The organism is Thalassospira profundimaris (assembly GCF_003326755.1).
Classification (GTDB): Bacteria; Pseudomonadota; Alphaproteobacteria; order Rhodospirillales; family Thalassospiraceae; genus Thalassospira; species Thalassospira profundimaris_B.
In genome coordinates this window covers 1-46,976 of record NZ_JPWH01000033.1, presented here as the reverse complement: position 1 = coordinate 46,976, position 46,976 = coordinate 1, and the positions used below count along the sequence as shown (strand labels likewise).

General features: G+C 55.0%; 34 protein-coding genes and 1 pseudogene. 18 read left to right on the top strand and 17 right to left on the bottom strand.

All coding sequences use genetic code 11. The annotated features are described in order from the left end of the window. Positions 1 to 290 precede the first annotated feature (290 nt). The 3 genes from TH25_RS22730 to TH25_RS22720 are packed head-to-tail and all read right to left on the bottom strand — an operon-like array spanning position 291 to position 3,156. The gene (locus TH25_RS22730) at positions 291 to 590 is read right to left on the bottom strand and encodes an antibiotic biosynthesis monooxygenase (protein ID WP_073957147.1); all 300 of its coding nucleotides are present in this window, start codon (positions 588 to 590) and stop codon (positions 291 to 293) included. A gap of 54 nt (positions 591 to 644) precedes the next feature. Then, complete coding sequence (gene lsrK, locus TH25_RS22725) at positions 645 to 2,210, bottom strand: autoinducer-2 kinase (RefSeq protein ID WP_114090546.1); 1,566 nt, start codon at positions 2,208 to 2,210, stop codon at positions 645 to 647. Position 2,211: 1 nt separating this feature from the next. Further along, positions 2,212 to 3,156 (bottom strand): sugar-binding transcriptional regulator, encoded by a 945-nt coding sequence (locus TH25_RS22720; RefSeq protein WP_114090549.1) that lies wholly within the window; start codon positions 3,154 to 3,156, stop codon positions 2,212 to 2,214. A gap of 231 nt (positions 3,157 to 3,387) precedes the next feature. Between TH25_RS22720 and lsrA the strand changes: the two genes are divergently transcribed. The 5 genes from lsrA (at position 3,388) to TH25_RS22695 (ending at position 9,341) form a co-directional block, all read left to right on the top strand. After that, positions 3,388 to 4,902 carry an autoinducer 2 ABC transporter ATP-binding protein LsrA gene (gene lsrA / locus TH25_RS22715; RefSeq protein WP_114090545.1) on the top strand — a complete coding sequence of 505 codons (1,515 nt, stop codon included), beginning with the start codon at positions 3,388 to 3,390 and terminating at the stop codon, positions 4,900 to 4,902. Next, a complete protein-coding gene (lsrC, locus tag TH25_RS22710) occupies positions 4,895 to 5,956 on the top strand; it encodes an autoinducer 2 ABC transporter permease LsrC (protein ID WP_114090544.1) in 1,062 nt (353 codons plus the stop codon). Before lsrA ends, lsrC begins: the two co-directional genes overlap by 8 nt. Beyond that, positions 5,953 to 6,954: an ABC transporter permease subunit gene (locus TH25_RS22705; RefSeq protein WP_114090543.1), complete on the top strand. Its 1,002-nt coding sequence runs from the start codon at positions 5,953 to 5,955 to the stop codon at positions 6,952 to 6,954. The genes lsrC and TH25_RS22705 overlap by 4 nt, the downstream gene beginning before the upstream one ends. Positions 6,955 to 6,965: 11 nt before the next feature. Beyond that, positions 6,966 to 7,994 (top strand): autoinducer 2 ABC transporter substrate-binding protein LsrB, encoded by a 1,029-nt coding sequence (gene lsrB / locus TH25_RS22700; RefSeq protein WP_114090542.1) that lies wholly within the window; start codon positions 6,966 to 6,968, stop codon positions 7,992 to 7,994. Positions 7,995 to 8,093: 99 nt separating this feature from the next. Beyond that, on the top strand, positions 8,094 to 9,341 hold the full coding sequence (locus TH25_RS22695) for a class II aldolase (RefSeq protein WP_114090541.1): 1,248 nt from the start codon (positions 8,094 to 8,096) through the stop codon (positions 9,339 to 9,341). Positions 9,342 to 9,500: 159 nt separating this feature from the next. Here the strand turns inward: TH25_RS22695 and TH25_RS22690 are convergent, their stop codons facing one another. The 3 genes from TH25_RS22690 to TH25_RS22680 all read right to left on the bottom strand — a co-directional run bounded on the left by TH25_RS22690 (position 9,501) and on the right by TH25_RS22680 (position 12,393). Beyond that, positions 9,501 to 10,277 carry an ATP-binding cassette domain-containing protein gene (locus tag TH25_RS22690; RefSeq protein WP_258549282.1) on the bottom strand — a complete coding sequence of 259 codons (777 nt, stop codon included), beginning with the start codon at positions 10,275 to 10,277 and terminating at the stop codon, positions 9,501 to 9,503. A gap of 72 nt (positions 10,278 to 10,349) precedes the next feature. After that, the gene (locus TH25_RS22685; RefSeq protein WP_114090540.1) at positions 10,350 to 11,291 is read right to left on the bottom strand and encodes an ABC transporter substrate-binding protein; all 942 of its coding nucleotides are present in this window, start codon (positions 11,289 to 11,291) and stop codon (positions 10,350 to 10,352) included. Between the two features lie 43 nt (positions 11,292 to 11,334). Further along, positions 11,335 to 12,393, bottom strand: a complete 1,059-nt coding sequence (locus TH25_RS22680; RefSeq protein WP_258549281.1) for an ABC transporter permease — start codon at positions 12,391 to 12,393, stop codon at positions 11,335 to 11,337. 77 nt (positions 12,394 to 12,470) lie between these two features. Here TH25_RS22680 and TH25_RS25560 point away from each other — a divergent pair, with 77 nt between their 5' ends. Further along, the gene (locus tag TH25_RS25560; RefSeq protein WP_258549280.1) at positions 12,471 to 12,602 is read left to right on the top strand and encodes a hypothetical protein; all 132 of its coding nucleotides are present in this window, start codon (positions 12,471 to 12,473) and stop codon (positions 12,600 to 12,602) included. A gap of 122 nt (positions 12,603 to 12,724) precedes the next feature. On the opposite strand, the gene TH25_RS22675 is transcribed toward TH25_RS25560, so the two are convergent. After that, on the bottom strand, positions 12,725 to 13,618 hold the full coding sequence (locus TH25_RS22675) for a GntR family transcriptional regulator (protein ID WP_114090538.1): 894 nt from the start codon (positions 13,616 to 13,618) through the stop codon (positions 12,725 to 12,727). 199 nt (positions 13,619 to 13,817) lie between these two features. Between TH25_RS22675 and TH25_RS22670 the strand changes: the two genes are divergently transcribed. The 3 genes from TH25_RS22670 to TH25_RS22660 are packed head-to-tail and all read left to right on the top strand — an operon-like array spanning position 13,818 to position 17,438. Beyond that, on the top strand, positions 13,818 to 14,825 hold the full coding sequence (locus TH25_RS22670; RefSeq protein WP_114090537.1) for a zinc-binding alcohol dehydrogenase family protein: 1,008 nt from the start codon (positions 13,818 to 13,820) through the stop codon (positions 14,823 to 14,825). Next, positions 14,815 to 15,939 carry a mannitol dehydrogenase family protein gene (locus tag TH25_RS22665; protein WP_114090536.1) on the top strand — a complete coding sequence of 375 codons (1,125 nt, stop codon included), beginning with the start codon at positions 14,815 to 14,817 and terminating at the stop codon, positions 15,937 to 15,939. The genes TH25_RS22670 and TH25_RS22665 overlap by 11 nt, the downstream gene beginning before the upstream one ends. After that, the gene (locus tag TH25_RS22660) at positions 15,936 to 17,438 is read left to right on the top strand and encodes a UxaA family hydrolase (RefSeq protein ID WP_114090535.1); all 1,503 of its coding nucleotides are present in this window, start codon (positions 15,936 to 15,938) and stop codon (positions 17,436 to 17,438) included. The genes TH25_RS22665 and TH25_RS22660 overlap by 4 nt, the downstream gene beginning before the upstream one ends. A gap of 109 nt (positions 17,439 to 17,547) precedes the next feature. On the opposite strand, the gene TH25_RS22655 is transcribed toward TH25_RS22660, so the two are convergent. Then, complete coding sequence (locus TH25_RS22655; protein ID WP_114090534.1) at positions 17,548 to 18,441, bottom strand: HpcH/HpaI aldolase/citrate lyase family protein; 894 nt, start codon at positions 18,439 to 18,441, stop codon at positions 17,548 to 17,550. After that, positions 18,438 to 18,740, bottom strand: a pseudogene (locus TH25_RS22650) (CoA transferase); the annotation flags it as partial. The pseudogene TH25_RS22650 and the gene TH25_RS22655, both read right to left, overlap by 4 nt. Before the next feature lie 660 nt (positions 18,741 to 19,400). On the opposite strand from TH25_RS22650, the gene TH25_RS22645 reads away from it, so the two are divergent. The 7 genes from TH25_RS22645 to TH25_RS22615 all read left to right on the top strand — a co-directional run bounded on the left by TH25_RS22645 (position 19,401) and on the right by TH25_RS22615 (position 26,970). Continuing rightward, positions 19,401 to 20,480, top strand: a complete 1,080-nt coding sequence (locus tag TH25_RS22645; RefSeq protein ID WP_114090532.1) for a LacI family DNA-binding transcriptional regulator — start codon at positions 19,401 to 19,403, stop codon at positions 20,478 to 20,480. Beyond that, entirely contained in the window at positions 20,477 to 21,496 is a 1,020-nt protein-coding gene (locus tag TH25_RS22640; protein WP_114090531.1) for an ABC transporter substrate-binding protein, read from the top strand. Before TH25_RS22645 ends, TH25_RS22640 begins: the two co-directional genes overlap by 4 nt. A 130-nt stretch (positions 21,497 to 21,626) precedes the next feature. Next, positions 21,627 to 22,454: an ABC transporter permease gene (locus TH25_RS22635; RefSeq protein ID WP_073957168.1), complete on the top strand. Its 828-nt coding sequence runs from the start codon at positions 21,627 to 21,629 to the stop codon at positions 22,452 to 22,454. After that, entirely contained in the window at positions 22,451 to 23,230 is a 780-nt protein-coding gene (locus tag TH25_RS22630; RefSeq protein WP_114090530.1) for an ABC transporter permease, read from the top strand. The genes TH25_RS22635 and TH25_RS22630 overlap by 4 nt, the downstream gene beginning before the upstream one ends. Next, the gene (locus tag TH25_RS22625) at positions 23,223 to 24,257 is read left to right on the top strand and encodes an ABC transporter ATP-binding protein (RefSeq protein ID WP_114090529.1); all 1,035 of its coding nucleotides are present in this window, start codon (positions 23,223 to 23,225) and stop codon (positions 24,255 to 24,257) included. The genes TH25_RS22630 and TH25_RS22625 overlap by 8 nt, the downstream gene beginning before the upstream one ends. Next, entirely contained in the window at positions 24,257 to 25,186 is a 930-nt protein-coding gene (locus TH25_RS22620; protein WP_114090528.1) for a nucleoside hydrolase, read from the top strand. The genes TH25_RS22625 and TH25_RS22620 overlap by 1 nt, the downstream gene beginning before the upstream one ends. Beyond that, a complete protein-coding gene (locus TH25_RS22615; protein WP_114090527.1) occupies positions 25,183 to 26,970 on the top strand; it encodes an adenine deaminase in 1,788 nt (595 codons plus the stop codon). Before TH25_RS22620 ends, TH25_RS22615 begins: the two co-directional genes overlap by 4 nt. 59 nt (positions 26,971 to 27,029) lie before the next feature. Here the strand turns inward: TH25_RS22615 and TH25_RS22610 are convergent, their stop codons facing one another. Continuing rightward, positions 27,030 to 27,500, bottom strand: coding sequence for a GNAT family N-acetyltransferase (locus TH25_RS22610; RefSeq protein ID WP_181847793.1), 471 nt, complete (start codon positions 27,498 to 27,500; stop codon positions 27,030 to 27,032). Continuing rightward, positions 27,493 to 28,437: an alpha/beta hydrolase family protein gene (locus TH25_RS22605; protein WP_220151484.1), complete on the bottom strand. Its 945-nt coding sequence runs from the start codon at positions 28,435 to 28,437 to the stop codon at positions 27,493 to 27,495. Before TH25_RS22605 ends, TH25_RS22610 begins: the two co-directional genes overlap by 8 nt. Positions 28,438 to 28,598: 161 nt before the next feature. Here TH25_RS22605 and TH25_RS22600 point away from each other — a divergent pair, with 161 nt between their 5' ends. After that, positions 28,599 to 29,114, top strand: a complete 516-nt coding sequence (locus TH25_RS22600; protein WP_114090525.1) for a cupin domain-containing protein — start codon at positions 28,599 to 28,601, stop codon at positions 29,112 to 29,114. Here the strand turns inward: TH25_RS22600 and TH25_RS22595 are convergent. Then, complete coding sequence (locus TH25_RS22595; protein WP_114090524.1) at positions 29,093 to 30,034, bottom strand: LysR substrate-binding domain-containing protein; 942 nt, start codon at positions 30,032 to 30,034, stop codon at positions 29,093 to 29,095. The genes TH25_RS22600 and TH25_RS22595 overlap by 22 nt on opposite strands. A 37-nt stretch (positions 30,035 to 30,071) precedes the next feature. Next, a complete protein-coding gene (locus tag TH25_RS22590; RefSeq protein ID WP_114090523.1) occupies positions 30,072 to 30,686 on the bottom strand; it encodes an RBBP9/YdeN family alpha/beta hydrolase in 615 nt (204 codons plus the stop codon). A gap of 132 nt (positions 30,687 to 30,818) precedes the next feature. Here TH25_RS22590 and TH25_RS22585 point away from each other — a divergent pair, with 132 nt between their 5' ends. Then, a complete protein-coding gene (locus TH25_RS22585; protein WP_114090522.1) occupies positions 30,819 to 31,289 on the top strand; it encodes an Lrp/AsnC family transcriptional regulator in 471 nt (156 codons plus the stop codon). A gap of 52 nt (positions 31,290 to 31,341) precedes the next feature. Here TH25_RS22585 and TH25_RS22580 read toward each other — a convergent pair whose 3' ends face one another. From TH25_RS22580 to TH25_RS22565, 4 genes are all read right to left on the bottom strand, one after another. Further along, on the bottom strand, positions 31,342 to 32,655 hold the full coding sequence (locus TH25_RS22580) for an HlyD family type I secretion periplasmic adaptor subunit (RefSeq protein WP_114090521.1): 1,314 nt from the start codon (positions 32,653 to 32,655) through the stop codon (positions 31,342 to 31,344). Next, positions 32,642 to 35,098, bottom strand: coding sequence for a type I secretion system permease/ATPase (locus tag TH25_RS22575; RefSeq protein ID WP_114090520.1), 2,457 nt, complete (start codon positions 35,096 to 35,098; stop codon positions 32,642 to 32,644). The genes TH25_RS22580 and TH25_RS22575 overlap by 14 nt, the downstream gene beginning before the upstream one ends. 1 nt (position 35,099) lies before the next feature. Next, complete coding sequence (locus TH25_RS22570; protein WP_114090519.1) at positions 35,100 to 36,632, bottom strand: TolC family outer membrane protein; 1,533 nt, start codon at positions 36,630 to 36,632, stop codon at positions 35,100 to 35,102. A 256-nt stretch (positions 36,633 to 36,888) separates the two neighbouring features. Further along, positions 36,889 to 46,617, bottom strand: a complete 9,729-nt coding sequence (locus TH25_RS22565) for a bluetail domain-containing putative surface protein (protein ID WP_114090518.1) — start codon at positions 46,615 to 46,617, stop codon at positions 36,889 to 36,891. Between the last annotated feature and the right edge of the window lie 359 nt (positions 46,618 to 46,976).

Sequence of the window (46,976 nt, the reverse complement as noted above, 5' to 3'; positions counted from 1 at the left end):
CGCGCCCCGTCGGTGGAGGCGGGTTATAGGGGCCTATCGCTAACCTGTAAACACCTTTTTTGAAGAAAATGTGATTTTTTACAAAAACGGCAGAATTCCGCCATTTTTATCCTGCGCGGTACATCATTTTGAAATGACGCACCACGAAATCAGGCTCAAAAAAGGAGGTACGAGAGATCAGATAGCGCGAAACAGCACATTTGCAAGCGCCCGGAACAAAACAAATGAAAAAGGCCCTGTCGCGAAACACAACAAGGGCCTTTAAGCATATAATAGATGTCGACGACCGATCAGAGATAATCGGCCATTTCGGCATTATAATAGGTTTTGGTGCGCGGGCCGGTGATGATCGGGTCAATCCGGCGAACACATTCCTTGTAATGCGGGGTATTGCGATGCACATCAAGCGCCGCATCATCCCGGAAGACTTCATAGATGGTAAATTTGTGCGGATTTTCGGGATCGCGCAGCACATCAAAGCGCAGATTACCCTCTTCCTTGCGCGAGCCTTCGTAATTGATCCGGAAGGCTTCGATGAATTCATCGACATGGCCTTCTTTCACATCAATATGAACCATTTGTACAAGCATGGTATTTCCTGTGGTTATGAAGATTGATTTCAAGAGAATCAGAAGAAAAAGACCCTAGAGGCCCGGTGCCTTCCACATCGAAGTGGTGACATTCTGGTCAACCAGGGCCAGTTGGGCCGCGTAGGCCGCCGCCCAGCGATCACCAAGGGCGTCGTAATCCGGTTTCAGGGAAAGATCAGGTTCAAAAGTGCGATCCCAATTCACCCATTCGCGACCAAGACCCGCCAGATCTGTATAAAACCCGGCCCCCACGGCAGCCGCACTGGCACAGCCCAAGGCGGTTGCTTCTTTAACCCTGGGGGTTTTCACCACCAGCCCGGTCACATCGGCCAGCATCTGGGCCCAATGCGGGCTTTTGGCCGCCCCGGCAGCAAAAACAATATGCTGGGGCACCGTCCCGGCAAGATCGAAGATCGATTTGAGATTGCGTGCCGCCACCACACAGGCATTTTCCTGCAAGGCCCGAAACAAAACGGCCTTGCCGGATTTTTCCGGATCGAGACTGAGATTAAGGAAAGATGGTGCCGCGTGATACCAGGCCCCATAGCGCATGACATCGGAAAAAATCGGGATCACACCATAAGATCCCAGCGGCACATTGGCCGATTTCTGTTCGAGCAGAGTGTAAGCCTGACCGGGATCATCGACAGCAGCGAGTTCTTCCTGGCCGAATGTATCGCGGAACCAGCGCATGACCGCACCGACAAAGAAGCTGATCGCCTCTGCCTGGTTAAGTCCGGTAATAACGTGCGGATTGATGCGCACATTCATTTCCGGGTCAATCAGGGTCGGTTCGACATTGACGATTTGCTGCCAAAAGGTACCGCCCATAACGGCGCAATCGCCAATCGCGGTAACACCGAGCCCGACTGTCCCCATTTGGCAGTCCCCGCCGCCAACCACAACCGTCACATTGGTTGAAAGGCCGGTTTCGGCACTGGCCTTTGCCGTAACAGTGCCAACCGCCGTACCGGTTTCGCAAGCTGGCGGAAAAATATCGTCACGCAGGCCCAGACGGGACATGGCCGATGGCAGCCAGTCGCGGTCGCGCAAGCCAAAAATACCCGTGGTACCCGCATTGGAGGGATCAGAGGCAATCACCCCGGAAAGGCGCGCTACAACCCAGTCGGACAGCATACAGATTTTATCAATACGTTCGTAAATATCGGGCATTTGCTGACGCAGCCATAAAAGGCGCGGCAAGGCCCCCAGCGCAAAAGTTTGTCCGGTTTGAGTGTAAAGGTCGCGCTCCACCCCGGGGAAGTCGGTTTTAAGCTGACGGACCTGATCAACCGCGCGGCCATCAACATTGGCACAGGCCCAGATTTCGCGTCCCTCGCGGTCAAAGGCAACAAAGGCCTCGCGCATGCTGGTCGCACTGACAGCGGCAATATCTGAACCCGAAATACCGGCAGCTTCCAATGCGCCCTGAATGCAGGCACAAATCAGCGCCCAGTTGCCTTCAACATCAAAATCCATCGATCCGGGATAGCGCGGGTCGGTTTTATGCCACCATTCGCGCTGCATGGCACCCAGCTGATTGCCATCACGATCAAACACCACGGCGCGGCCACTGCCAGTCCCGGCATCAATCGCCAGCAGATAATCCCCTTTTGTCATGTCAGTTTTCCTCCAGCAGCTTTTCGGCGGTTTTTTCATCGGTAATCAGGATGTCGACATATTTGCCCTTCAGCGCGGACTGAATAGCCCGCACCTTGCTGAGCCCGCCCGCCGCAGCAATGACATTTTCGGAATTTGACAGTGCGGCAAGACGCGCGCCCACCACCCGCTGATGCAACGGCAGGTCAAGAGACTGGCCGCTATCATCAAAGAACTGACAAAGAATATCGCCAACGGCCCCTTTGCGACGCAAAGGCTCCACCTCTACCGGGGTGATATAGCCGCTGCGTACCACGGTGGAATCGACATTTAGTTCGCCAATCCCGACAAGCTGATAGGCCGCATTCAGCGCCATCTCCAAAACAGCGGATATGGCAGGTTCCGCCATCAGGGCAGAAGCCACATTCTGATCGGAAACCACCAGGGGTGCTGGAACAAGATGCACGCTGCTGCCCCAGTTTGCGGTGCGCATGCCATCAACATAAGTGGCAACACCGCCGGTTAAGCTGACCAGCGAGACATTGCGTTCATTGGCCATGTGACCAAGACGCTGGATGGTGTGACTGACCGTTGCCCCCCAGCCCACCGCCAGCAGATCATCGGGACGCAGGCGTTGCATAAGAAACTGGGCTGCCGCCTGACCAAGACGTTCGCTCAGATCGCCGCCTTCGAGATGGGGAATAACGCGGACTTCACGCAGCCCCCAGTGATCCTGAAGGTGCTGTTCATATTCAAGGCAGCCCTGATGGCGGGAATTGATGCGCACCTGAATGATGCCGGTGCGGCGGCCACTTTCAAGCAGGCGCGAAACCTTGATTCGCGACAGCCCCAGCTTGTCGCCGATTTCGCCCTGGGTCAGACCGTCATTATAATAGTACCACGCAATACGGGTGAGGGTTTCTTCCTCCGCGTCCGCGTAGCTCCAATCCGTATTATCTGACACCATGAACGCCATCCCAAATTCGTGTTATTTGTTCAGATGATTATTCAATAAACAATTGATCACGTCAACTGTTCCAAATTGCAATTTTCCAAAAACGCGAAAATCCTTAAAAATAGCTCTTATTCTGGAAATATTGCCGCATTGCACAATGGAAATGAGCAATAATACATATTGACGACCTCGCCCCATTGTGATCACATGTTTTTTAGAAAAACAAATGAACAGGCCCCAGGGATGGAACGGAACAACCACGATAAAGCCGCCGTTCGTGTCAGCGACATATGGAAATCATATGGTGGCACCGCGGTTCTCAAGGGTGTGGACATCACCCTTCTGCCCGGGCAGGTCCATGCCCTGCTTGGCGGTAATGGTGCTGGCAAATCCACCTTGATGAAATCCATCGCCGGGCTGGTCAGCCCGGAATCGGGCAGCATCGAGATCAATGGTCAGGCGTTGAACAATCCGTCACCGGCGGCAGCCCAGGCCCTGGGCCTGTATCTGGTGCCCCAGGAAGCACAAATCCTGCCCAACCAGTCGGTGCTGGAGAATATCTGCCTTGGCCTGCGATCGTCGGCAAAGGCCCTTCGCGGCGATATTGAAAAGCTGGTCAATGACCTTTCGGTCCGTTTGGACCTTGATGCGCAGGCCGCCACCCTTGAGATTGCCGACCGCCAGATTGTGGAAATTCTGCGCGGCCTCATTCGCAAGGCAAGGGTTCTGATTCTGGATGAACCGACCTCGGCGTTAACACCCCATGAAGCCAATGCCCTGTTTGACCGTGTCCGCCAGCTTCAGGAACAAGGCGTTGGCATTTTCTTTATTTCGCACAAATTACGCGAAATTCGCGAGATTTGCGATGTCATCAGCGTGTTGCGCGATGGGGCGATTGTTCTTTATGGCACACTGGATGACTATAACGATCACCAGATCGTCGAGGCCATGACCAAATCGGCAGGCGGCGAGACCGCAAATGTCACCGCGCCCAAACGCCAGCGCACTACGGATTTCAACCTTGCCAGCAATGTATTGGAAATCACGGGTTTCAGTGGCGAAGGTTTTCGCGACATATCCTTTGATGTGCGCGCAGGCGAGATTGTCGGCCTGGCGGGCGTCGTCGGCGCCGGGCGGTCCGAGCTTGCCGAAACCCTGTTTGGTTTGCGCCCGTCTGGCAGTGGCACGGTAAAACTCCAGGGCAAGGACCTTATTAACCGCTCGCCGCGCACATGTGTGGATGCCGGGCTGGTGTACCTGCCAGAGGATCGCCAGCAAAACGGCCTGTTTCTTGAGGCGTCACTGGCCTGGAACATGTCGGGCTATACCATGCACCGCATGGGATTTTTCCCCAAAGGCAAACGCGAAACCGGCGAATTTTCCGAATTTCGCGAGGCCCTTGGCATCAAATGCGAAGGACCGGGGCAGGCGGCGGGCCGTCTTTCGGGCGGGAACCAGCAAAAGGTGCTGCTGGCGAAATGCCTTGCGGCCAACCCGCGGGTGTTGATCCTTGATGAACCGACCCGCGGGGTGGATGTCGCCGCACGCAACGATATTTATCGCCTGATCCATCAACTGGCCGAAAAAGGCCTGGGTGTGCTGCTGATTTCGTCGGATTTCGATGAAATTGAACAATTGGCGGACCGCGTGATTGTGATGGCACATGGCCATCAATGCGGTGAACTTTCGCGCCAGGCCATCAATGTTGATGCCATCGCCCATTTGGCCTTTGAATCCGGAGCGGCCAGCCATGCTTGATTTTTTTGCCCGCAACCGCGTTGCCACCCTGTTTGGCGTGACCGTTCTGGCCTTTCTCCTGATCGGGATGGTCGCCCCTGGCTATCTGTCACTGTCCACCGCATCGGTCATCATGTCCAACAGCCTGGTGCTGATGACAGTCGCCCTGGGAACCATGCTGGTGATTTTGACCCGTAATATTGATGTATCAAGCGGGTCGGTTCTGGGGTTGAGTGCGGTTATTTTGGGCCTGTTGCTTAATAACGGCATGGGACTGGCCCCCGCCATTATCATCTGCCTGTTATGTGGGGCGCTGGCTGGCCTGTTTAACGGTATCCTTGTCACATTCTTTAGCGTGCCGTCGATTATTGCGACCTTGGGCACACTGGGCCTGTTTCGCGGGATCATGCTGATCCTGACGGGCGGCAAATGGATCGAGGAATTGCCGCAATCCCTTAAATTTCTGGCAGAAAACGGCAGTATCGGGATTTCGGTCCTGACGGTGGCTGTGGTGATTGCCCTTGCTGGGGTTTGGGCAATCACCCGCCATACGCGCTTTGGCCGCTATTTTTATGCCGTTGGCGATAACCGCGAGGCTGCCCGCCATCTTGGTATCCGCATTCATCTGGTGCAAATCAGTGCCTTTGTTGCCGCAGGCACACTGGCCGCGCTGGCCGGGATCATTTTTGCCGCCCAGATCGGCTTTATTCCCAACCAGGCCGGAAATGGCGTGGAGCTGAAAGCGATTGCCGCCAATGTTTTGGGCGGGGTCAGCCTTCTGGGTGGCAGCGGATCCGTGCCCGGTGTTTTTGTTGGCGTGATTTTTATGACGTCAATTGACAGTGCGCTGGTCTTTTTGAAGATCCCGGCCTTCTGGAACGACTTTATCGCCGGTGCCGTATTGCTGCTGGTATTGCTGCTGGATGGGCGGGTCCGCATTGCCGTGGAAAAGGCCATTCGTGCCAAACGCTATGCGGTGCATAGCCCCAATACCGGGTCTGGCACAACCGGCCCTGTTCATAATACCCCCTCGCCCACCTCCTCCACCCCCGGCCCGCAGGAGCACGCACAATGAAACGTTTCTTTCTGCGCTGGGAAATGGCGCTGTTTGGAATGCTGGTGGCGGAATTTGCCATTTTCGGTGCCCTCAATCCCAATTTTTTAAATCTGTCAAACCTGCTTTACAGCACCAGTGACTTTGCCCAGATCGGCATTATCGCCCTGCCGCTGACCATCGTGATTATCGCAGGCGGGATTGATGTCTCCTTTGCCTCGACCATTGGTTTATGCGCCATCATTTTTGGCATCGCCAATTTCTTTGGTCTGCCGCTTGCGCTGTGTATCGCTGCCGCCCTTGGTGCGGGTGCGATTGCCGGGCTGTTCAATGCCACGATCATTCATCTGTCGCGCATCCAGCCCCTGGTGGTGACACTGGGCAGCCTTTATCTGTTTAGCGGGGCTGCCACCGTGCTTTCGGGTGTGGTTGGTGCAGGCGGCTATGAAGGTATCGGCAATTTCCCCGACAGCTTTACCAGCTTTGCCTATATCGATGTCGCAGGATTGCCCGCGCCGTTTCTGGTGTTGCTGGCCGAGGCGATCATTCTGTTTGTCATTTTACATTTTTCGCGCTTTGGCCGGTCGGTTTTCCTGTGCGGTCTTAGCGAACATGCCGCCCGTTACAGCGGGCTTCCCATTCGCACCATTCAAACCATCACCTATATGATGACCGGCATTTTTGCCGCCGTCGCCGGGCTGGTTTTGTCGGCCTATTTCGGGTCCGCCCGTGTCGATCTGGGCACGGCCACCCTGCTGCCTGCCATTACCGCTGCCGTTCTGGGCGGGGCCTCCATTTATGGCGGGCAGGGATCGATTATCGGAACATTTCTGGCAACGCTTGTTATTGGCTACCTGCAACAGGGCCTGCAAATGAGCGGTGTCCCCAGTCAGATTTCCAGCGCGCTCTCTGGTGCGTTGCTGGTGGTTGCGGTCGCATTGCGCCACGGAAGCGCCTTGCTGACCAACTTTGTCGCTGCGCGAATAATGGCGACGAACCGAAAACGCGCAGCATCATGAGGAGGAACGACATGTTTGGACGTCACGTTAAATGGACTATCGCGGCAGCACTTACGGGGTCTTTGCTTGCCGCCGCATCGCCTGCCCTGGCCGAAAGCCAGATTGCCTTTATTCCGAAACTGGTTGGCGTGGGCTTTTTCACCAGTGGCGGCAATGGCGCACTGGAAGCGGGCAAGGAACTGAACGATAAAGTGACTTATGACGGCCCGACGGAACCGAGTGTTTCCGGTCAGGTGCAGTTTGTGAACAACTTTGTCAATCAGGGTTATAATGCCATTATCCTGTCGTCGGTTTCGCCCGACGGTTTGTGCCCGGCGCTGAAACGTGCGATGCAGCGCAATGTGCTGGTCATGACCTGGGATAGCGACGTAAAGCCGGAATGCCGCAGCTATTATGTCAATCAGGGAACACCCGATCAACTGGGTGGCCTGCTGGTGGATATGGCAAATGACGGCATTAAAAAGGAAAAGGCCAAGGTCGCCTTTTTCTATTCCAGCCCGACCGTGACCGACCAGAACGCCTGGGCCAATGCCGCCAAGGCCAAAATTGCCAAGGAACATCCGGGCTGGGAAATTGTCACCACCCAGTATGGCTATAACGATGCGCAGAAATCCCTGCAAACCGCCGAAAGCATCCTGAAAGCCTATCCGGACCTGGATGCCATTATTGCCCCGGATGCCAATGCCCTGCCTGCATCGGCACAGGCGGCCGAAAACCTGGATCGCGCCGGCAAAGTCACCATTGTTGGCTTTAGCACGCCCAACGTCATGCGCCCCTATGTCAAGCGCGGCACGGTGGAACGGTTTGGTCTTTGGGATGTGACCCAACAGGGCAAGATCGCGGTTTATGTTGCCGATCATGTCCTGAAAGACGGCCCGATGAATGTGGGCGACAAGCTTGATATTCCGGGGATCGGCACGGTTGAAGTCTCGCCCAACAGTGTTCAGGGCTATGACTATGAGGCCAAAGGCAACGGCATTATCCTGCTGCCCAAACGGACCGTGTTTACCAAAGACAATATCGACGATTTCGACTTCTGATTTCGGAAATCAGGCACGGCACCGTTCTCCCTCGGTGTCGTGCCTTTTCATTTGTTATTGAATTTCATCTTTCAAATTTCAGCCTAACGGACATGCCCGATGCAGAATTTATGGAACGATCAGGACGCCCAAAGCTATATTGACCAGGCCATTGCCCAGGGTCAGCCTGCCGATCTGGGGTTGCGGGTTTATACATCGCGCATTATCGGCCAGGTCCCCGACCTTGTTTTACATGGCGGGGGCAATACATCGGTCAAAATCACCCAGGATGACGGAACCCGCATCATCCATGTCAAAGGCAGCGGCTGGGACCTTGAAACCATCGAGGCACCGGGCCTGCCTGCCGTTTATTTGCAACCTTTGCTTGATGCCCGCCATCAGGGCCGCCTGAGCGACCCGGAAATGGTGGCGCTTCTGCGCAAAAACCTGCTGGAAGCCGATGCGCCGAACCCCTCGGTCGAGGCACTGTTGCACGCCTACCTGCCCGATACATTTGTCGATCACACCCATTCAACCGCCGTTCTGGTGCTGGCGGACCAGGATAATTCCGAAGAGATCATGCGCGAGATTTACGGCGACCGGCTGGCATTTTTGCCCTATGTCATGCCCGGCTATGACCTGTCGATCGCCGGGGCGGACCTGTTTGACCAGTTCCCGGATTGCCAGGGGCTTTGGCTTAAAAATCATGGTCTTTTCACCTTTGGCGCAACGGCCAAAGAATCCTATGACCGCATGATCGATTTTGTCACCGAGGCGGAAAATTACATTGAAGCCAAAGGCATTGCCCTGCCCGGGCCGGAAAAATCGGACGGCAGCCTGAGCCAAACCCTGCGTGACAAGCTGCAATCCGCCCTGCAAAAAGGCGGATCACCGTTTGCCAATGCCATTGCGATGGATTTTCGCACCACACCCTCCATTCGCACCTATTTGGCCAACCCGGCCCTGGAAGACATTGCCACGCGCGGCACGGCAACACCGGACCATGTTATCCGGATCAAACCCTTTCCGATGATCATTGATGAAAATGCGAATGAAAGCACCATTTCTGCCGCAATTGAAGATTACCAGCAAAAATACAGTGCCTATTTCAATCGCAATGCGCCCAATGCCAGCGAACCTAAGGTGCAACTGGACCCTTGGCCGCGCATTGTCCTGATCAGAAATGTGGGTCTTGTCGGCTTGGGCAAGGATGCCAAAGCAGCAGCCATTGCCGGTGATTTGGGCGAACAAACTGCCCGTATCATCAATGCGGCCGAAAAAATTGGCCGTTTCCAGCCGATCAACGAGGCTGATCTGTTCGATATGGAATATTGGTCACTTGAACAGGCCAAACTGCAAAAGAAATAACCTTTCGGATGCAGTAACGCTCTGTCCGCCACCCGGCATCAACCGCCAGCCGGGTGGCATTTTTTTTGATTTGCGTTCCCCAGCCCGAAAAAGAAAATGCCACGGAAATCATCCGTGGCACCAATATGAAAGCATCATTGCGCGCGGAAAACCGGGGCTTTATGCGGACATACGGCTGCGCGGGGCCCAGTTGTCGGGCAATTCGCCCTTGATGATCAGGCTTAAGATGTCGTCCTTATTCACATCTTCCACCTTGTGTTCACCCACCTTGCGGCCGTTTTTCATTACCACAATGCGATCACACAATTCGCACACATCGTCCATGTCATGGCTGATCAGGAAAATGCCAATGCCTTTTTCGCGCAGTTTTTCAATCAGTTCTGCCACCATCGCGGTTTCCGACGGGCCAAGGGCGGCTGTTGGTTCATCCATAATAACGATGCGGGCATTGAAATAAATCGCCCGGGCAATCGCAATGACCTGGCGCTGCCCGCCCGACATATTCATGACCGCCTCGGTAATGTTGCGGAAATTGGGGTTAAGACTGCGCAATGCCTTGCGGGTTTCTTCTTCCATTTTGCGGTCATCAAGCATCCCGAACCGGGTTTTAAGCTCGCGCCCCAAAAACAGGTTGGCAGGTGCGTTCAAATGATCGGCCAGCGCCAGGGTCTGGTATATGGTTTCAATCCCGCAATGGCGCGCATCAATCGGGCTGGACATTTCCACCGCATTGCCCTGAATTTTTATTTCCCCGGAATCATAGGCCATTGCCCCGGATAAAATCTTCATCAGGCAGGATTTACCGGCACCATTATGCCCCAAAACCCCAACAACTTCACCCGGATACAGGTTTAACGACACATCCTCAACCGCGTGGATACCGCCAAACCGCTTGACGATGTTGTTCATTTCAACAACGGGGGAAAGGGCATTCATCCGAATTTCTCCTGGATATTTCAAGCGCGGCGATGTTGCACCAGCCCGGCACAACATCGCCTGACAGCTTAATTAGTACAGAACGTTCTGGGCTTCGGGGGTATCAAGATTGTCCTTGGTGACAAGAACAACACCGGTATTGATGAAGCTGTCGACTTTGTCGCCCTTCAGCAGTTTGGCAATGGTTTCAATGCCTTTTTCACCCATCTGGTAAGACCCCTGAACGGCAATGGCATCCAGCGTGCCGTCACGCACGAAACCCTGCAAATCTTCGTTGCCATCAAAACCAATGGCAACAAGCTGGCCCTTTTTACCGGCCTGAACAATGGCACGGCCCATGCCAATTGCGGTCGGTTCATTGGCCCCAAAAATACCCTTAAGGTCCGGGTTGGCGGCCAGTACGTCGGTCGTCTGGTTCAGGGCCTTGGCCATTTGTGATTCCGAATAGAACGGACCGACAATTTCAAGCTTGGAATTGGCCTTGATATAGTCGGTAAAACCGCCAACACGACCAATTTCCGAGCCCACACCGGCGACATAGGACATGATGGCGATTTTGCCGGTTGTCCCCACCTTTTCAATCATCTGCTTGGCGCATAGCTCGCCCGCCTTGCGGTTATCGGTGGACAGAAACGCCTGATAATAGTCCTTGCCCGCATCAGACAGGGCTGAATCGATAATCACAACGGGAATGCCGTTTTCATAGGCCTTTTTAACCGAGGGCACCAGCGCATCCGGATCAGAGGGTGCCAGCACGATACCGGCAACTTTACGGTTAATCGCGTTCTGCACCATGTTGACTTCATCGGCAACAGCCGATTCCGTTGCCGGACCCTGGAACGACATTTTATAGCCGTCCAGTTTACCAATGGCGCTTTCTGCCCCTTTGTGAACGTTCTGCCAGTAATTGGAACTTGTGGTTTTCACAATCACGGCAATTTCGTTGCTTTGGGCAGCAGCGATGCCTGTCATCCCGACCAGGGCAAAGACAGCCCCCAAAAGTAACTTTTTCATCTTTTTCCTCCACTGAACTGATTATTATTAGGCTTGAATATAATCACCGGCGATTGCGCAGATGATCGACATAAACGGTTCCGATAATCACGCAACCGATGATGATTTGCTGGATGAATGATGAAACGCCGTTCATATTCAATCCATTCCGCAAAATTCCGATAACAAACGCGCCAATCATGGTGCCCGAAATCGTGCCCACACCGCCCATCAGCGAGGTGCCGCCGATCACGGCTGCGGCAATGGCATCAAGTTCATACATCACACCTTCATTCGGCTGGGCCGTCACCAGGCGGGACATCAGGATGATCCCGGTAACACCCGCCAGGAAACCGGATGTGGCATAGGCAAACATTTTGGTGCCGTTCACATTGACACCAGCAAGCCGCGAGGCTTCCTCGTTCGATCCAACAGCATAAACGTGACGGCCAATGGACAAACGGCGCAAAATAAATGCCACCACAATCGCCATTAACACCATCAACACCACCGGATAGGGAATACCGGGGAAAATCATATGCGGCAGGCCGTTGGCCCCTTTTTCCAGCATCCGGAAAAATGCGCCGTTGCCAAGTTCGCCAAAGGCCTCGCCCAATTGGGATACCGGTGCGGCCCCGGTAAGCTGCAAGGCAACACCACGGGCAATCATCATCATGCCCAGGGTAGCAATAAAGGGGGCCAACTTCAGCCGTGTCACCACCAGGCCATTGATAATGCCACATAATGTGCCAACCAGCACACCAACCCCCATCCCGGCATAAACCGGCCAGCCCGCCTTGACCAGCAAGCCTGCCACGGTACCGGAAAGGGCCAGCACCGAACCGACACTCAAATCAATGCCGCCGGTCAGAATTACCACTGTCACCCCGATCCCCAGAAAGGCAATCGATGTTGTCTGCAAGGACACCGTCATGGCATTGCCCAGCGAGAAAAAGGCATCACTGGTCAGGGAAAAGGCAACAATCAGAACCACCAGGCTGAACAGGGCGGCAAATTTCTGAACCAGATCTTTGCGCTCGTCTCCCGTCATGTTCATCCAGAAGAAGAATGATGACGGGTTGCTCGGAGGCGGCGTTTGCTCCGTGGTTCGTTCTGGCGTCACGACGTATGTCTCCCGGTTGTAAATATCGATCTTGCGCCCCGCCTGCCGTTGAACGCATTGGCAAAAACGGAGCCGTAATGAACCAATCAAAACAGAAAGACGCGGCAGATTTGCATTCTGGCAATGACCGAAAAACAGACCGCCAGCAAAACCTTAAACTCGCCGATAACGAGGACGCCTACCCTGTTTTGATTGTTTTTTATCGTTAAAAGACATTTTTAGCGCAGCCCGAACGCTTGTCAAATGTTTTGTATGGATTAAAAACATTTTTCTGTAAGGGATGCGAAAACAGGCAGCCAGCCGCGCCTGCCGCTGCCTCTGGAAAGCCCGGTTAATCCCAGGAAACGGATGCCAGCAACGTCCGCCGGGCGGTTTGCAAATGCTCGCGAAAACGAATTCGGCCCACATCAAAATCCCCGGAAACCAGGGCATCAATCACGCGCAGATGCTCTTCCACCGCATCGGCATTGCGGCCCTTTTCCCCGGTTTTGTTCCAGCGGTAATGATAATGAAAAATCAGCGCCACCAGATCGTAAAAATCATCGGCAAACCGATTGTGAAAGGCGGAAATGATCAGCCGGTGGAATCGGTCATCCAGGCGGGGGAACTGCATATAGCGCCCGTCCATGTCTTCCTGCAAATACCGGTGTTCGTTACCCAGGGCCTTCAGTTTTTGCCAGTTTGCATGATCGGCGGGCAGTTTGACAAAGGTGTCAAAGGCGCGCAGCTCGAACATTTCGCGCACATCAAACAGCTCCATCGCAAAATCGCGGGTAAAACCGTTCAACACCCAGTAACGATTGGGTTTTTTCTCGATCAGGCCAAAGCGGGAAAAGCGGATCAGATATTCCCGTACCGATGATGCACTGACACCAAAATTTTTGGCAAGCTCGCTTTCGCGCAAAACCGTTCCCGGTGCCAAATCGCCGCCAACAATATATTGCATAAAGGCCGGTTCGATCAGATCGGCGGTCGGTCGCGTCTCGCTGGCCTGAAAATAATCGTCCTTGACGGGAAGGCGCAAAACCGTTTTGTCCCGGCCCTTCCAGTGAATGATTTTTTCTTCGGAAAGATGATCCAGAACCGCGCGCACCGTACTGCGACTGATCGACCACTTGCCCGCCATTTCCTTTTCCGGCGGCAGGCATGCCCCTTCACCAAGCGCGACAATATAATCCAGGCAGGCGTTATAGGTTTCCTTGTATGTCCGATTGGTTTTCGCCACGTTCTTTCCCGTCTCCCCGCACATTGCCCTGAAAATGCCCACTGTTGCCCCAAAACGCAATTGCTTTGTCATCGAAGAAACCATAGGCACTGGTATTTTATTCATAAAAAACGATTGACGGCAAACCGAACTTGTTTTTTATGTATAAAATACAATTTGGTCGATGCAGAGCCAAAACACAAATAGCAGAGAAGCAGCCATGACCCTGATGAAAACCATCCTATGTGAGAAACCGGGCACACTCAGCAACGGATCAGCCCCGTTTCCGGCGAAAAAGGCGGGGCATATCCGCGTTGCGATTCGCGCGATTGGCATTTGTGGCACCGATTATCACATCATGGAAGGCCTGCATCCGTTTTTGCAATATCCCCGGGTCATGGGCCACGAACTATCGGGCATTGCACTTGACCCGTCGTCAAATGGTGAAATTGCCGAGGGCGACCTTGTGGTTGTAAACCCCTATGTCACCTGCGGCACCTGCCATGCCTGCCGTATTGGCAAACCCAATTGCTGCATGTCGATTTCGGTGCTGGGCGTACATAGTGATGGTGGCATGTGCGATCAAATCAGCGTGCCTGAAGGCAACCTTTACCCGGCAACGGGCCTTTCTGCCCGCGATGCGGCGATGGTGGAATTTCTCGCCATTGGGGCCCATGCGGTCAGCCGGTCGCGCATTCAAAAGGGCACCAAGGCCCTTGTCATCGGGGCGGGCCCCATCGGTATTGGCACGGCCCTGTTTGCCAGCTTTGCCGGTGCGGAAATTACCCTGCGTGATACCAGCCAGCAACGCCTTGACCGCGCCTGCGCCATCGTCAAAGGCTCCAAGGGCGTTTTGGTCAATGATGCCAATGCCGACCTGCCCAAAGATGGCTTTGAAACCGTGTTTGATGCCACCGGCAACATCAATGCCATGAATGCTGCCATTCATGATCTTGCACATGGCGGCACGCTGGTTTTTGTCGGCGTGGTCAAGGGCGAGTTACGCATTGATGACCCGGAATTTCACAAGCGCGAAACCACCCTGATGGGCAGCCGCAATGCGCTGCGCGCCGATTTTGACAAGGTCATGTCGCATATGCGGGCCGGGGATGTGCCGGTTGATCTGTTAAACACCCACGAAGGATCGTTCGATAACGGTCTAGAACAACTGACAAGCTGGCTGCATGACCGCGAAGAAATCGTGAAGGCGGTTCTGCATGTCCGCTAAAAGCCCCACCCCGATCCTGCAATTTGGCACCAGTCGCTTTCTCCAGGCCCATTTTGATCTGTTCGTGGACGAGGCCTTAAAGAACGATCAGGCTATCGGCCCGATCACGGTTGTGCAATCCAGCGGGGCCAGCGCGCGCAGCGGCCGCCTTGCCGCCCTGGCGGCGGAGGATGGTTATCCTGTCAAAATTCGCGGCCTTGAAAACGGCAGTATTGTTGATCGTGAACAACAGATCGTGTCAATTACGCGCGCCCTGTCCACCGCAACAGACTGGCCCAAAATCGTCGCCATTTTTGTCAATGAAGTCGAATATCTGGTGTCAAACACTGCCGATGCCGGTTATGCCCCTCAACCTGCAGATAAAGGCGACGCTTTCGATCAGGCCATGTCCTTTCCGGCAAAATTACGCCTGTTGCTTAAGGAACGCTTCCTCGCACATGGTCGCCCGTTAACAATCATGCCAATGGAGTTGATCCCCGAAAACGGCGCGGTATTGCGGGCCTGTGTTCTGGCGCTGGCCGAACAGGATGACAGCGATTTTCAGGACTGGCTGCAAAACCGGATCATCTGGGTCAACTCGCTGGTGGACCGGATCGTTTCCGAACCGATCGACCCTGCCGGGGCCATTTGTGAACCCTATGCCCTGTGGGCGATTGAAAATCAGCCGGGGCTTGCACTGCCGTGCCAGCATTCCGCGATTGAACTGGTCGATACGCTTGACGACATCGAAGCCCTGAAACTGTTTATCCTGAATTTGGGTCACACCTGGCTTGCCGACCGCTGGCAGCAACAGGGCAGTGATCGTGCGATGTCGGTCAAGACGTTTCTGGAAGACAGTGAAACACTCAATGCCCTGCAAGGCATGTACGAGGCCGAAGTCATCCCCGGTTTCGCCGCTGCCGGAATGGAACAGCGCGCACGCACCTATCTGGCAACCACGATAGATCGTTTCCGCAATCCTTTCCTGGATCACAAACTGGCCGATATTGCACAAAATCATCGCCAAAAAATAGAGCGCCGCATCCGTGGTTTTGTCGATTGGGCGCAAAGCCACGGCGATACCACACCAAAACCGGCACTTGCCGCCCTGATCAACAAGGTTCCCGCACCATGAAGATTAACGCCCTTCGCCTCAATGACACCGACAATGTGCTTATTGCACTTATGCCTTTAAAAGCCGGGGATCAGTCGTCGCCCGGAATTGATGTTGCCGAGGATATTGGCGCTGGTCACAAATTTGCCGCGCGCGACATCGCCAAAGGCGAACAGATTGTAAAATATGGTCAGGTGATCGGCGTTGCCACCGCCGACATTGCCATTGGCACCTTGGTGCACAGCCACAACCTGGCAATGGGCGAAGCCCGCCTGGGTGCAAACAAGGCCGAAGCCCCTGTTCTGCCGCGCCCGGAACGCGACAGCTTTATGGGCTATCGCCGTAAAAATGGCCGGGTTGGCACGCGCAACTATATCGGTATTATCTCCACCGTGAACTGTTCGGCCACGGTATGCCGCGCCATTGCCGATGCCGCCACCCGCACCTTGTTGCACAAATATCCCGGTATTGATGGCTTTGCCCCGATTGTCCATGACCAGGGCTGTGGCATGGTCAATCGCGGTGAAGGCTATGACATTCTGGTGCGCACCCTTGCGGGCTACCGTGATCATCCCAATTTCGGCGGCGTCTTGCTGGTCGGGCTGGGATGCGAGGTCAACCAGCTTAGTGCTTATGGCGAAAAGGAAGACCCCGACACCGCCGCGCGCTATGCCAGCTTTAATATCCAGTCTGCTGCCGGGTCGGCCTCGGCGGTGCGCAAGGCGGTCGAGATGCTTGATGGCATTGCTGCTGTTGTCTCCAAAGACCAGCGCGAAACCTGCCCGGCCTCCGAACTGGTTTTGGGCATGCAATGTGGCGGGTCGGACGGTTTTTCGGGGCTGTCGGCCAATCCGGCGCTAGGCGTTGCCAGCGATCTTCTGGTCGCGGCGGGCGGCACCAGCCTGCTTTCCGAAACACCGGAAATTTTTGGCGCCGAACATTTGCTGATCGCCCGGTCGGATGCCGAAACCGGGGCCCGTATTGCCGGGATGATCGACTGGTGGAAAGATTACGCCGAAAAGAACGACGCCGAACTTGATAACAATCCCTCGCCGGGCAACAAGCGCGGCGGGCTGACCACCATTCTGGAAAAATCGCTGGGTGCAGTTGCCAAGTCAGGCCGCGCACCGGTGGCCGATGCCATTGGCTATGCTTACCCGGTGCGTAAAAACGGCCTCGTTTACATGGACAGCCCCGGTTATGACCCGGTTTCCGCCACCGGCCAGGTCGCCAGTGGTGCCAATATCATTGCCTTTACCACCGGTCGCGGCTCGTGCTTTGGGGCAAAACCGGCCCCGTCACTGAAACTTGCCTCCAGCAGCAGCCTTTACGCCCGCATGCCCGAGGATATGGATATTAATTGCGGTACCGTGATTACCGGCGAACAAACCCACGAGGAACTGGGTTTGCAAATTTATAACACCCTGCTTGATACGGCCTCGGGCGCCAAAACCAAAAGCGAAGAATTCGGCTATGGCGACAACGAATTCGTACCCTGGAAGATCGGCGCGGTTCTTTAGCGGTTTATCTTATAAACAGACAAAAAAACATCTTCCAAAAACCGGGAAACAGCCAATACTGTTTCCCGGTTTTGTTTTGTCCAGCCTTAGCGCCTTCATGATTGCTTTTTTAAACCAATCCAAAACGCCGGGCGCGGGTCAACAGCCTTTCGGCGCGCTTGCGCATGGGGGCGTCTATCATTCGACCATTCAAAACCGCAGCCCCCCTGCCTTGCGCTGCGGCGGTTTTCAGGGTTGCGATCACCGCGCGGGCATGGGCAATTTGTTCGGAACCGGGCGAAAAGGCCTGGTTCAAAACCGGCACCAAAGCCGGATGGACACAAGTTGACCCCTCAAAGCCAAACCGTGCCGCGCGGCGCGCAATATCCCTTGTTTTGTCAAGGTTGGCATAATCAGCTGCACTTTCGAGCAAACCATAGGGCACCAGCCCGGCCTTGCGCGCGGCAAATACCAATTGCTGGCGCGGCAATAACAGGGTTTCAGGGTCCGGTTCCATCCCGGCTTCCGTTGCGAAATCCTCGCTGCCCAGCAACAAACCAACAGCCCGCGACGATGCTGTTGCAACCTCACTGGCAGCGAAAAAACCCGCCGGAGATTCGATCATCGGAATGAATTTGATGCCGCCGGGCACAAGGCCCCGTTCGGCTTCCAGTTCGTCAAGCGTTTCCGCGAGCAAAGCCACTTTGTCAGGCCGGTCGGCCTTGGGCAGCAAAATGGCCGTTAAACCCGGTTGCACGATTTTTTCCAGATCGGGAATGGCCTTTCGCAGGCTGGCATTAATCCGAACCAGAACATCGCTCGGGCCATCAACCATTTCTGCAACAGTCTCGGCACACAGGTTCCGCGCATTTGCCTTGTCTGTATCGGGAACGCTGTCTTCAAGATCGAGGACGATGCCATCAGCACCGCGCTGCTGCGCCTTGGCGACAAATCGTGCATTATTGGCTGGCACATATAAAAGCGAGCGCCACGAACAATGTAAATGATCCTGCATCGCTGTCATCTATCCATGCCCTGGCGAACCAACCCGCTGGCAAAAGCCGCAGCAATCCGTGTGTCATCATATCCGATTTCACGCCAAATCCGTTCGCTATACGCTCCCGAAGGCGGGGCGGCAAAATGCAGGGTTCCGGGTGTCTCTGACAATCCTGGAACCGGGCTGAGCATGGCAACGTCCCCCAAATCCACATCCGGGACATCCTTATAAACGCCAAGCCCGATAAAATGACGATCCTTATGGATATCTTCGATGTCATAAATGGGCGATGCCGTAATTTCGGCGGCTTGAAATTTTTCCATTACCTCGTCACGGCTGTATTAAGCAATCCAGTTTCCAACAATCCTATCGACCTCGCCACGATACGCAACACGTACCGCATTGCTCGCGTTGGTCGTATTGATCCCATAGCACGGATCATGGTTCATATCATCATGCCCCACCAGGCGAAACAGCCTTTCCGCCATACGCTACATGGACCCGGACAGCGCGACATACATGCCATCCGCCATTTTGTAAACATAGCGCGGGCCCTGCCAGATCGCCCCACCGCAAAAACACATGATCCAGCGACAATGCCGGAAAAGGTCGTTGTGCCATCACTTCGGGGTGCCAAACTCAAAAAACGAAGAAGATGGCTATCCCCATTGCCAATGAGGGCGCCGAAAAATCGACGTGATTCTGTAATACGCTGTTCGGCCCTGCCGATGATATATTCCAAAACAGAATTCAGATCGCCGTCCCCATGATGCGGTGCATTCCTGAAGGACCATGCCGCACCATTTTGTAGATCTGCCGTATATTTATACGCATTTTCGAGGTCTGCCGTGCGTTTCAGACTTTATCATATTTACAGCGTCTTCACATTTCCGCCATCATTTATGCTCGACTCTTGGTTCAAACTCGACTAGCGTTTGATTAATCGATTAATCATTGTTTTAGCAAATGTGACGTTCGAGCAGTAGATGGCTGGCAAGCGGACAGGTCCAAATCTGAGCAAAATAGCCGAGGCCCTTGGGGTTTCGTCGGCCACTGTGTCCAATGCCCTGTCGGGCAAGGGCCGGGTCTCGGCGGATCTGGTTAAAAAAATTCGCAAAAAAGCCGGCGAAATGGGCTATGTCCCCAGCCGTGCCGGGCGGGCCCTGCGCACCGGGCGATCCGGGGTTTTGGGGCTGGTCCTGCCCGATATTGGCAACCCGCTTTTCCCGCAGATTGCCCAGGCGATGGAGCGTGCGGCGGCGACAAATGATTATGGCGTGCTGATTGCCGATTCCCGCGACGACGTGACCACCCAGACCGATGCCATCGGCCGCCTGATCGAACGCGGGGTGGACGGGCTTATTGTTATTCCGCGTCGCGGCACACGCATTGGCACGGTGGGCTGCCCGGTGGCGATGATCGATACCCCCTCGACCCCCGGCAATACCGTCTCGGCCGATCATTGGCAGGCGGGCGAACAAATTGCCCGCCATCTGATGGAGCTGGGCCACAAAAATATTCTGCTGCTGGGCAACGACCCGGCATCGAATGTGCAAAATGACCGTATTGGCGGCATGAAAGCCGCCTTTAAACGCGATATTTCGTGCCAGACGCTCTGGCTGCAACCCCTGTTACGCAAGGGCGGCACAGCAGCATCATTGAACCTGTCCGAACGGATCTCACAAGGTGTAAGCGCCATTGCAACCGTATCTGACCTTCTGGCCCTGCGGGTTTTGACCGAACTGCAAACAGCCGGTTTCCAAGTCCCCACCCAGGTCAGCGTGACCGGATTTGATGATTTGATTTTTTCGCCAGTCATCAGCCCCGCCCTGACCACGGTGCGGATGAATATGTCGCAAATTGCCAATATCGCCGTTGCTGCCCTGATTGATGAAATCAATGGCAACCGTGATCCCAAGCCCAAAACATCCTTGCAAAAAAAACGAACGGTCCCCGATACCGTCATGGCTGATACGTCCAGGGTTCCGATGGAACTGATTATTCGGTCTTCCACCGGCCCGGCCCCTTTTGACCAAACACCCCATTCCAATGGAGAGACGTTGTGAAAAAACTGCTGCTGGCTTCCTGTGCGCTGATCGCATCCCTGAATGCGGCCCAGGCCGACGAAAACAAACTGACCATTTCGGTTTACGGCTTTGCCCAGGATGCCTTTAAGGAAATCCTCTATAAACCGTTCGAGGAAAAATGCGGCTGTGAACTGGTTGTTGAAACCGGCAACTCGGTTGAACGCCTTGCCAAAATGGAAGCCAACAAGGACCATCCGGTTGTGGACCTTGCCGTGATGACATCCCAGGATGCCCTTGCCGCACGCCGCAAGGACCTGACCGACACCATCGACACTTCCAAACTGGAAAATTTTGACAAGCTTTATGACATCGCCAAAGATCCGAATGGCGATGGTCACAGCGTTGGTTACACCTTTTACAGCACCTCGATTGCCTATCGGTCCGACAAGGTTGACATAACGTCCTGGCAAGATCTTTTGTCTGATAAACTGGCAGGCCATGTCGCCCTGCCCAATATCACCACCAGCCAGGGGCCGCTTGTGCTTTATATGCTGGGCAAGGCAATGGGCGACGACGATGCCAGCCTGAAGGCCCCGATTGCAGAAGTTGGCAAGCACAAGGATGACATTGTTACCTTTTATGTCCGGTCATCCCAACTGGTTCAGTTGATGCAGCAGGAAGAAATCTGGGCCGCCCCCATTGGCCGTTTCGCCTGGAAGGGTTTTTCCAAAATGGACCTGCCGATCAAATGGGCCACCCCGAAAGAAGGCCAGTCCGGCGGCATGAATGTGATGGTCCTGACCAAGGGCAGCAAGCATCGTGACCTTGCCCTGCAATTCATGGATTTCTGGCTGTCAACCGACATTCAGACCAAACTTGCCGAAGGCCTGGTTGACAGCCCGGCCAACAAGGATGTCAAGGTTTCCGACGACATTGCCGATAACCTGACCTATGGCGCCGATACGGTTGCCAATCTTCACCTGATCCCGTCGGACGTCATGATTGATCATCGTGATGCCTGGCTGGAACAGTGGAACGAAAAAGTCGGCCAGTAACATTCAGGTGGCAGGGTGCCATAGGGTGCCCTGCCAATCCTGACTTTGTCCGCGAAATACCGAATGACCAAGCCGCTCCACGTATCATTACGCCGGGCAATTACCGACAAATCCCTACAGAGCACTTAAAATGTTTCAGAACCGGGCCGAAGCCATTGCACTGGTCCTGCCTGCCGCCGTTTTTGCCGGAGCCGTTTTTCTGGTTCCCGTGATGATCCTTCTGTCAGAAGGGTTTCGCACGGCCGATGGCTGGTCTATCCAGGCCTATATTGATTTCTTTTCCCATTCGCTTAATCAGGCGGTGTTTTTTCGCACCCTGAAGCTGGCGGCAATGGTAACAGCAGCATCAGCCGTCATTGGCTATGCGGCGGCCTTTGCCATTGTCAACCTGCCTGCCAAGGGCAAGGGCCGTGTCACCGGGCTGGTGGTTTTACCGCTGATGATTTCACCCGTTGCGCGCACCTATGCCTGGCTGGTTATTTTGGGACGTACCGGTTTTGTCAACAAGGCGCTGGTTGCCGTTGGCCTGAGTGATGAACCGATCCGTTTCCTGTTTACCGAAACCGCCGTTTTCATTGGTTTGTTACAACTGTTTTTGCCGCTTATGATCATTTCCCTGATCAGTGCGCTGGAAAACATGCCGCGCGATGCGGTGCCTGCCGCCCGGGTTCTGGGGGCCAACTGGTTGCAGGTTTTCACCCGCGTGATTTTGCCGCTCACCCGCGAGGGGCTGGTGATTGGCGGCACCCTGGTTTTTACCGGCTCCATGACCGCCTATATCACCCCGGCCATCCTGGGCGGGTCCAAGGTTTTGATGCTGGAAACCCTGATGTATCAGCGGGTCACGGTTGCCAATGATTTTGTCTCGGCCAGTGTGATTGCGCTGATCCTGATCGTCATGGCCTTTTCGGCCAACCTGCTGCTTAAACGGCTGGCAACGGCGAGGAACAAGAAATGACATCACGCCTGTTTTCCCCCCTCGTTTTGCTGTTGGTGCTGGCGTTTTTGATCGGCCCGTTTGCCATTATTATTGCCGCGTCCCTTTCCGCTGGTGAAACCCTTGCCTTTCCGCCCCAGGGCCTGTCGCTGCGCTGGGTGTTCAAGGTTTTTGAAATCGAAAGTTTCCGTCAAAGTTTTGGCATTTCGATGTTTCTGGCCATTGGCGGCACCCTGATGGCCCTGATTTTGGGTGTCCCTGCCAGCTATGCGCTATCGCGTTACAAGGTGCCTGGGGCTGAAACCATCCGTACGATTGTGTCCTCGCCCATCATTGTGCCGGGCATTATCGTGGGTTTGGCGTTGCTGCGCTATTTTGTCGTGCCGTTTAACACCGGCATTCTGTTTGCCCTGTTTGTCGCCCATACCGCGCTTATTTTGCCTTATGCCGTGCGGGTTGTTTCCGCCAGCCTGACCAATTTGCGATCCGACATCGAAGAAGCCGCGGTTTTGCTGGGTGCATCACGTATGGGAGCGTTTTTCCGCGTGGTGTTGCCCAATATTCGCGGTGGTATTTTGGCGGCCTTTATTCTGGGTTTTGTCACCAGTTTTAACCAGGTGCCGGTATCGCTGTTTTTGTCCGGGCCCGGTGTACGCACCCTACCCATTGATATGCTGGCCTATATGGAAATCACCTACGACCCGTCGGTTGCCGCCCTGTCGGCGCTGCTGGCCTTCATGTCGCTGGGTATTGTGTTTCTGGCCGAACGTTTCCTAGGATTTTCCCGCTATGTCTGATGCAAAATTTCTAAGCCTTGAAAAACTGACCCTTTCATATGGCAAAAATGTTGCCGTGCCGGAAATGGATCTGGATATTGGCAAAGGCGAACTGGTGGCGCTGCTGGGCCCGTCGGGCTGCGGTAAAACAACCACCATGCGGGCAATTGCCGGTTTGCTGACCCCGTCATCGGGCAGCATTCGCCTGGATGGGGTTGATATTACCAGAACGCCTGCCAACAAACGGCCTGTCGGGCTGGTGTTTCAGTCCTATGCCCTGTTTCCGCACCTTAATGTGTATGAAAACGTTGCCTTTGGCCTGCGCCTGATGGGGGTTAAAGGCAATGATCTGGATACGCGGGTCAAACAGGGCCTTAAAACCGTGGGGCTGGAAAAATTCACCACCCGCAAACCCGCCGAGCTTTCGGGCGGGCAGCAACAGCGTGTGTCGCTGGCGCGATCGATGGTGATGGAACCCAAGGTATTGTTGCTGGACGAACCGCTTTCCAACCTGGATGCCCGCCTGCGCCTTGAAATGCGCACCGAATTGCAGCGCGTGCAAAAAGAAAGCGGTGTCACCATGATTTTCGTTACCCATGACCAGGTTGAAGCCCTGGCAATGGCCGACCGGATTATTGTGATGAAGGACGGCCTGATCGAACAGATCGGCACGCCCGAGCAGATTTATAACCACCCGGTTTCGGATTTTGTGGCCGATTTTGTCGGTTTTGAAAATGTCTTTGCCCTGCATAACGGCATGCTGAAAACCGGCGAGCACGAAATTGACCTGCACGGCACTGTTCCAGCCCATACCAGGGGCCTTGCCTGGCGCCCGGGAACCATCACGCTGGGGTCCGGCCCCTATCGCGGCAAGGTGCGCGGCACATCCTTTGCCGGTGGCACGCGGGAATATCTGCTTGATACGCCGCTGGGGCAAATCAAGGCGGAATGTGATGCCAGCCTGCCGGTGCATCCGTTTGGCGGGGAGGTTGCCTTTGATCTGAACGTCAAAAAGGCGGCACCGCTTGCGCGCTTTGGGGGCCTGTAATGGGAATCTGGATTGACACCGACATGGGCTTTGACGACATCGCCGCTGTGCTGTGCGTCATCCACGGTGGCAAAATAATTGATGGCATGTCGCTGGTGGCGGGGAATTCCCCATTGCCACAAGTGGCAAGCAATGCCGCTGCAGCCGCCAGCCTGTTTGGCTGGCAGTTCCCCATTCATCAGGGGCGCGACCGGGCAACATTGGGCACCCTTGAAACCGCCGAACGCATTATGGGGCCCACCGGCATGTTATCAGCGGGCAAAACCCTGCCCGATGCCACGTTAAAACCGGCCAAGCCAGCCTTTGACGCCCTGTGCGCGTGGCTGCAAAGCCCGGCCCCGGCAGGCGAAGAGCGCCATATCCTGGCCCTGGGGCCACTGGGCAATATTGCCGCCTTGCTGCTGGCCCGGCCAGAACTGGCCGCAAAAATGGACCAGATCACCTGGATGGGCGGAGCATTCAGCCTGGGCAACCATACTGCATCGGCGGAATATAACGCCTTTGCCGACCCGGAAGCCCTGGCAATTGTGCTGGCCCATAATGTGCCCTTTCGCATGGTGGACCTGGATTTGTGCCGGCAGGTTCTGGCTGCACCGGAAGATGTGCCCGCCATTCGCCATGCCGGGGGCAAAAATGCCGCCCTTTTGGCCGATTTGACAGAGGGCTATATCAACATCGCCGTGACACGGGGCCGCACGGCAATGGCCCTGTTTGACCCCTGTGCCGCCATCGCGCTGACCCGTGATGACGTCATCGAATTTGCCCCGGCCCATATCACCGTTGATTTGAATAGCGGCCCGTCACGCGGACGCACCATTATTGATCCAAGGCCTTCATCGCCCAAGAACGGCGCCTATGCGGTGCGGGTCAATGCCACTGCCGCCCGCGACATGATTTTCAGCGCCCTGCAAGCAGAAGCAAAAAAATGAACACCAGAACCAGCGAACCTGCCGATTTGAATAACGAAGCCCTGCGCAGCCGCGCCATTGCCGCCGCACGGGGGGATGCGCCCTTTGATGTGCTGATTATTGGCGGCAATGTGGTTGATATGGTCACAAGCGAAATTCGTGCGGCTGATATTGGCCTGGTTGGCCCGCTGATCGCCAGCGTGCACAAGCCCGGCCAGTTTAAACAGGCGCAACAAACCATCGATGCCAGCGGGAAATTCATTACCCCGGGGCTGATCGACACGCATTTGCATGTTGAAAGTTCGATGGTGACACCGGCCATTTATGCGCAAACCGTTGTGCCACGCGGTGTGACCACAATCGTCTGGGACCCGCACGAACTGGGTAATGTTTTGGGCAAGGACGGCGTAAAATGGGCCGTTGATGCCACCCGCAACCTGCCCTTGCGTGCGCTGGTACTCGCCCCTTCCTGTGTTCCGGCGGCACCGGGGCTTGAAATTTCGGGCGCGGATTTTGACGGATCGGCCCTGGCCGATATTTTAAGCTGGCCGGCCATTGCCGGTTTGGCCGAAGTCATGAATATGCGCGGCGTTATTAACCGCACCAGCCGCATGACACATATCATGCAGGCCGGGCTGACATCGGGTAAAATGGTGTGTGGTCATGCCCGCGGCCTGAGCGGATGCGACCTTCAGGCCTTCATGACCGCCGGTGTCAGTTCCGACCATGAACTGACCTCAAACGAAGATTTGATGGAAAAATTGCGTGCCGGTATTCATGTTGAAATGCGCGGATCGCACGATCATCTTTTGCCGGGATTTGTCAAAACCCTGAACAAACTGGGCTTTATGCCGCAAACGGTATCGCTGTGTACCGACGATGTTTTCCCCGATGATCTGGTCCAAAAGGGCGGGCTGGATGATGTGGTCCGCCGGTTGGTATCTTACGGGATGCCTGCCATTTGGGCGTTGCGGGCCGCAACCCTGAATGCGGCAATGCACCTTAAGCGCGATGATTTGGGGCTGATTGCCGCCGGGCGACGGGGTGATATCGTCCTGTTTGATGATCTGGAAAATTTCACGGCCAGCCATGTTTTTGCCAATGGCAAACTGGTTGCCAATAACGGTGACATCTGCGAAACCGCCCCGGCAAAAGACCCTGGCATTTTGCACAACACCATGAAAATCAAGGCCCTTTCGGCCGATGATTTTCGTATTCGTGCCAGTGGCAACAAGGTACGCCTTGCCACCATTGACCAGCCCCGCTTTACCCGTTGGGGTGAAGTTGAGGCACCGGTCAAGGATGGTTTTGTCATCCCGCCCAAAGAGGCAACCCTGATTGCCGTTGCCCACCGCCACGGCAAAGCCGACAGCCAGCCGCGCGTTGGCCTGCTGACCGGGTGGGGCCAGTGGCGCGGTGCGGTATGCACAAGCGTTTCCCATGACAGCCACAACCTGACGGTTTTTGGTGGCAATGCCGAGGACATGGCCGTTGCCGCCAATGCCGTGATTGCCGCAGGCGGCGGCATGGCGGTTGCCTCCAACGGTAAAATAGACGCCCTGTTGCCCCTGCCGCTTTGCGGATTGCTGACCGAAACATCGATGCAGGAAACCGCCGGTCAATTTGCCGCCATTCGCGCGGCAACCGACAGGATTGTGGACTGGAACCCGCCCTACCTTGTGTTCAAGGCCCTGTTTGGCGCCACACTGGCCTGCAATATCGGCCCGCACCAAACCGACCGGGGCATTGCCGATGTGATCAGCGATACGGTGCTGGAAACACCGGTTCTGGAAATTCTGTCCTGAAACCATCCGGGCTATGGTGCGTAATCCACCATAGCCCGAACTGCATATGATCAGGCCAATCAAGCCGTATCAATTTTATATAAAACCGCATCAACGCGATCTGTCAGGCGGTCATACAGGCGCTGGGCCGCAATATTGTCCCCGGCGGTTAACCAGTATAACCGGCCCCAGTCCTGCTGTTTGGCCACAATGGTCAGGGCCTTGATCATCTGGCTGCCAATACCCTTGCCCCGTTGGGTATCGGGGACCCAGAAATCTTCCAGATAGGCGACATCGCGCAGGGAAAAGGTATGGGGATGGACAATGATATGTGCCAGCCCCACCACGTCATCATCCGCCGGTCCAGTCTGGCCGGTCTTTTCCAGTGCCAGCCAGGCCTGCATGGGATGATCGGGGTTCAAAATACGCTGCCATAAGGTTTCAATCACATCATCTGTCATATCCGCCGCACCAAAATGGACGATATTCTGACGCCACAAGGTTTCCCATACGGAACGGTGAGAGGGTTTTGCCTGCAAAATGTCAATCATGCTTTTCTTTCTGATGCGACATAAGGACCGTTCCTGGCGTGTCATCTGGCAAGCTGCCATTTTGCAGCCAGTGTAGTGCAACGGGCCATAAACTGGCTTCAAACCGGTCATGAAAAAAGGCGAAATGACCAATCGCCTCAACACCAATATCCCCCGGCGCAATACGCAGATGGGTCCGGTTTGAGCCGCGATAATATCCAAGCAGCCGTTCAACGGCGGCAACCGTACCAAACGGGTCGTCCGTCAGGCCAATTGCCAGTAATTCGGCATTGATTGCGGCAAAATTCTGCTCCAGCCGGGCGGCGGCCACGGCCGATGACAGGCTTTTTTCCACACGGGGGCCCATTTTGCTCCAGTCGCGCACGACATGGGCCGGTACATCTTCCAGCCAGCCCAGCCTTGCGCCGGGGAAATACCCGATGGACCGGGCAAGAAGCGGCATAAAAACATGCCATTTCAGATACATGCGGCGCCGGAGTTCCCGCGCGTAATCGCGCCAATAGGCAAATTGCGCACCCACTGTGACCACATGTTTAAACATATGACTGGACGGTGCCAGGCCCAGGGCAAAGCCGCCAATCGAATGACCCACAGCATAAACCGGCTGGCGGGGAAATCGCACGCTGGCATAGTGCAATATACTTTCAACATCAAAAAATCCCCAATCCCCCCAACCGGCAGCAAAACCGCGCAAACGGGCAGGCCGGGATTCCCCGATACCACGATAATCAAATGTCAGAACATCAAACCCGTTGCGGTGCAAATAGGCGGCAAAACGGGTGTAATATTTGCACCGTACCGCCGTTGCCGCGCAAATAATAACAACCGGGCGACGCCATGCTTCATCCCGGTTGTCACATCGCCATTCAAACCCGGAAATCGCAACGCCATCCTGTGTATGGGTGGTAAAGCGAACCGGATCTGCTTTTTGCATCATGGCAGTCCTCCTTTCGCCAAACCCAAACAGACATGTCGATAGTGACCGGCATTGGCGGGCAAATGCAATTGATGTTTTCTCGTGACAAGTTGAGACATCCTCAATTGCAAACTACCCCCGGATTGATCTTTCATAACGGACCATATGATCGGAGATGCGCCATGAAACAGGACAAACCCGCTTCCTGCCCCGTTATTCACCTTGATAATCTTGAGCTCACACCCCAAACAAACGGACAAAATTTTGCCGCCGCCTTTGCCGCCATTGCCGCCCCGCTGGGCGCAAGCAAGCTGGGGGCAAGGCTGGTCGAGGTTCCGGCGGGTAAAAAGGCATGGCCCTTTCATTGCCATCATGCCAATGACGAAATGTTTGTCATTCTTGCTGGTAGCGGCACCTTGCGCTTTGGCGACACGCGCTGGCCGGTCAGACCGGGGGAAGTCATTGTCTGCCCGGCGGGCGGGCCGGAAACCGCCCATCAGTTGCAGGCCGATGACAATGGCCCGCTGCGCTATATCGCAATTAGCAGCATGAACGAACCCGATATTCTGGAATACCCGGATTCCGGCAAGGTGGCCCTTTTTGCCGGTGCCGCACCGGGGGGTGACAAGGCAAAACGCCGCCTGTCGCTTAATTTTGCAACCCGCGATGCTGTCGATTACTGGGAGGGCGAGGTGTGAGCAAAGGTTTGAGCGGGAACTGGATCAACAATACCCAACAGCCAGTGCCGCAAATTGCGCAATCGCCTGTCCCGTTTCAGGCGGTCGGGATAAACCAGGTAATATCCCGCACCCGATGCAACCTTGTGCGGTAATAACGGAGCCAGTCGCCCTGCGGCAATATCACTGGCGGCAATTTCGCTGCTGGCGAGTGTCATACCGGCCCCGTCAATGGCGGCACGCAAACCCAGCCCGGCGGAATCAACATATGTTATTGCAGCGGGCGTGACAGGCCCGCCGGGCAGCGTTGCATTCCAGGTGGCAAAATTCCCGCGCCGGTGCTGGGATAAAAACAGGTTGGCGTGGCTGATCCGTGCGCGAATGTCATCTGTACTGCCCCGCGCCATTTCGGGCGTGCCCAGAAGCGTCACGCTTTCGTTAAACAGCAAATCCGCCGCAAGACCGGGCCACTGCCCCTGCCCGTGGCGAATGGCACTATCAGCGACACCCGCCTGTAAATCCACCGCCTGCTGACTGGTAGAAATCAGCAATTCAAACCCCGCCTTTTCAAAGGGATACTGAACCAAACGGGGCGAGAGCCAATGCGCGGCAAATGTCGGCAACATGGATAAACGCAACGGCCCCTGCACCGCCCCGGTTTGCAAATTGCCCACGGCATGGATAATCCTGGCGAAACCATCCGTCAAATCGGGCACCAGTTTTTCCCCGCTTTCGGTCAGTTCCAGCCCACCCCCGGCCCGACGCAGCAGTTCAACACCCAGAATATTTTCCAATATTCTGATCTGATGACTGATCGCAGATGGCGTAACCCCCAATTCAAATGCGGCATCCTTTACCGATAAATGCCGTGCTGCCGCCTCAAAGGCACGCAAGGCATTCAATGGCACATTCAACCGCATCGATTTTTCCGGGTGATCCATCGTGTCTGACTGTTCCCTGGATATGAATGCAGCATTTTTACCGCCCTTTGCCAAAATGGCAATGTGATGTCAAACCCGCGCAAAATGCGGTTAACAAATTCTGGCCCTGGGGCCAGTCGCCAAGATTGCTGGCGGTATTGATGTGCCCTAATGCTCCGGCCATCACACAGGCAGCACGCCAGTCCCGGGCGCAGCGATTGACATAATCCACCGACCCGTAAGGGTCATTCTGGCTTCCGACCAGCAAGGTGGCAAACGGCAATGGGTCGCGGGGGACAGACTGGAATGATGCCGCCTGCGACGGAAAGGCCGGCCCGCCTGGATCGGGTACCGCCACCAGAAACGCCCCCAAAACCTGACCCCACGCCTTATCGGCCCGTTTTGCCGCCCGCTGTGCCATCCGCTTTGCCACCCAGTGGGCCACCAACAGGCAGGACAGGCTGTGTGCCACCAGCACGGCAGGTTCGCCAATATGTTTCAGGGCCTCATCAAGGGCGGCCAGCCAGTCTTCAAGCCGGGGTTCATCCCAGTTTGGCGGTGACAGGCGAACAACCTTGCGGTTTTCCGCACGCCAGCGGCCTTCCCATATACTTTGCCAGTGGTCATCGCCAGACCCGCCAATACCGGGCAAAATCACAATCGGGTTTTGCATCTATGCCATCCCTGAAAAATCTATCACTGATGGCGTTGATTATGGCTCATATTCACAAAACGTATATGGCAAGTCATCGGTCAATGTTTGAATTTTCCGATGATTTAACGGTTTTCAGCGGGATTACAACAGATGAAACAGCCCACAATCGACCGGCTTGATATTGCGATTATTGAAGCCCTGCAGGAAAATGCCCGCACCCCGCTGTCGGAACTGGGGCGGCGTATTGGCCTGTCACAACCCGCCATGTCCGAACGGGTCAAACGGCTGGAAGAACGCGGTATCATTACCGGCTATGGCGCGCGCATTGACCCGGCGGCACTGGGATTGGGCTTAATGGCGATTATCCGCCTGAAAACCACCCATGACCATATTCAGCCCTGCCTGCGCGATTTTGCCCGCATGCCCCATATCATCGAAGTCCACCGCCTGACCGGCGAGGACTGTTTTATGTTAAAGGTGCTGGTGCCAACACCGGGCGACCTTGAATCCATCGTTGATCGCATCGCCCGCCACGGGGCGGTTACAACATCGCTGGTTTTGCGCACCGAACCGGCCAAACCGATTGGCGCGGCCCTGTTGCAATATCGACATCCCGGATAACGGGTGCAGCACCGCCATAGGCACAGGTTTGCAACACCCGCAACCGGCACGATCAGCTTTCGGTAAAGGCGTTTTTCTTGACCTTGACCACCGGTTCGACAAAATAGTTCAAAACGGTTTTACTGCCGGTCAGAATATTGATTTCCGCCACCATGCCCGGAACAATATCCAGCGGCTTGCCGCTGGCATCGGTCAGCCGGGAAAACACCCGCACCACCACCGGATAGACCGGCTCCTTTGTTTCGGGCAGTTCAATCGCATCGGCGCCAATGGTTGAAAGCTCTCCATCGAGCGAGCCATAGCGGGCAAAATCATAGGCCGTCAGTTTGACCTTGACCCGCTGGCCCGGATGCAAAAAGCCGATATCGGCGGGTTTGATGTGGGCCTCGACCAGAAAATCATCATCAACCGGCACAATTTCGACAAGCGATTCACCGGGCTGGGCAACACCACCAATGGTGGTTTTTAAAATCTGGTTCACAATGCCATCCACTGGCGACCGGATCTCGGACCGTTCCACCTTGCTGGCATAGGCCGGCAGGCTTTGTTCCAGTTCGGCCAGCTCCGCCGTTGCTTTGGAAAGTTCCTGCAATGCCTCCTTGCGGAAGGTTTCGTGCATGGTTTTGAACCGTTCGGCAATCTCGGCCAGCGCCAGGGTTAACCGTTCGATACGGATTTTTGCGGTCTGCTGTTTGCCCTGCAATTCGGCGTGGGTGCGCTGAAGTTGAATCAGCGATAGTTTCGGTTCGATCCCGCGTTCCACCAGCGGCTGGATCATGCTGATCTCGGACTGCGAAAAAACAAGCCCTTCGGTCGCGGTATCGAACTCGCTTTGCGCCTCGCTCATTTCCTTGATCTTCTGGCGCTTTTGCTGTTCCAAAACCGCCAATTCCGATGCCAGTTCGGACCGGCGGCCTTCAAAAAGGCGCTGTTGGGTCAGGGTCACAGCAGGGGCGCTTTGTTCCAATCCCGGTGAAAATGCAAGGTCAGCCCCCTTGATTTCAGCGGTCAGGCGTTCAATTTGCGCCTGCAGGGCGAATTTTTTCTGTTCCAGCTGGTTATATTCGCTTTGTGAGGCCGTGGTATCAAGTACCAGCAACAAATCGCCGCGCTGCACCCGCTGCCCTTCATGCACCAGCATATCCTTGATCATGCCGCCGTGCATGGTTTGCACCTTTTGCAAATCCTGCGATGGAATAATTTTGCCCGACCCGCGTGTGACCTCGTCCACCTCGGCAACGGCCGCCCAACTGATCATGCAGGCAAGGAACAGACCAATCACACTCAACAAAGCCCAACCGGAAAAAACGGATTTTCGGCCATTGATCTGGCGGATAATGGCGGCATTCAAATCACGCTTTGCCATTGCCGGTCTCCTTTTCTTCCATCATCGCGGCATCTGCGCCCGCAACTCTGTGGCGCACAATTCTGGCGAAGGGACGACGTTTTGTTGCGCCAGAATTTATCGCCGTGACAGAAGCCGGTTTGTCTTCAGAAGGTGCGTCTTCACCGGGGCGCGGGGATGCACTTTCTGCGCCATCTGTTGTTGGCGGTTCCGGTTTGTCATGATCATCCGGGTCCCCTGCCGCCGGGCTCTTTTTATTGACAATCGATTTGGGGCCCCGCGCCACCACAGCCCCGGCATCAAGCACCAGCACCGTATCAACCAGATCGAGCATGCTGGGCCGGTGGGTGACAACCAGAATGGTCTGGTCCTTGGCCTCTTCACGCAGGCGGTTCACCACCAATTGTTCGGTTTGCATGTCCATCATGCTGGTGGGCTCATCCATCAGCAAAACCGGTGGCGCACCGACCAGCCCGCGCGCCAGCGAAATGGATTGCCGCTGCCCGCCCGACAGACCCTCGCCACGTTCCTGAATCATCAAATCATAGCCGCTGGGATGGCGGCTGATGAAATCATGCGCGCCGGAAAGGCTGGCCGCCCGCAGAATTTCTTCGTCATTGGGGCGAAAGGCCCCGACCGAGATATTCTGTTTTACCGTGCCGGAAAACAGCCACGCATCCTGCAATACCGCCGAGATATTGGCCCGCAAATCTGCCGGGTCGATCTGGCGAATGTCGGTGCCATCAATCAGGATCGATCCGCTATCAGGTTCATAAAGACCCAGCATCAGCCGCAAAATCGTGCTTTTGCCCGAGCCGATCCGCCCCAGAAGGGCAATTTTCTCGCCCGGTTCAATCACAAAGGAAACATCGCGCAGGGCGGCGACATTTTGCCCGGGATAGGAAAAATTGACATTCTGAAATTCGATCCGTCCCGCCAGACGCGGACGCGAGAGATAATGCCGCCCGTCCTGGCGTTCGGTCGACTGTTTCATCAACCCGTTCAAATTACGATAGGATGTGCGCACCTGGTTAAGGCGTGTAAGCGTTTGCGCAATTTGCCCCAACGGCGCCAAAGCCCGCCCCACAAGGATCACGGAACCGACAAGCGCACCCATCGAGGTTTCGCCCGCCGCAATCAGGAAAACCCCAAACACGACAATGCCAATTTGCGAAATCTGCTGGGCCGAGGCCGTCATATTGACAACCATATGCGAAATACGGCGGCTGCGCGCCCCCACACCGGCCTGGAATTTCAGGCTGTCTTTCCAGCGTTGGCGCATCAGGCGGGCCGCGCCCGATGTTTTTACCGTTTCCAGCCCGGAAATGGTTTCCACCAGCACGCCCTGCTTGGTCTGCCCTTCTTCAAAGGCCGACTGGGCATAACGCGCCAATAGGGGCTGAACCGCAATGCCCAGAATGATGATGGTCGGTACCGCAATGGCCGGAACCAGCACCAGCGGCCCGCCAATGCCATAAATGACAAACAAAAACAGCACGATAAACGGAATATCGACCAGCGCGACCAGCGAGGCAGAGGTAAAAAATTCACGCAATGTTTCAAATTCGCGCAGGGTATTGGCAAAGGCCCCCGATGACCCGCGCCGGTCCTTCATTTGCATTTCCAGCAAATGGTCAAAAATCTCGCTGCCAATTTCCTGATCGGCCTTTATCCCTGCCCGGTCGATAAAATGGGCGCGCAGCATTTTGATGATAAAATCAAAACAGATGGCAAAGCCCACCCCGACCGTCATCGCGATCAGTGAGTCAATCGCCTCGTTAGGCAGGATGCGGTCATAGACCACCATCGTGAATAGCGAGACCGTCAGGCTTAAAAAGTTGGTCAGGGCGGCGGCAATAATCACCTGAAAATAGATCGGTTTGTTTTTACCCAGCGCCGACCAGAACCAGTGCCGGCCCCGTTTTTCCAATTGATGGTCAACATGGCGGCTTTCACGAAAATAGGGGCGCACGGCAATGCCAAGACCGCTAAACACCCCGCGCAAATCGGCAACCGACATGATCACCGGCGCATCGCCGTAATCCGGGTCATAGACCGCCAGCCTGTGCGGGCCTTCGCGGCTGACAATCACAACAACCTTGCCATCATCCAGAAAGGCTGCAACCGGCAGGGTTGTGTGGGTCAGGGTTTCAAGTTTCACATCGCCTGCAATGCAGGCCAGCCCCACCTTGCGCGCCATCTCGGCAAAGCCCTTTGGGCCGGTTTCCTGCAGGCCATCGGCCAAATTGCGAAAATGATTGACCGTGATCGACATGTCATAATGGCGGCACAAATACACCAGGCATTGCTCGGCATAGTCAATGCGGTTTTGCGGGCTTTCATCCTGATCTGGCGTTGAATCCAATGGCAAGCTGGCGGCTTGCGATGTCTGGTTCTGCTGATCGGCGGTGTTCCGGTTTGTTGAATCTTCCAACGGGTTTATGCGACCTAGCGATTGGTTCATTTCACCTCACCTCCCAGCCAAAATCCTCCAGACCGAAACGGGGCAACAACTCGCCGGTCAGGGACAACAACACATAGCGCGACAGGTCCGCCATCACGCGGGCGTCAATCAGGGCACTGGCGGTCTGGTAAAATTCGCGCTGGCTATCCAGCACATCGACCAAATCGCGTCGGCCAATTGAAAACAGGTCCAGATAGGTCAGGAAGGTTTCTTTTTCCGCCCGGGCGGCCAATGACAGGGCATGAAGGCGCTGTTCACGGGTGGCAATATCACTTAGGGAGCTGGCAATCTGGCGTTCCAGTTCCAGGCGCGACTGACGTTCGCGTTCTTTGGCTTGCGACAGGCGGTTTGCCGCCCGGCTTTCGCGGGCCCGGTCGCTGCCACCGTCAAACAGGTTATAATTAAACCGCACATAGAACCGCATTTCATTGTCACTGCCACGCGGTTCGGACAGGTCATATTGCCGCCCTTCCACCACCACCGAAACCTTGGGGTACCAGGCCGCCTTGCTGGCATCATATTCAAAGGAGGCCGCCCGTGTCCCCGCCTCGCTTTGCGCAAGGGTCGGGTTGTGATCCAGGGCATATTGCAGGGCAGCTTCGGCATTTTGGGGAATATCGGGAATATAATCCGGCCGGGTCCGATGGGTCGGCATATCGCCAAAAACTTCCTTATAACTGGCCCGCATCCGCGCCAGTTCACCGGTCAGTTCGGTCAAATTGGCATTGGCTTCGGCCAGGCGGCCTTCGGTGCGATACACATCTGCCGTTGTGCCGGCCCCACCCGCGGCACGGTCATTGACACTTTTGAAAATCAGTTCATGCCGGTTCCGATTATCAATTGCCAGCAACACCTTGGTTTGCAGGCGGACAATATCGAAATAGGCCGAAATCGCCCGCAGGCAAAATTGCTGGGCGGTATCGCGGGCGGCATGTTTGCTGCCAGTGACATTCTCGCGTGCGGCATCAATGCGGTTAAAGGTTTCACCGGCATCATATAAAAGCTGGCTGACCGATAACACCCCGTCCGGGTCATTATCCGCCCCTGCCCGGTTATCGGCCCGCGAAACGTTATACCCCCCCTCCAGGGCAAAATCGACCTGGGGGTAAAGCGCCCCATCTGCTTCATTCAGGCTGTCATTTGCCTGGCGGGCCCCATAAAGGGTGCTTTGGATTGAGGGATGCGTCTCCACTGCCTGGCGCACCTTGGCAACAAAATCGTCCGGTTGGTCTGGCGTTGTTTGTAAATTGCCTTTTTGTCCGTTTTCGGCAAAAGCCGCCCCGGGTTGCTGCAAAAAGCCATTCACAAGCCGTTCAGATCCATTCATGCTTTTGGCAATTTCACGAAAAAGCGGCGTCATCGCCGCCGAACCAGCGGCATCCTCGCCAATTTTGCGGGCCTTTTCCTCCTGTGGCGCGATGCCGACAGGTGTCGCCCCGCCTTCGCCAACAGGGGCGGCATGCAGGGGAGCCGACCATAAAATTGTGCCGATCATCCCCATCATCAGCACCAAACAGGCAAATTTATTTTCCATCCCGGGCAAAATACCAATTCTGTCTTATACCAACCTGCACTGATCGAAACCGATCAGTGCAGCCCTCAATCGGCGGGCGGGCTTCTCTGAAGCCCTTGTCTTTCGCTCTCAAGCCGCGCGGCGCCGTCGCGCCTAACCCGTTCTCTATGAGTAAAACTCATAGAGAACGGGTATCAGTTACATGCAAAGACCGTTCGTCCCCGAAAATAACAGGGGGTGAACGTGCCCCCCCTGCCCCCCAATTTCGGGTCCCGCCTTATGTTTCCGAATAGAAAAGATCGGCAACGCTGGCGCTGTTAATATCCCCGCTAATCCCCGTCACATTGATGAAAAGGTCCTCGGACGTGTTAACGGCCCCATCTCCGTTATCGACAACCAGATATGTGCGGTCTTCAACACCGTCGGTCGCCTGGACAAACATTGCCGCCCCGTTATCGATCTCAAGCCCTGAAAACATGCTTTCGTCAAAGGTGGTGACAGAAACCGAATCGCCCACCGAGACCCCGGTCGGAACGGTGTGCCCGCCGCCCAAGGCAGACAAATCGAACTTGTCTTCGCCAATGACAAAATCGGTAATCACATCGGTCATGGAAGCAATACTGTCAGATACCGCACTTGCCGTATCTTCAACACCATTGTCGGATTCCTGACCCGCCTGATAGGCGGCAATGGAATGGCCGTTTATGGCCTCGTCGGAGGCAACAAAAAGATTGGTGTCATCCTCGACCCCGACCGTGTAGCCATAACTGCGCAGATTATCGGCAAAGCGGGAAATGATGTCCGACAGGGTATCATTTTCCTGCACCGGCTGGGTCAGGGTGAAATCGTCAATCGCCAGAACAAAGGTGCCATGATCGGTCAGGGACTGGACGGAATTGGCAAAATCCTCGAAATCAAAGATCACTGCGGCAAAAGTATCGTTCTCGCCCTCGGCCGGGTCGATATAGGACGAATTTGGCCCCAGATCACCCAGGAAGGTAGCATCCAGACTGAAACTGGAGCCGACTTCCTTGCCGACAAATTCAATGGCGCCGTTATTTAACGTTATGCTGTCAAAGAAGGTGGCATTGGCATCCCCGTCAGCACGGGCGCTCGCGGCATCCTGCGCCTTGATTTCATCGATAAAGTCCTGGATGCTTTTGGCCGCGTTCCCTTCCGTCACCGCCGTTGAAACATAGTTGGTTTCTGTTTCGCCACCGCTAAGGGTGATGGTCAGCACCGCCGAAAGGAAGCTGCCTGCAGCATAATCCTGATCGTTGGTGGAAAGCGTGAGCGTTCCCGTCTGGGCCGTTTGGGAATCAGCGGCAACATCCACATTAAAGCTGTCACCCGCATCGGTTTCGACAAAGACCGAGCCGCCTAAGGCACGAATGGTGCCGGAATGATCAAAATCAACCGTTTCACCCTGCGGAATATGCAGGAACAGACGGTCCGGCAGATTTTCGCTATCGCCATCCGTATCCAGGGCGACCGCATCCACTACATCGGCATTTTCATCATCAGCATAGGCAGCTTCGGCCCTGGCGGAAATCTGGGTGGCAAGCTGGAACATCAGGCTGCCCGGGGTGTCCCCGTCGCTCATCTGAACCTGAAAAACCTCATCCCCCACCGTCAAACGCAGAAAATCACCCGGTTCCGGCATGGTGGTATCGGTAAAGCTGAAAGCAAACAGATCTTCCGAGGCTGGTTGCTGGCTATAGGCATCCCCCTGGGCATAGGTTTTTGCATCAACCGTTGCATTGGCATCCACACCGGCAATCTGCAAAACACCGTCCTGCACCCGGGCGTGATAATTATGCCCGTTGTCACTATTGATCACGCTGGCAATGTCGGACAAAACGCTGTCGATTGAGGTTTCGCTTTCATCTGCACGCGCACCATAGGCATAACCATCAATCACCACCTCGAAATAATCACCCTGGGTGGGTGTGTAATCCGGGTATTCCACGGTTACGGCATCGCCGCCAAGGCTCATGGCAAATATATCGTTGCCCGCCCCGCCAGACATCACATCGGCACCGCTGCCCCCCGTCAGGTAATCATCGCCGCCATTGCCAATCAGGGTATCGTCGCCATTGCCACCTTCCAGGGTGTCATTCCCGGCACCGCCGATCATGGTATCGTTGCCGTCAAAGCCACCATAATCCCCATCCTCGGGGTCATTGCGCACTTCGCCTTCAACAATCAGGCTTTGTTCCGATGTCAGATCCGAGCCGTCAATAACAACATTATTGGTGAAGGGGACATCAAGGTCATTGCTGTCAAAAACACGGCTGACCACCGATATATCGCCAACTGTACCATCCATATTGGCATCGGCCGTCGATGCCAGCCCGGCACCGATTTTCAATACATTGCCGGACGCATCATCGCGCAATTCGATGCGGTCAATATTGGTGATGGTCACATTGCCATCGCTCAATGCCTGATCGCTCAGGTCGTAACTTCCGGCTGCCGAAAGCAGCAAACGGTCATTTGTCGCGGCTTCCAGGGTGCCATCAATCATCAAACCCGCCGCAAGGGCCGCCGTTGTGATGTAAAACCGGTCCCGTCCGGTGCCGCCAATCAGGGTGTCGGCACCGCCGTTATAATAAATCCGGTCATCACCAGCCCCGCCATTAATGGTGTCGTCTCCCAGCCCCCCGCGAATGCGGTCATCACCGGAAAAACCGCCATATTCCAGGCTGGTTTCATCATCGATCAGGATTTCACCCTGAAAATGGATGGACTGATTGGCCGAAAGGCCGCTTGCATCCACAGTCACACCGGCAGTAATGGGAACATCGGTTTCGGTCTCCTCATCGACAACACTGGCGCGCGAAACGATCTGGATATCGCCCAGGGTGCCATCGCCATTGGCATCTGCCGTGGAAACAACGCCATCCCCCAACACCAGTTCATATCCCGCCGCATTATCGCGAAATTCAATGCGGTCAATCTGGGCGATCTGGATGTTGTGATCGACAAGGTTGCTATCGCTCAGGTCATAGCTTGCTGCCTGACCGAAAATCAGACGGTCATTGGTATCGGTCTCTGCCAAGCCCAACACGTCATTATCAATGTCGTAATCGCCGCCAACAATGATGCTGCCATCCGCAAGGTCACTGGCCTGGTCGACATAAAGCCGGTCCGTGCCCAGGCCTCCGATCATGGTGTCTGCGCCCGCACCGCCATGAATACGGTCCGATCCATTGCCGCCAAACAGCACATCATCGCCATCATTGCCGTTCATACGATCATCGCCATCGCCTGCAGCAATGAAGTCTCCCCCGGCACCGCCCAGGATCGTATCATCGCCACTAAAACCGCCATAGGTTTCATCACCCGTTTGAAGGTCGTTCTCGCTGACATGAACGTCGCCATCAAACTGAAGTGAATCTGTACCCTCCAGCGCACTGGCATCGACAAAAATGCCGTTGGTGATGGGCGATGCCGTCACGCCGATCTGGCTTTCATTATCCACATAAACGCGGCTGGTAATGCGGATATCACCTGTGTCGCCATCACCATTGGCATCCGCCGTACTTGCCAGACCATGATCAAGAACAAGCTCCAGCCCCGCAGCGTCCTGCGCAATATCGATGCGGTCAATATTGCTGACAGTTACGTTGCTGAAATCGACATTGCCCCCGTCGGCCAGATCAAGGATCAGCCTGTCATTGGAAAGCTCGGCGCCTTCGGTTGATGATCCACCGTTACCGTCAATTACCGTGCCAACAGCATCGGTAACGTTGGTGATATAGAAACGGTCGGACCCGGCACCGCCAATCAGGGTATTGACGCCACCGCCCGCATAAAGCCGGTCATTGCCATCGCCACCGTCAAGGGTATCGTTGCCGTCCTCACCATACAGCCGGTCATTGCCCGCCCCGCCAAACAGGGTGTCGTCCCCGGCACCGCCATAAACGGTGTCATCACCGCTAAAGCCACCATAGGTTTCAAGGCCGGTATTGGCGTCGTTCTGTCCGACATGAACTTCGCCGTCAAAAAACAGGCTGTCGGTCGTTTCCAGCCCCCGGCCATCAACAATGATGCCATTTGTAATCGGTGATGCCGTCAGGCCGATTTCGCTTTCGTTGTCTACATATACGCGACTGTTAATGCGAATATCGCCAAGGGTGTCGTCCTGGTTATTATCCGCCGTCGATGCCAGGGCATGATCCAGCGTGATGGTCAGCCCGGCGACATCTGATCCAACGTCAATTCGGTCGATACCGGCAATTTGCACATTGCTGGCTGTCAGATCAACCGCCTGCGCCCCCCCGCTATCGGCAAGCTGAATAATCAGCCGGTCCTGCCCGGTATTGCCCACCGATGTGCCATCGCCAGAAAGTGTAAGGCCATTGGCAAGGTCCGCCGCCGAGGTCAGATAGAAACGGTCTTTGCCATCACCGCCAATCAGAGTATCCCCGTCATCGTCAATAAAGAACCGGTCATCACCCGCGCCCCCCATCAGGGTATCAACACCAGCACCACCTGTAAGAGTGTCATTGCCTTCTTCACCCAGCAGAACGTCATCCCTGCTTCCGCCGGAAAGGGTATCATTCCCCTCGCCGCCCATCAGCGTATCAGCGCCCTTGCCGCCGGTAATCGTGTCGTTGCCGTCATTCCCGAGGAAATAACCACCGTCATCGCCATTATCGAGAATATCGTCCCCGGAAGAGCCATAGATGGTGCCATCAATCAGTTCACCAATTGTCGCATTTGCAAGTGCCGCTTCAAGATTGGTGGCGAAATTCTCGTTATAGGCAACAAGGGTATCGTAGGCGGCATCCTGGAAATCGCCGTTACTGTCAAACAGATCATTGATCAAATCTGCCAGGGTAGAACCCGCTGCCGCCTGAATTTTAATCGCGGAAATCAGCAGGGATAGGGCATCAATATCGGTCGGGTTTTGAAGTTCAGATGATGTTGGCTGCAACTGGTCAAGCGCATGGATGGTATTGCCCACCAGTTCGGCGATTTCGGCAAATACCGTATCTAAAGGAATGTTATTGCTGCCAACTGTCTGGTTGCCGTCAAAGTTTTCGCTGCCGACAATGGCTTTGCCGGTCTCGTTAATCAGGTTGGTTAAAACCGTTCCATCGGTCCAGTCTACTTCAGCGCCATTGGCTGCATTGATGGCCGATGCAATCTGGCGCATGATTACTTGCGAGATTTCGCTCTGGCTTGAGTCATTCCCCAGATTTTGCAGAACCGGCTGAAGGCCTTTTGCCAGTTCACTGGTCAGCACCAGTATTTCGGCGGAGGCGATGTGCAAAGAGGCGGCATTTGCCATTTCCGCAGCCGTCGCACTGCTTGATGTCACGGTGCTGACAGGATCAATTGTCAGCAAATTGGCGCCTGAAAGCGCGGTTGCATCCAGACCCAGACCGGCAATCACGTCGCTTTGGGCCGCGGCACTATCGGCAGCGGCATCGCTGGCAACAAGATAGTGCATAACCGTCGTCAAACCGGTTGCAACACTTGCACTTTGCCCGGCAGAAACCAGCAACACCCCGTCAAAGGACTGGCCGGTCGTAAGATCCGTCCCGCCGGTGATGCGCACGGCAACATCTTCGGGCAGAATGCCGGTAAACTGGAAATTGCTGATGCTGTAATGGCCGTTTTCATCGGTCGTCCAGGTCTGCTGACCTACCTGATTGCCATTTCCATCCACCAGCATGACGGTAGCATTGGCAAGGTATCCATCAAGCGCCACTCCACTTTCGTTATAGGTTACGCTCGCCTGATAATCGACATTGCCGGTAAAATGAGATGTATCATAATCATCGACTGTTTTACCTTCTGGCAACGCAACAATAATGGTGCCGTTATCAGGCGCACTAAAGGTAATGGTCAAACCATCAACATCATCAGCCTGCAGATAGACTTTACCTGTCCCGGCAACTTCAATTTCATCAATGCCGTTCAGTTCAAGACTGCTGATCGTGACATCACCGTTGCTGGTATCAATCACCAGCTTTACAGTATCGCCCGAAAGCGTGCTGAAATCGTAATCGCCACTTGCCGAAACCGTCACATTGACGTCACCGGTTGCGGTGATCGCCACGTTTTTCCCTTCAATATCCTCATAGGTCAGATTGACGGCGGAGGTATCGCTCTCGCTAACCGTGATGGAAATTGTACCGGTCTCAGAGGAAAGTTTTGCCAAATCGCTGGCGACATTGGCACTGCTGGCATCGCTTAGGGTGATACTGCCGGTGCCGGTGGCGGCAAGCCCGCCAAGTTTGCCCAGGTCCGTTTCCGTGATCGACAGATTTTGGTCTGCGACCGCAGAAATGCTGATGCTGCCGCTCTCAACAGTCAGATTATCCAGAACGGCACCGACATCGCCCGAAACCCCGGTAACGGTGATATTGCCCGTTCCTGTTACCTCAACCGACCCGTAAGAAGCCGCTTCAGCCTGGGTCAGAGTCAGGTTTTCACCATCGGCGGCAATAATGCTTATCTTGCCCGTATCAACGGTGATTTTGGCGACATCGTTGGTCAAGGACGCTGCGGTCACATCGGTTAATGTCACGCCCCCCGAACCGGTAACGGTAAACTGGTTGATGCCCGCCAAAACCGTCTTGGAAATCGAAAAGTTTTCACCCTCTGCACCGGAAAGAACCAGCCCGCCATTTGCCGAAACTTTGGCAAGGTCGTTTGCAAAATCCGGCCCGGTTAGCCCGGCGATGGTCAGCGTTCCGCCATCGGCAACATTAAGGGTTGTCAGACCATCCAACTGCGCCTTGGTGACGGACAGGTTTTCACCATCGGCCCCGTTCACCGTCAAATTGCCAATCTCGGTAACGGAGAGTTTTGCCAGATCGGCATTAAGACCACTGGCCGTCGCCCCGTTCAGAACGATATTGCCATCACCTGTTGCTTCAAGGCTGGCGAGCTTATTAAGGTCGGTTTCCGAAATCGTCAGGCTGTAGCCTGCCGCCCCGGTAATACTGAAATCGCCATTTTCAACCGAAACAGCCGACAGGGCCGCCGCAAGACGATCCCCTGTTACTTCAGAAAGCGTTACATTACCCGTGCCTGTCGCATTCAGAACATCAACATCATCAAGGTCGCTTTGCGTAAGGACAAAACTGGTTCCGGCTGCCCCGTTCACGGTCAGGGTGCCGTCAACCGATGTTTTACTGATCGCAGCTTCCAGAGAGGCGGAATTATATCCGTTCAGGGTGAGGTTGCCGCTACCCGTCGTGGAGATGCTGTCGATTTGAGCGAATTCAGCCTGCGAGAGAACAATATTTTCGCCAGAGGCGGCGTGCACAGCAAAAATACCGCTATCAACCGTCACCTTGCCAATCGCCGCCGAAACGCCGGTCGCGGTTACGCCTGTCAGCGTTACAGTGCCGCTGCCGGTTGCCTCGAACGTGGCGTAATCGGCCAATTGCTGTTCAGTCAGGCTAAAACTTTCATTTGTAGCCCCGGAAACGGAAATTGTTCCGTCAACCACACTCAGCTTTGGCAGGTCAGCCATCACAGCGCCCTGATAGGTAATGGTACCATCACCCGTTGCCGCAAAGGCGGCGTAGTTATCAAGGAAGGTTTTATCAAAAACAAAATCTTCACCAGCTGCCCCGGTAAGCGAAGTTGTGCCATCAACCGTCAGCTTGGCGAGGTCGGCCGTCAGATCAGCGGCGGTCAAGCCGGTTACGGTCAAATTACCCGAAACCGTGGTAAAATGACCAAGCTGATCCAGAAGTGATTTCGCGAGATCGAAATTCTGCCCCGATGCCCCGGTGATCGAAATTTTTTCGCTACCGGCTAAAAGCTGCCCGAGATCATTTTCAAGGTCCGCACTGGTCGCCCCGCTCAAGGCAATTTCTCCGGTGCCACTGACCGTCAGGGTGGCGATATTATCAAGCTGGGCTTTGGTGATGGCGATGTTTTCGTCTGCGGCGGCCACCAACGAAATTGTCGAACCCGTTGCAACCGTCAGCTTGGTCTGAATGGCCAAAATATCATCGCCATTATCAAGGCTGGTGATCGTGATGGTTCCGGTGCCCTGGGCGGTCAAATGTCCCAGATTTGCAAGCTGGTCATCGGTAACGGAGAAACTTTCATTCATCGCCCCCGTCACATTGATCACAACGGTGTGGCCCGTCGTGTCGATCTTGGCAAGGTCACTGGTAAGCGCCAAACTGGTAGCACCACTATAATTAATGGTGCCGTCATCAACATTGAAATCCAGCGCGGATAAACGGCCCAACAGCGTTTTGGACAGCGCCAGAGTGCTACCACCGGGCAATTCCCCGGATACTTCCGCCGAAATTGTTCCGGCTGTTCCTGTGGAAAGTTTGGCAACCGATGCGGCGAGATTTTCTGTCGTCGCCCCGGTCAGCGAAATATTGCCACTCCCCGTTGCCGCCAGACTGTAAAATTCGCCAAGGTTGGTTGCCGTAATCGTGAAATCAATATTTTCGGCGCCGACAACGGCAATTTGCGCCGTTGATTCTGCCGCTTTAATATCACTGACCAGCGTGTAAAAATCGCTGTTGGTACTTTCATCGAGATCAGAAATGCCGGTAATACGGAATGTAAACAGGCCCGTCACCGCGCTGTCCCCGTTGGATGTCGGGATGAAATCGCGCAGGGTCTGGTACGATCCGACGATGGTGGTGCGGGCATCACTTGCGCCGGTCAGGGTGGTGACGGCACCAAAATCATTAATGATCACCGGACGACCAACACCGGCAAGGTTTAGCGAGGTCACGGTGTTTGTATCGGGAATGGTCAGCGTGCCGCCGCTATAAACCACCGTCCCGCCACCATCGCTATCCAGTGTCAGGGTGATATTTCCCGATGTCGGCAGGTTTTTAAAGGACAGTTCCCCCTGCTCTGTCACCGAAACCGTAAAAGATCCAACCCCGCCATTGCTCAGCGAAACATTTTGCGCCTTGGCCGCCTGGGCATCGGCATCATATTCGGTTGCTGTTTGCGACAGGCTGCCCGATGCCGCCCCCTCCTGAATGGCATTTGCGGCCTCGCCTTGGGCGATATACTGGCTTTTGACAATGTCATCGGTCGTGGCTGCATTCTGAATATTGGTGTTACTGGCCGAAATGATCGAGGCCGTGTCGCCCGAAAGCGTGGTATCCACGCCGGCATTTTGCAGCACATTGGTAATCGCCGAACTGTCAAGGTTAACTGCGGCATTTGCGCCCTTGATCGAGGTTGCCAGCGCATCCGCCACCGATTTTATGGCGTCAGCTTCCGATTGGCCCCCCGCAGCCCCCGTAATGGCCTTGGCCCCCATCGTCAGAATATTGGCAACCTGGACCCCGGCCTTGAACAGATCGGTATTGTTGGTCGCAACCGGGTCCACCGTTTTCAAATCTTCGGTAACGTTAAAAGCCGCCTTGACGGCATTAAGGGCATCGGTTTCGCTTTCACCTGAATCAATCAGGCTTTGCACCAGGGTTGTCAGTGGTGTCACCACCGTCGAACCATCCGGTGCTGTCAGTTTGCCGTTAAAGGCAAGGCCGGTGCTAATGTCGGTACCGCCCGTAATTTGAATGGCGCCCGTCCCCGTCAGTCCGGTGAAATTACCGTTGGCATCAGTGGTGACAGTATTGCCCGAGCCATTAACGCGCGAAACAGTCGCCCCGGAAATATAACCATCAACCACGCGCCCGCCGGACCCGCCACCGCCCAAAGCACCAGCAAGACCGCCACCCCCGCCGCCGCCGCAGGCCGCCAGTGGCAGGATCAGCGTTGAAACGATGCCCAGCTTAAGGTTGGCCTGATATTTTTGCTGCCAGTCGGCGATAAATTGCAAAAACGCCTTTCGCCCCCGGGGAATTTCAATTTCCCGCGTCTGCTGCCCGGCAAATTCATCAAGATCAACATCCTGATGTGCCACACGAATGGAAGGCAGAAAATGACCCGCCAGAAAGGCTGCATTGGTGTCACGATCAATTGCAGTTGCAAGTTCACCAACGACTGCCTGTGCAGACGCATCGACGCTGTTCATTTTTGAAGTCATAACGAAATTTCCCGTTTTTGCTAAAAGCGCGTTCAGGCACTTTTCAAATACGTCCCCGAATTCCTGTTTTGGTTATCGGCCTCATGTCCCAAAGACCGAACCATCCGTTTGGCGGGTTTGTGAAGTCGACCGCATGGTCTTTTTCGCAAACACCCCTAAAGTATAGTTTCAATAACTATTCTTCAGGATCATGTATTCTATACAGAGATACATAAATTACTTTTTCCAGACTGAAAGCTGCGGAAATGAAGCAAATTCTTCATTATACCTTTGCAGCCAAATACCCCGTTTTTGCTGGAAGCCTGGTTATTTTCGTCTTATAAATTCTTAGGGTCAGAACTCATTAACCTTTAACTGAT

Coding starts and splice junctions, on each gene's coding strand:
- TH25_RS22605 (WP_220151484.1), bottom strand. CDS start 28,437: ATGATGCAAAAAGCAGATCCGGTTCGCTTTACCACCCATACACAGGAT.
- TH25_RS22595 (WP_114090524.1), bottom strand. CDS start 30,034: ATGGATCACCCGGAAAAATCGATGCGGTTGAATGTGCCATTGAATGCC.
- TH25_RS22590 (WP_114090523.1), bottom strand. CDS start 30,686: ATGCAAAACCCGATTGTGATTTTGCCCGGTATTGGCGGGTCTGGCGAT.
- TH25_RS22600 (WP_114090525.1), top strand. CDS start 28,599: ATGAAACAGGACAAACCCGCTTCCTGCCCCGTTATTCACCTTGATAAT.
- TH25_RS22610 (WP_181847793.1), bottom strand. CDS start 27,500: ATGATTGACATTTTGCAGGCAAAACCCTCTCACCGTTCCGTATGGGAA.
- TH25_RS22655 (WP_114090534.1), bottom strand. CDS start 18,441: ATGACAGCGATGCAGGATCATTTACATTGTTCGTGGCGCTCGCTTTTA.
- lsrK (WP_114090546.1), bottom strand. CDS start 2,210: ATGACAAAAGGGGATTATCTGCTGGCGATTGATGCCGGGACTGGCAGT.
- lsrC (WP_114090544.1), top strand. CDS start 4,895: ATGCTTGATTTTTTTGCCCGCAACCGCGTTGCCACCCTGTTTGGCGTG.
- TH25_RS22645 (WP_114090532.1), top strand. CDS start 19,401: ATGGCTGGCAAGCGGACAGGTCCAAATCTGAGCAAAATAGCCGAGGCC.
- TH25_RS22580 (WP_114090521.1), bottom strand. CDS start 32,655: ATGGCAAAGCGTGATTTGAATGCCGCCATTATCCGCCAGATCAATGGC.
- TH25_RS22730 (WP_073957147.1), bottom strand. CDS start 590: ATGCTTGTACAAATGGTTCATATTGATGTGAAAGAAGGCCATGTCGAT.
- TH25_RS22630 (WP_114090530.1), top strand. CDS start 22,451: ATGACATCACGCCTGTTTTCCCCCCTCGTTTTGCTGTTGGTGCTGGCG.
- TH25_RS22665 (WP_114090536.1), top strand. CDS start 14,815: ATGTCCGCTAAAAGCCCCACCCCGATCCTGCAATTTGGCACCAGTCGC.
- TH25_RS22670 (WP_114090537.1), top strand. CDS start 13,818: ATGACCCTGATGAAAACCATCCTATGTGAGAAACCGGGCACACTCAGC.
- TH25_RS22575 (WP_114090520.1), bottom strand. CDS start 35,098: ATGAACCAATCGCTAGGTCGCATAAACCCGTTGGAAGATTCAACAAAC.
- TH25_RS22695 (WP_114090541.1), top strand. CDS start 8,094: ATGCAGAATTTATGGAACGATCAGGACGCCCAAAGCTATATTGACCAG.
- TH25_RS22565 (WP_114090518.1), bottom strand. CDS start 46,617: ATGACTTCAAAAATGAACAGCGTCGATGCGTCTGCACAGGCAGTCGTT.
- TH25_RS22660 (WP_114090535.1), top strand. CDS start 15,936: ATGAAGATTAACGCCCTTCGCCTCAATGACACCGACAATGTGCTTATT.
- lsrB (WP_114090542.1), top strand. CDS start 6,966: ATGTTTGGACGTCACGTTAAATGGACTATCGCGGCAGCACTTACGGGG.
- TH25_RS22620 (WP_114090528.1), top strand. CDS start 24,257: ATGGGAATCTGGATTGACACCGACATGGGCTTTGACGACATCGCCGCT.
- TH25_RS22635 (WP_073957168.1), top strand. CDS start 21,627: ATGTTTCAGAACCGGGCCGAAGCCATTGCACTGGTCCTGCCTGCCGCC.
- TH25_RS22705 (WP_114090543.1), top strand. CDS start 5,953: ATGAAACGTTTCTTTCTGCGCTGGGAAATGGCGCTGTTTGGAATGCTG.
- lsrA (WP_114090545.1), top strand. CDS start 3,388: ATGGAACGGAACAACCACGATAAAGCCGCCGTTCGTGTCAGCGACATA.
- TH25_RS22570 (WP_114090519.1), bottom strand. CDS start 36,632: ATGGAAAATAAATTTGCCTGTTTGGTGCTGATGATGGGGATGATCGGC.
- TH25_RS22625 (WP_114090529.1), top strand. CDS start 23,223: ATGTCTGATGCAAAATTTCTAAGCCTTGAAAAACTGACCCTTTCATAT.
- TH25_RS22685 (WP_114090540.1), bottom strand. CDS start 11,291: ATGAAAAAGTTACTTTTGGGGGCTGTCTTTGCCCTGGTCGGGATGACA.
- TH25_RS22690 (WP_258549282.1), bottom strand. CDS start 10,277: ATGAATGCCCTTTCCCCCGTTGTTGAAATGAACAACATCGTCAAGCGG.
- TH25_RS25560 (WP_258549280.1), top strand. CDS start 12,471: ATGAACCAATCAAAACAGAAAGACGCGGCAGATTTGCATTCTGGCAAT.
- TH25_RS22615 (WP_114090527.1), top strand. CDS start 25,183: ATGAACACCAGAACCAGCGAACCTGCCGATTTGAATAACGAAGCCCTG.
- TH25_RS22720 (WP_114090549.1), bottom strand. CDS start 3,156: ATGGTGTCAGATAATACGGATTGGAGCTACGCGGACGCGGAGGAAGAA.
- TH25_RS22585 (WP_114090522.1), top strand. CDS start 30,819: ATGAAACAGCCCACAATCGACCGGCTTGATATTGCGATTATTGAAGCC.